50 protein-coding genes and 3 tRNA genes (2 of these 53 cut by a window edge) are annotated in these 57,502 nt (G+C 63.2%); 18 read left to right on the forward strand and 35 right to left on the reverse strand.

Annotated elements, in window-relative coordinates; translation table 11 throughout:
- Positions 1-1,332, forward strand: partial view of a Ppx/GppA phosphatase family protein gene (locus CFB17_RS03325; protein ID WP_088559985.1) — the 3' portion only. It extends 168 nt beyond the left edge of the window; the window shows 1,332 of its 1,500 coding nt (coding positions 169-1,500); the start codon falls outside the window, past its left edge; it ends in the stop codon at positions 1,330-1,332.
- Here CFB17_RS03325 and hflX read toward each other — a convergent pair.
- The 7 genes from hflX to CFB17_RS03360 all read right to left on the reverse strand — a co-directional run bounded on the left by hflX (position 1,329) and on the right by CFB17_RS03360 (position 10,409).
- Positions 1,329-2,642: a GTPase HflX gene (gene hflX, locus CFB17_RS03330; RefSeq protein ID WP_407642374.1), complete on the reverse strand. Its 1,314-nt coding sequence runs from the start codon at positions 2,640-2,642 to the stop codon at positions 1,329-1,331. The two genes, CFB17_RS03325 and hflX, sit on opposite strands and share 4 nt — an antisense overlap.
- A 30-nt stretch (positions 2,643-2,672) precedes the next feature.
- Complete coding sequence (hfq, locus tag CFB17_RS03335; protein WP_088559986.1) at positions 2,673-2,942, reverse strand: RNA chaperone Hfq; 270 nt, start codon at positions 2,940-2,942, stop codon at positions 2,673-2,675.
- Positions 2,943-3,112: 170 nt separating this feature from the next.
- Complete coding sequence (locus CFB17_RS03340) at positions 3,113-3,985, reverse strand: D-amino-acid transaminase (protein ID WP_088559987.1); 873 nt, start codon at positions 3,983-3,985, stop codon at positions 3,113-3,115.
- Positions 3,986-4,043: 58 nt separating this feature from the next.
- Positions 4,044-5,426: a nitrogen assimilation response regulator NtrX gene (ntrX, locus tag CFB17_RS03345; RefSeq protein ID WP_088559988.1), complete on the reverse strand. Its 1,383-nt coding sequence runs from the start codon at positions 5,424-5,426 to the stop codon at positions 4,044-4,046.
- On the reverse strand, positions 5,423-7,621 hold the full coding sequence (locus tag CFB17_RS03350) for a sensor histidine kinase NtrY-like (protein WP_207761920.1): 2,199 nt from the start codon (positions 7,619-7,621) through the stop codon (positions 5,423-5,425). Before CFB17_RS03350 ends, ntrX begins: the two co-directional genes overlap by 4 nt.
- 203 nt (positions 7,622-7,824) lie before the next feature.
- Entirely contained in the window at positions 7,825-9,276 is a 1,452-nt protein-coding gene (ntrC, locus tag CFB17_RS03355) for a nitrogen regulation protein NR(I) (protein ID WP_088559990.1), read from the reverse strand.
- A complete protein-coding gene (locus CFB17_RS03360) occupies positions 9,276-10,409 on the reverse strand; it encodes a two-component system sensor histidine kinase NtrB (protein WP_243389706.1) in 1,134 nt (377 codons plus the stop codon). The genes ntrC and CFB17_RS03360 overlap by 1 nt, the downstream gene beginning before the upstream one ends.
- Before the next feature lie 190 nt (positions 10,410-10,599).
- On the opposite strand from CFB17_RS03360, the gene CFB17_RS03365 reads away from it, so the two are divergent.
- Together CFB17_RS03365 and CFB17_RS03370 are read left to right on the forward strand one after the other, a co-directional pair.
- Positions 10,600-11,742 carry a bifunctional 2-C-methyl-D-erythritol 4-phosphate cytidylyltransferase/2-C-methyl-D-erythritol 2,4-cyclodiphosphate synthase gene (locus CFB17_RS03365; protein WP_243389707.1) on the forward strand — a complete coding sequence of 381 codons (1,143 nt, stop codon included), beginning with the start codon at positions 10,600-10,602 and terminating at the stop codon, positions 11,740-11,742.
- Positions 11,739-12,221: a CinA family protein gene (locus CFB17_RS03370; RefSeq protein WP_088559992.1), complete on the forward strand. Its 483-nt coding sequence runs from the start codon at positions 11,739-11,741 to the stop codon at positions 12,219-12,221. The genes CFB17_RS03365 and CFB17_RS03370 overlap by 4 nt, the downstream gene beginning before the upstream one ends.
- A 61-nt stretch (positions 12,222-12,282) precedes the next feature.
- Here the strand turns inward: CFB17_RS03370 and CFB17_RS03375 are convergent, their stop codons facing one another.
- From CFB17_RS03375 to tpiA, 12 genes are all read right to left on the reverse strand, one after another.
- Positions 12,283-12,738, reverse strand: coding sequence for a type II toxin-antitoxin system RatA family toxin (locus tag CFB17_RS03375; RefSeq protein ID WP_088559993.1), 456 nt, complete (start codon positions 12,736-12,738; stop codon positions 12,283-12,285).
- Entirely contained in the window at positions 12,738-13,697 is a 960-nt protein-coding gene (lipA, locus tag CFB17_RS03380; protein WP_207761933.1) for a lipoyl synthase, read from the reverse strand. Before lipA ends, CFB17_RS03375 begins: the two co-directional genes overlap by 1 nt.
- Positions 13,698-13,701: 4 nt before the next feature.
- Positions 13,702-15,102 carry a dihydrolipoyl dehydrogenase gene (gene lpdA / locus CFB17_RS03385; protein WP_088560233.1) on the reverse strand — a complete coding sequence of 467 codons (1,401 nt, stop codon included), beginning with the start codon at positions 15,100-15,102 and terminating at the stop codon, positions 13,702-13,704.
- 79 nt (positions 15,103-15,181) lie between these two features.
- Complete coding sequence (locus CFB17_RS03390) at positions 15,182-16,546, reverse strand: pyruvate dehydrogenase complex dihydrolipoamide acetyltransferase (RefSeq protein ID WP_088559994.1); 1,365 nt, start codon at positions 16,544-16,546, stop codon at positions 15,182-15,184.
- A 22-nt stretch (positions 16,547-16,568) separates the two neighbouring features.
- Positions 16,569-17,978 carry a pyruvate dehydrogenase complex E1 component subunit beta gene (locus CFB17_RS03395; RefSeq protein ID WP_088559995.1) on the reverse strand — a complete coding sequence of 470 codons (1,410 nt, stop codon included), beginning with the start codon at positions 17,976-17,978 and terminating at the stop codon, positions 16,569-16,571.
- Positions 17,979-18,053: 75 nt separating this feature from the next.
- Positions 18,054-19,109 carry a pyruvate dehydrogenase (acetyl-transferring) E1 component subunit alpha gene (gene pdhA, locus CFB17_RS03400; RefSeq protein WP_088559996.1) on the reverse strand — a complete coding sequence of 352 codons (1,056 nt, stop codon included), beginning with the start codon at positions 19,107-19,109 and terminating at the stop codon, positions 18,054-18,056.
- 241 nt (positions 19,110-19,350) lie between these two features.
- On the reverse strand, positions 19,351-19,734 hold the full coding sequence (locus CFB17_RS03405; protein ID WP_088559997.1) for an FtsB family cell division protein: 384 nt from the start codon (positions 19,732-19,734) through the stop codon (positions 19,351-19,353).
- Complete coding sequence (gene eno / locus CFB17_RS03410) at positions 19,734-21,020, reverse strand: phosphopyruvate hydratase (protein WP_088559998.1); 1,287 nt, start codon at positions 21,018-21,020, stop codon at positions 19,734-19,736. Before eno ends, CFB17_RS03405 begins: the two co-directional genes overlap by 1 nt.
- Before the next feature lie 22 nt (positions 21,021-21,042).
- Positions 21,043-21,888, reverse strand: coding sequence for a 3-deoxy-8-phosphooctulonate synthase (kdsA, locus tag CFB17_RS03415; RefSeq protein WP_088559999.1), 846 nt, complete (start codon positions 21,886-21,888; stop codon positions 21,043-21,045).
- 1 nt (position 21,889) lies between these two features.
- The gene (locus tag CFB17_RS03420; protein ID WP_088560000.1) at positions 21,890-23,518 is read right to left on the reverse strand and encodes a CTP synthase; all 1,629 of its coding nucleotides are present in this window, start codon (positions 23,516-23,518) and stop codon (positions 21,890-21,892) included.
- 46 nt (positions 23,519-23,564) lie between these two features.
- Positions 23,565-23,954, reverse strand: a complete 390-nt coding sequence (gene secG, locus CFB17_RS03425; protein ID WP_088560001.1) for a preprotein translocase subunit SecG — start codon at positions 23,952-23,954, stop codon at positions 23,565-23,567.
- A gap of 63 nt (positions 23,955-24,017) precedes the next feature.
- Positions 24,018-24,758 carry a triose-phosphate isomerase gene (tpiA, locus tag CFB17_RS03430; protein ID WP_088560002.1) on the reverse strand — a complete coding sequence of 247 codons (741 nt, stop codon included), beginning with the start codon at positions 24,756-24,758 and terminating at the stop codon, positions 24,018-24,020.
- Positions 24,759-24,982: 224 nt separating this feature from the next.
- Here tpiA and CFB17_RS03435 point away from each other — a divergent pair, with 224 nt between their 5' ends.
- Both CFB17_RS03435 and trpE read left to right on the forward strand, forming a co-directional pair.
- Positions 24,983-26,872: a peptidylprolyl isomerase gene (locus CFB17_RS03435; RefSeq protein ID WP_088560003.1), complete on the forward strand. Its 1,890-nt coding sequence runs from the start codon at positions 24,983-24,985 to the stop codon at positions 26,870-26,872.
- Positions 26,873-26,877: 5 nt separating this feature from the next.
- Positions 26,878-28,383, forward strand: coding sequence for an anthranilate synthase component I (gene trpE, locus CFB17_RS03440; protein ID WP_088560004.1), 1,506 nt, complete (start codon positions 26,878-26,880; stop codon positions 28,381-28,383).
- Here the strand turns inward: trpE and CFB17_RS03445 are convergent.
- The gene (locus CFB17_RS03445; RefSeq protein WP_165769402.1) at positions 28,380-29,474 is read right to left on the reverse strand and encodes a divergent polysaccharide deacetylase family protein; all 1,095 of its coding nucleotides are present in this window, start codon (positions 29,472-29,474) and stop codon (positions 28,380-28,382) included. The two genes, trpE and CFB17_RS03445, sit on opposite strands and share 4 nt — an antisense overlap.
- Before the next feature lie 229 nt (positions 29,475-29,703).
- Between CFB17_RS03445 and CFB17_RS03450 the strand changes: the two genes are divergently transcribed.
- From CFB17_RS03450 to lexA, 6 genes are all read left to right on the forward strand, one after another.
- Complete coding sequence (locus CFB17_RS03450; RefSeq protein ID WP_088560006.1) at positions 29,704-30,288, forward strand: anthranilate synthase component II; 585 nt, start codon at positions 29,704-29,706, stop codon at positions 30,286-30,288.
- Positions 30,289-30,335: 47 nt separating this feature from the next.
- Positions 30,336-31,334, forward strand: coding sequence for an anthranilate phosphoribosyltransferase (gene trpD / locus CFB17_RS03455; RefSeq protein WP_088560234.1), 999 nt, complete (start codon positions 30,336-30,338; stop codon positions 31,332-31,334).
- Complete coding sequence (trpC, locus tag CFB17_RS03460; RefSeq protein WP_088560007.1) at positions 31,331-32,134, forward strand: indole-3-glycerol phosphate synthase TrpC; 804 nt, start codon at positions 31,331-31,333, stop codon at positions 32,132-32,134. The genes trpD and trpC overlap by 4 nt, the downstream gene beginning before the upstream one ends.
- Positions 32,131-32,709: a cyclic pyranopterin monophosphate synthase MoaC gene (moaC, locus tag CFB17_RS03465; RefSeq protein WP_088560008.1), complete on the forward strand. Its 579-nt coding sequence runs from the start codon at positions 32,131-32,133 to the stop codon at positions 32,707-32,709. Before trpC ends, moaC begins: the two co-directional genes overlap by 4 nt.
- Position 32,710: 1 nt before the next feature.
- A complete protein-coding gene (locus CFB17_RS03470) occupies positions 32,711-33,919 on the forward strand; it encodes a molybdopterin molybdotransferase MoeA (RefSeq protein WP_088560009.1) in 1,209 nt (402 codons plus the stop codon).
- 91 nt (positions 33,920-34,010) lie between these two features.
- Positions 34,011-34,787, forward strand: coding sequence for a transcriptional repressor LexA (gene lexA, locus CFB17_RS03475; RefSeq protein ID WP_088560010.1), 777 nt, complete (start codon positions 34,011-34,013; stop codon positions 34,785-34,787).
- On the opposite strand, the gene ugpQ is transcribed toward lexA, so the two are convergent.
- The gene (ugpQ, locus tag CFB17_RS03480; RefSeq protein WP_243389709.1) at positions 34,778-35,566 is read right to left on the reverse strand and encodes a glycerophosphodiester phosphodiesterase; all 789 of its coding nucleotides are present in this window, start codon (positions 35,564-35,566) and stop codon (positions 34,778-34,780) included. The two genes, lexA and ugpQ, sit on opposite strands and share 10 nt — an antisense overlap.
- A gap of 151 nt (positions 35,567-35,717) precedes the next feature.
- Here ugpQ and recD2 point away from each other — a divergent pair, with 151 nt between their 5' ends.
- A complete protein-coding gene (gene recD2, locus CFB17_RS03485) occupies positions 35,718-37,946 on the forward strand; it encodes an SF1B family DNA helicase RecD2 (protein WP_243389710.1) in 2,229 nt (742 codons plus the stop codon).
- On the forward strand, positions 37,943-38,728 hold the full coding sequence (locus tag CFB17_RS03490) for an inositol monophosphatase family protein (RefSeq protein WP_088560013.1): 786 nt from the start codon (positions 37,943-37,945) through the stop codon (positions 38,726-38,728). Before recD2 ends, CFB17_RS03490 begins: the two co-directional genes overlap by 4 nt.
- On the opposite strand, the gene CFB17_RS03495 is transcribed toward CFB17_RS03490, so the two are convergent.
- From CFB17_RS03495 to CFB17_RS03550, 12 genes are all read right to left on the reverse strand, one after another.
- Positions 38,718-39,185 (reverse strand): SufE family protein, encoded by a 468-nt coding sequence (locus CFB17_RS03495; protein WP_207761921.1) that lies wholly within the window; start codon positions 39,183-39,185, stop codon positions 38,718-38,720. The two genes, CFB17_RS03490 and CFB17_RS03495, sit on opposite strands and share 11 nt — an antisense overlap.
- On the reverse strand, positions 39,178-39,927 hold the full coding sequence (gene pdeM, locus CFB17_RS03500; protein ID WP_088560014.1) for a ligase-associated DNA damage response endonuclease PdeM: 750 nt from the start codon (positions 39,925-39,927) through the stop codon (positions 39,178-39,180). Before pdeM ends, CFB17_RS03495 begins: the two co-directional genes overlap by 8 nt.
- Positions 39,924-42,452 carry a ligase-associated DNA damage response DEXH box helicase gene (locus CFB17_RS03505; RefSeq protein ID WP_243389711.1) on the reverse strand — a complete coding sequence of 843 codons (2,529 nt, stop codon included), beginning with the start codon at positions 42,450-42,452 and terminating at the stop codon, positions 39,924-39,926. The genes pdeM and CFB17_RS03505 overlap by 4 nt, the downstream gene beginning before the upstream one ends.
- A 125-nt stretch (positions 42,453-42,577) precedes the next feature.
- Positions 42,578-43,405, reverse strand: a complete 828-nt coding sequence (locus CFB17_RS03510; RefSeq protein WP_165769403.1) for a hypothetical protein — start codon at positions 43,403-43,405, stop codon at positions 42,578-42,580.
- A 110-nt stretch (positions 43,406-43,515) separates the two neighbouring features.
- On the reverse strand, positions 43,516-43,938 hold the full coding sequence (atpC, locus tag CFB17_RS03515) for an ATP synthase F1 subunit epsilon (protein ID WP_088560017.1): 423 nt from the start codon (positions 43,936-43,938) through the stop codon (positions 43,516-43,518).
- A 55-nt stretch (positions 43,939-43,993) separates the two neighbouring features.
- Complete coding sequence (gene atpD / locus CFB17_RS03520; RefSeq protein WP_088560018.1) at positions 43,994-45,454, reverse strand: F0F1 ATP synthase subunit beta; 1,461 nt, start codon at positions 45,452-45,454, stop codon at positions 43,994-43,996.
- A gap of 135 nt (positions 45,455-45,589) precedes the next feature.
- Positions 45,590-46,480 (reverse strand): F0F1 ATP synthase subunit gamma, encoded by an 891-nt coding sequence (locus CFB17_RS03525; RefSeq protein WP_088560019.1) that lies wholly within the window; start codon positions 46,478-46,480, stop codon positions 45,590-45,592.
- A gap of 11 nt (positions 46,481-46,491) precedes the next feature.
- The gene (gene atpA / locus CFB17_RS03530) at positions 46,492-48,027 is read right to left on the reverse strand and encodes a F0F1 ATP synthase subunit alpha (RefSeq protein ID WP_088560020.1); all 1,536 of its coding nucleotides are present in this window, start codon (positions 48,025-48,027) and stop codon (positions 46,492-46,494) included.
- Positions 48,027-48,587 (reverse strand): F0F1 ATP synthase subunit delta, encoded by a 561-nt coding sequence (locus CFB17_RS03535; protein WP_243389712.1) that lies wholly within the window; start codon positions 48,585-48,587, stop codon positions 48,027-48,029. Before CFB17_RS03535 ends, atpA begins: the two co-directional genes overlap by 1 nt.
- Before the next feature lie 170 nt (positions 48,588-48,757).
- Positions 48,758-49,492: an NAD-dependent deacylase gene (locus CFB17_RS03540; protein ID WP_207761922.1), complete on the reverse strand. Its 735-nt coding sequence runs from the start codon at positions 49,490-49,492 to the stop codon at positions 48,758-48,760.
- 147 nt (positions 49,493-49,639) lie between these two features.
- Positions 49,640-49,714, reverse strand: a tRNA-Asn gene (locus CFB17_RS03545).
- Positions 49,715-49,829: 115 nt separating this feature from the next.
- Positions 49,830-49,903 (reverse strand) — tRNA-Cys (locus CFB17_RS03550).
- A gap of 172 nt (positions 49,904-50,075) precedes the next feature.
- On the opposite strand from CFB17_RS03550, the gene CFB17_RS03555 reads away from it, so the two are divergent.
- The 3 genes from CFB17_RS03555 (at position 50,076) to CFB17_RS03565 (ending at position 52,895) form a co-directional block, all read left to right on the forward strand.
- Entirely contained in the window at positions 50,076-50,729 is a 654-nt protein-coding gene (locus CFB17_RS03555; protein ID WP_088560022.1) for a protein-L-isoaspartate O-methyltransferase family protein, read from the forward strand.
- A gap of 112 nt (positions 50,730-50,841) precedes the next feature.
- Positions 50,842-52,236, forward strand: coding sequence for a TolC family protein (locus tag CFB17_RS03560; protein WP_088560023.1), 1,395 nt, complete (start codon positions 50,842-50,844; stop codon positions 52,234-52,236).
- Positions 52,233-52,895, forward strand: coding sequence for a DUF2497 domain-containing protein (locus CFB17_RS03565; protein WP_088560024.1), 663 nt, complete (start codon positions 52,233-52,235; stop codon positions 52,893-52,895). The genes CFB17_RS03560 and CFB17_RS03565 overlap by 4 nt, the downstream gene beginning before the upstream one ends.
- 94 nt (positions 52,896-52,989) lie before the next feature.
- On the opposite strand, the gene CFB17_RS03570 is transcribed toward CFB17_RS03565, so the two are convergent.
- Positions 52,990-53,076: transfer RNA gene (locus CFB17_RS03570), tRNA-Leu, on the reverse strand.
- A 101-nt stretch (positions 53,077-53,177) separates the two neighbouring features.
- Entirely contained in the window at positions 53,178-53,933 is a 756-nt protein-coding gene (locus CFB17_RS03575; protein ID WP_165769404.1) for a competence/damage-inducible protein A, read from the reverse strand.
- Positions 53,934-54,078: 145 nt separating this feature from the next.
- Here CFB17_RS03575 and CFB17_RS03580 point away from each other — a divergent pair, with 145 nt between their 5' ends.
- Positions 54,079-55,062, forward strand: coding sequence for a JAB domain-containing protein (locus CFB17_RS03580; protein ID WP_088560026.1), 984 nt, complete (start codon positions 54,079-54,081; stop codon positions 55,060-55,062).
- 48 nt (positions 55,063-55,110) lie between these two features.
- Positions 55,111-57,502: the 5' portion of an ATP-dependent helicase HrpB gene (gene hrpB / locus CFB17_RS03585; protein ID WP_088560027.1), read on the forward strand. Its footprint extends 44 nt past the window's final position; the window shows 2,392 of its 2,436 coding nt (coding positions 1-2,392); its start codon is at positions 55,111-55,113; its stop codon lies beyond the right edge, outside the window.

The following is a 57,502-nucleotide window of genomic DNA, read 5'->3' on the forward strand; positions in this document are numbered from 1 at the left end:
GGCAGGAAATGCGCCCTCGACAGCCTGAAGCGCTTCACCGCCATCGCCAAAGGCGTCGGCTGTAGCCGCATCGACATCATCGCGACGGCGGCGGTCAGGCTTGCCCGCGATGGGGCCAGCTTCGTCAAGCAGGCTGAGAAGACGATTGGCCAGAAGATCACCGTCCTTTCCGGACAGGAAGAGGCACATTTCGGTGCCTTGGGTGTGACCTGCGGGTTCTTCCAGCCTGCGGGCATCATGGGCGACCTGGGCGGCGGCAGTGTAGAATTCGCCGCCGTCCCGTCCGGACGGCGGTTTGTCGAAAAGGCGACGACGCTCCGCAGCCTACCGCTTGGAACCCTTATCGTGGGCGAGGCCATCAAGGCCGGCGGCCTGACGGGCGCGAGCGATCTCGTTGCTCGGGCTTTCGCGGAATATCCCGATCTCGATGGTCTTGCAGCTGGCAAGACGTTCTATGTCGTCGGCGGCAGCTGGCGGGCGCTGGCGCGGGCAAGGATGACAATGACCAATCATCCTTTGCGGATCGTGCACGGCTTCGAGCTGCGACCTGACGAGGCGATCGACCTTGGACGTGAGATCAGTCTAAGTACCGACGTGGCCTCGATTCCGGGTCTGCCGCGCAAGCGCGCCGGGACCGCCGTGGCCGCTGGCTTGATGCTCTCCGAAGTCGTCGGAAGACTGAAGCCGGCTCGGGTCGTCTTTTCGGCAACAGGAGTACGCGAAGGCCGTGTCTTTGCTCTCTTAAAGCGCAAGGAACGGCATCGGGATCCTCTATTGGCCGCCGCCGAAGACCTCGGCCGTGTCGCCAATCGCTCCGCTCATGTCGGCAAGAGCATGATTGAATGGAGCAATACCATTTTCGCGACGCGCGAAACCGCTGCGTGGAAGCGGTTACGCGAGGCAGCCTGCCACGTATCCGACGCCAGCTGGCGCGAACATCCCGACACCCGCGCCCAGGAAGCCTTCCTGCGCCTCGTTCAATATCCCTTCCTTGGTATCGATCATGTCCAGCGGATCTCGCTCGCCCATATCGTGTACGCACGCTATGGGGGCGACCGGCGAGATCCGGCGATCACTCATGCGCTCGAGTTTCTCGACGACGACCAGATCCGATCGACGGAATTGGTGGGCCGTGTTCTGGAACTCGGCTATCGACTCTCCGGGGGCGCGCCAGAGATTCTTGAGCAGTGTCGACTGGCGCTGAGCGACTCGGTCCTCATCCTCAAGGCGCCACATGATGCAGTGATCGAGGACGACGAGGCCATCACGTCGAGGCTGGCAGCACTCGCGTCAGCATTCGATCTTGAAGATGTTGCGATCGAGATCGCCTAGGCGCTCGCAGCATCCGCCAGTCGACGTTCGAGTCGATTGCGAAATTGCGGTTCGACGGCGACCTTGAGGTGGCGGCGTTGCTCACCGTCCGTCTCGCTCAGCACCTCGCAATGTTGATGGAGCCAGGCATGCAGCGCGCCGTCGCTGGTCGGTATATCGACCTCGGCCACGTGATGGTGAGCTAGAAGGCGACCGCCAACGACGTCGAGCAGATCGTCGACACCTTGGCCGGTCAGGGCCGAGGCCAAGATCGTATTTGGCCGTCGTGACGCCTCCGCCTGAACGCGCTCGGCCTCATCAGGCGCGAGGCTATCGATCTTGTTCCAGACCTCGATCAGGCGCTCATGGCGAGCCACCTCGCCCACACCCAGTTCATCCAATACCTTCTCGACATCCAGCGCCTGAGCCTGACTGTCAGGGTGCGCAATGTCCCGCACATGGAGGATCAAATCGGCAGATATGACTTCCTCCAAGGTGGCGCGAAATGCCGCCACCAGCGATGTCGGCAGATCGCTGATGAATCCCACCGTGTCGGAGAGGATTGTCTTCAGACCGGTGTTTAGACGGATGAGACGCATTGTCGGGTCAAGCGTGGCGAAGAGCTTGTCTTCGGCCACCACGTGCGCGCCCGTCAGGCGATTGAACAAGGTGGACTTGCCCGCGTTCGTGTAACCGACCAGAGCGACTGTCTTGTAGGGCACGCGCTCCCTCGCCGCGCGATGCAGACCACGCGTCCGTATGACCTCCCCGAGTTCACGCTTGATACGCGTGATGCGCTCGGTAATCCGACGGCGATCGAGCTCGAGCTGGCTTTCACCCGGGCCACCGAGGAAGCCGAAACCACCTCGTTGCCGCTCGAGATGGGTCCAGGACCGAACCAGCCTGGAGCGTTGATAGGTCAATGCCGCAAGCTCGACCTGCAATACGCCCTCTCGGGTTCGCGCGCGTTCACCGAAGATCTCGAGGATCAAGCCTGTCCGGTCGATGACCTTAGTCTTCCAGGCAGTCTCGAGATTGCGCTGCTGCACTGGTGTTAGCGCGCCGTCGACGACGACGAGTTCGACAGCCTCTTGCGAAAACCGCTCGCCCAGCTCTTCCACCTTGCCCGTACCAAAAAGTGTCGCTGGGTTTGGTTGTCGAAGCTGGACTAATTCACCGCCGCGCACCTCGAGGTCGATCGCACGCGCCAGCCCCATGCCCTCAGCTAGGCGCTCCGCCGGTTGACGAGAATTCTCGTCTTTACCCGCTTGGTAAGGTTGCAGCACCCATGCGCCAATCTTTTCGTCGGCGTTCGCTAGAGCGTCATTCAACCGTACCTTACTCCTTCAACCTGACGATCGTCACATCTGCATGTCGGGAGCGGGCTTGCCATCATCCGCGGCTGGATCATAGAGGCGCACTGCAGCGGATGGCATCACAGTCGATACAGCGTGCTTGTAGACAAGCTGGACATGACCATCTCGCCGCAAAAGCAAACAGAAATTATCGAATGAGCTGATGACGCCTTGAAGCTTAACGCCGTTGATAAGAAATATTGTCACCGGCACTTTTGATTTGCGGACATGATTGAGAAACACATCCTGCAAATTTTGTTGCTTTTCGGCTGCCATAGCCATTGTATCCTCTAGACACTTTCGTCGATGCTCGTCGACGAGACACACACACATAGTCGCTGCTGGCCTGCGCTCGTTATCCGTCGCAAGCTACCCGCCCTTGTGAGATAGCTACAGCGCTCGTCCAGAACAAGCGACGAACGAGCACAACCCCACAGCGGCAATAACTATCTCACGGCAATGCCATCGTCTGAAGCGAGTTCGAGCCGCTGCAGGCGGTCGGTCAGCCGCCGGGTGATGCTGCCTGGACGACCATTGGCTATGACACGGTCGTCAACCGTGCTCACCGGCAGCACGCCGGCAGACGTGCTGGTCAGAAATGCCTCCCGCGCTGCTTGCGCCTCCGCGACGGTGAAGCCTCGCTCGACAAATTCAATCCCCTCGGCCTCGGCAGCCTCGAGCAGGAGCGATCGCGTGATACCCCCTAGAATTTCCTGGCCAAGCGGCCGGGTAACCAGCCTGCCCTCCTCGTCCACGATATAGGCGTTCGACGAACTGCCTTCTGTGACGAATCCATCGCGATCGACCAACCAAGCCTCTCTCGCACCTTCGTCAGCTGCGCGCTGTCGTGCCAGGCTGTTGGGCAGCAGGCTGATCGACTTGATGTGACAATGCGTCCACCGTTCATCCGGCATTGTCACGACTTTCACGCCCTCATCCCTCTCCCGCGCCGATGGCAGTTTGAGGGAGCGTACGGTGACGACGAGCGATGGCTTCAAATTGGCGTCAAAAAGATGATTGCGCGCGGCCACGCCGCGCGTCACCTGAATGTAGACGAGCGCGTCGCGAAGGCTGTTGAGCGCTACGGTACGGCGAACCACCTGCGTCAAAGGACCGCGCCCCATTGGCCAGCGCATGCCTAGGGCCGCAAGAGATCGGCCCAGCCGATCCAGATGCCGGTCTATATGGCGCACACCACCGCCACTGACCTTGAGGACCTCATAGACCCCATCAGCAAACTGATAGCCACGATCTTCGATCCGGATCGCGGGCGTCAAAACGGAAGAGTATGCGCCGTTGACATAAGCAATACGTGTCATAGCCGGACAGGGCTCTCTGCTGGCAAATGGTCGCCGCCGGACGTGGCGTATACCTAGATTAGTCGTTGTTCAGCCCGAGCGTCTTCAGCTTCCGATGCAGAGCTGATCGCTCCATGCCGACAAAGCTGGCTGTCCGCGAAATATTACCGCCGAATCGCTGGAGCTGTGCTTGAAGGTAACTGCGCTCGAAATGCTCGCGCGCCTCGCGTAATGGCATCGAGACCAGTTCGCCGTTGGCGTTTGGATCCATCCCTGATGTAGCGCTCATCGTCAGCTCGGGGGGGAGATCCGCAACCTCAATCGGTGTTGCGGCATCGCCCTGGGCCATGATGAGTATCCACTCGATGGTGTTTCTCAACTGGCGCACGTCACCAGGCCAATTGGCCGTTTGGAGAACGGCCATTGCATCTTCACCGATCTGCCGGAGGGCAGTCGACGAACTGCGCGCGTTCAGCTGTAGGAAATGACGGGCAAGCTCGGGAATATCTGTACGACGCTCGCTCAAAGGCGGCATGGCTATGGGAACGACGTTCAGCCGGTAATATAGATCTTCCCGAAAACGCCCGGCCGTCATCTCCTGACGGAGGTCGCGGTTCGTCGTCGCGACCACCCGAACATCGACCTCGACGCGCTGATCGCCGCCCAGGCGGGTAAAACGCTGCTCTTGGAGCACGCGCAAGATCTTGCCCTGCGTTTCGAGCGGCATATCGGCGACTTCGTCGAGCAGCAGCGTGCCGCCGTCAGCCCGCTCCAGGCAGCCTGTCACACGCGGCTGCTCCGGCCCGAGCCAGCCGGGCTCGGCACCAAACAATTCCAGATCGACGCGCTCGGGTCCAAGCGTCGCTGCGTTGAGCACGACTAGGGCAGCCATGTTGCGACGCGACTGAGCATGGATTGCGCGTGCCGCAATCTCCTTGCCCGATCCCGGCGGCCCGCTGATGAGGATGCGCGAGTTGGTTGCCGCCACGCGCTCGATCACCTGACGGACACGGGTCATGGGCGGCGACGAACCGATGAGAACCGTATCCGCACCGATGCGGCCACGTAAGTCCGCGTTCTCGCGCCGCAACCGGCTGGTTTCGATTGCCCGCGATATGGCGATTAGCAGCCGGTCGGATTTGAAGGGCTTTTCAATGAAGTCGTAGGCACCTTTCTTGATCGCCGCGACGGCGGTCTCGATGGTGCCATGACCACTGAACATGATCACAGGAAGATGGGGCAGGTCCCGCTTGATGCGCTCGAGAATTTCGACGCCATCGAGCTTCGAGCCTTCCAGCCAGATATCCAATAGAACGAGGCCCGGGGGCCGCCGCTCAATCTCCCGGAGGGCCTCGTCACTATTGGACGCCTGGCGAGGCACATAGCCCTCGTCTTCGAGAATGCTTGCGACGACGTCGCGGATGGCCGCCTCGTCATCTACGATTAGAACATCTTTGCTCATTCAACCATCTGCATCGGTCGATCTGTCTTCTTGGCGCCGGGCCCCAAATTTGTCGTCCCGGTCTTGTCGGTCTGCTGCGAGACATCTGCTGCTGCGGGAAAGGACAAGAGCACGACAGCGCCCCCGCTTGGTGCATTATCGAGTTCGACCCTACCTCTATGTTCCTCCATGATCTTCCGAACGATAGCAAGACCCAAGCCCGTTCCCTTGGCCCTCGTCGTGAAATACGGCTCGAAAAGTCGCTCGCGTTCGCCAGCCGGAAAGCCGGGGCCGTTATCCTGGATCGCGACCGTTACGAAATCCGCCTGTCGCGACGTTCGAACCAGGACAGTCATGGGCTCCCGCTGGGCGGCTGGCTGCTCGAGTAAGGCGTTGATCGAATTCTGGAGAAGGTTGGTCAAGACCTGACCGACCTTTTCGCTGTCGCAAGGAATGATTAACGGATCGCCCGTAGGTTCTTCGAGCTTGATATTTACGGTCTGCCAAGCGCTCTGCTGTAACAGGACGGCGTTGCGGACCAACTCGCTCAAGGATTGCAATTTGAAGATCGGCGGTGGCATTCGAGCGAAGGCTGAGAACTCGCCAACCAGACGTCCGATCACGTCGACCTGACTGATGATCGTCTGGACTGACCGGGCGAAACTCTCCTGATCGGAGGCCGGTATGTCCTTCTGATAGCGACGGGTCAGGCGTTCCGCCGCCAGGCGGATCGGCGTGAGAGGGTTTTTGATCTCGTGCGCTATGCGGCGGGCCAATTCAGACCAGGCCGCCTGACGCTGCGCGCTCATGAGCTCTGTGACATCGTCGAATGTGACGACGTAGCCCATGATCTCACCAGCCTCTAGCTGTGCGGCGACCCGAACAAGCAACATCCGCTCGCGATCGCCTCGCCGCAAAGAGAGATGTTCCTGGACGATATGGTCGTGATCCTCCAACAGCCGGTCGAATAAGGGTGTGATCGTTGGAATGAGGCTGTCGATGGCGCGGCCTTCGATAGAGTCATCGGCGATGCCGAGAATTTCCCTTGCGGATCGGTTGGGAAGAAGTACCTGCCGGTCTCGATCGAGACCAATGACACCAGCCGTGACGCCGGTGAGCACGGTCTCGGTAAATCGTCGACGATCGTCGAGCTTCTCGTTCGCGACCACGACTTCTCGACGCTGACTTTCGAGCTGCGAGGTCATGCGATTAAAGGCACGGCTCAGCTGATCGACCTCGTCCTCTTCCGCCGTCTCAGGCACCCGGACCGAGAGATCGCCACGGCTGACGAGGTCAGTTGCACTAATAAGGCGACTGATCGGCCGCACCAGGTGATCGGCCAAGTGCAGGCCTATCCAGACCGCCGCCAGGAGCAACAGAATGGCGACGATCGCGAAAACCAGGGCCGAGGTGATCTGGATCCCGGATCGTTCAGATTCGAGATTGCGGTATTCGGCAACGATCTCCTGTGTACGCTCCATGAAACCTAGAACCTGGGCATCGACGAAGCGGCCAACAAAAAGATAGACATCGCCCAAAGCATCGAGACGAAGAAGTGCGCGGACCCGGTCATCGGACGAGTTGGTCATGGTTACGACCTCGCCCTGAGCCGCTCGGCTCAGATCATCTGGCGAGAGCTGCTCGATCTCGAGTGCGATGCCAAGGCCGGAATGGGCCAGGACCTTGCCCGTCCCGTCGAAGACGATCGCCTCGGTCAGCGAGCGCAAAGCGGCTTGGGCAACCACCAAGTGGCGCAGATAGTCGGGATCCTGCAAGACGGCAGGCCCTTCCCGATCGAGGTCCGCCGCCATCGCCACGGCATCCGCCCTGATGACCTCCTTGTGCTCATCGAGATAGGCTTCGGCCACGGCCAGAGAATTTTCAAGCGCATCGCGGATGCGGGAGGAAAACCAATGCTCGAGTCCCGAGCTTAGAAAGACCACTGAGAAAATGGCGACGATGATGGCTGGCGTGGCCGCCAGCACCGCGAACATCGCCACCAATTTGCTGTGCAGCTTGGAGCCAGCTGAGCCCTGACGGCGCTCGACCACCAATCGGACTATACGCCTTGCCACGATGACGCCGAGGCAAAGCAGCAAAATGAGATCGATATTGAGAAGGATCAGGACCGATCGCACGCTAGAGCGCGGCAAAGGCCAGCCCGACGTTACGACGTAGGTTCCGATGCCGGCGATGACCGCTAAAACTGTCAACACCAGTGCAGCCCGCCGTTCGAGGCGAGCAGATCGGGTCGAGGAGCCTCGGGCGGGCTCGGATGGCTTTAATAGCGCGCGCACAAAAAGGCCGTTCTCGCCCATTACTAAACGCCGCAGGCGGCGAGATGACCCAGGTCGACAAGCGCCCGGGCCGATCGATTTGACGGCCCCCGAGCGAGGTTGGGGGCGCTACGTCATCTATATCATGGACCGCGCATCACCTGGATGTCCAGTTCACGAATTTTTTTACGCAACGTATTGCGATTCACCCCAAGGATGTCGGCTGCCTTCAATTGGTTACCACGCGTTGCCGCGAGGGTCCGCGCGATCAGTGGCCGTTCGACCTCGCGCAATATACGATTATAGACGCCAGGTGGCGGCAGGGCGCTGTCGTGAGCACGGAAATACCTGTCCACGTGACGCTCGATCGAGACCTGGAAACTCTCTTCCGAGGCGGGCGTAACGCTGTCCGCCGCGGGAAACTCCGCCTGGGCCTGGTCGAGTTCACTGACGATGACCTCCTCGCCAATCGTCTCCTCGGCGTAGAGAACCGCCAGACGACGGACAAGGTTCTCGAGTTCGCGTACATTGCCCGGCCAACGATATCCCTTCAAACGCTGCATGGCCTCGGGTGTCACCGTCTTGAGCGGCAGTCCCTCGCCATGAGCCTTGCTCAGGAAATGCTGGACGAGAGCTGGTATGTCCTCAGCGCGCTCGCGAAGCGCCGGCAGGCGGATCGGCACAACGTTGAGACGATAGAAAAGGTCTTCGCGAAACAATCCTTGACGGACCATCAAGCGGAGATCGCGATGACTCGCAGCGACGATGCGTAGATTTGTCTTGATGGGATGAATACCGCCGACGGGAATGAACTCGCCTTGCTGGAGAACCCGCAAAAGACGGGTCTGCGCCTCAAGCGGCATGTCACCGATCTCATCCAGGAAAAGCGTGCCACCATTCGACTGTTCGAATCGGCCAGCCCGACGCGCACCGGCTCCGGTGAAAGCACCCTTCTCATGCCCGAAGAGTTCGCTTTCGATCAATTCCCTGGGAATGGCTGCCATGTTGACGGCGACGAAAGGTCCCTCGCGCCGCTTACCAAAGTCATGCAGCGCGCGAGCAACCAGTTCCTTACCCGTGCCCGATTCGCCAGCTATCAAGACGGTAAGATCGGTGCCGGTTAGACGAGCGATGATACGATATATTTCCTGCATGGGCGGGGAGCGGCCGATGATCGGCAATTGCTCCTCACCCACATGCTCGTCCGTCGGTGCGTCCGCACGGTGGCGACGCTGGCTGAGCGAGCGCTGTACCGCCGCCACGAGACTGCCAATATCGAACGGCTTGGGAAGATATTCAAAGGCCCCGCGCTCCGTCGCACGAACGGCCGTGAGCAACGTGTTTTGCGCGCTCATTACAATGATGGGCAGATCCGGACGCAGCGTCTTGATGCGCGGCAAAAGATCGAGGCTGTTCTCGTCGGGGAGACCGACGTCTGTGATCACGACGTCGCCTTCACCGTCGCTGATCCATTTCCAGAGGGCGCTCGCAACGCTGGTTGCCTGAACCCGATAGCCTTGCCGTGATAAAGCCCGACTGACGACGGTACGGATCGCCGAGTCATCCTCGGCGATCAGGATGGTTTCCCCATTCATTACAGACGTGTTCCTGACTCGCGTCGCGGCCGCCGCGCGGCGGGCAACCTGACACGGAAAATGGCACCGGGCTCACCTGGTACATATGTTACGAGACCGCCATGGTCTCCCATGATCTTGGATACGAGGGACAGTCCGAGGCCGGTCCCTTTTGGTTTGCTGGAGACGAAAGGCTCGAAAAGATGATCGACCATGTCGTCGCGAACCCCGGCACCGTTGTCGCGGATCTCGACCGTAATCGGCAGCTCCAGGCGTTCTGAACTATTCGGCACGCTCATGCGAAGGCCGTGCTGATATTGCGTGGAAATCGTAATCTGGCCCGAATCTGCCGGAGCTGCCTCGGCCGCATTCTTAATCAGATTGAGGAATGCTTGAATCAGCCGGTCACGGTCACCCTCCACATCCGGCAGCGACGGATCGTAGAGCTCGACGATGCGGTGGCTGCGTGCAAATCCATTCTCGGCGATCCGACGGACATGCTCGAGGACCTGATGGATATTCACGGGCTCTCTGGCGATCGTTCCAGGCTCCGCGAACTCCTCCATGCGGTCGACCAGATTGCAGATGCGGTCCGCCTCATCACAGATGAGCTTCACCAGGACCTTGTCGTCGTCTTCAATGTAGGGCTCGAGCAACTGCGCCGCACCTCGGATGCCCGAGAGTGGATTCTTGACCTCATGCGCCAGCGTCGCCGCCAGTGCCGCCACAGACCGGCTCGATCCGCGATTGCCCAATTGCTGATCGAGGCGCCGTGCCATCGAACAGGGATGCAAAATAGCGAGAACCTGTCCCGGCGCTTCAATGATCGGTGTTAAATGGCTGTCAACGGTCATTGTCTCACCGCGCGCCAGCGCCAGTTCCACGGCATAATCGGAAATGGAGCTGCCGCTCTTCTGCACCTGTCGTGCCAGATCGACGAGTTTTGCATGCGGGCCAAGAAAGCCCTCGATCGACCGCCCCTGCAGTGTAGTCCAACTCGCACGAAACAGATGCTCGGCCGCCGGATTGGCGGCAATGAAATGCAGGTCGGAGTCGAGGGCGAAAACGGCGCTTGGGAGATTGCTCAGCATGATCTCCGAGCGCATCTCCGCACGTTCCACGACCGCGGCCGGGCGCCGCAACTGTGCATCCATGGAGTCGATTACCATCTGACCTGAGCTGCCCATTAGCTAAGCATCAAAACAGTGATGCACAACATTCAGGCAAGCTATAGGCGTTGACCTGGAGAGCAACAAGAGGAATGAGCTTGAGGAGAAGCACAGTTTTGCGCGGCAGCCATCTTCCGCTATGATCACAGTCGGAAAATCATTGAATCGAAGCCCTTTGACCACCATCGCCCTCATCGTTGCCGGCGGCAGCGGCAATCGCTTTGGCGGTGCGTTTCCCAAGCAATATGTGGACCTTGACGGGGTCCCTATCCTACGGCGGACGGCGCAGGCGTTCATCTCACATCCTGCAATCAGTCGGGTCCTCGTCGTCATCGGGCCGGGCCATGACGAGTTCTATCGGCGGGCCTGCGGCGATCTCGACCTGTTGCCTCCCGTGACAGGCGGCGCGGATCGCCAGGCATCGGTTCATCGCGGCTTGGAGGCGGTTGCCCATCTCGGCGCGCAACAGATTCTCATCCATGACGGGGCTCGGCCATTTGTTTCGCGGACGCTGATCGATCGAGTGCTCAATGGACTAAACGGGCGGCAAGCGGTCGTACCCGTCCTGCCGGTTACGGACACGTTGCGACGTTTTGCGGATGGCATCGCTGTGGGGGAGATCGCACGAGATGGTCTCTATCGCATGCAAACCCCGCAGGGATTCGATTTTGCCATGATTCTAAAGGCGCATCGTGCCCATGCCGGTCGCGCGCTGACGGATGATGCGGCGCTTGCCGCCGTAGCGGGAGTGGATGTGCATATGACTGAAGGTGACCTCGCGAACGTCAAGATAACAACCGTGGACGATCTGGCTGCACGTAGGCCGGATTGGCTGACGCTCACGGGTCAGGGTTTCGACGTGCATCGCCTGGTCCCGGATCGACCCCTTTGGCTCTGCGGAGTCGAGATCCCCTTCGAACTCGGCCTGGCCGGTCATTCCGATGCCGATGTCGGCCTGCACGCACTGACAGACGCTATTTTGGGAGCGATTGGCGCCGGCGATATCGGCGTCCATTTTCCGCCCACGGACGAGCGATGGCGCAACGTCGATTCGGCGATCTTTCTGGCGCGAGCGCTCGAAATGGCCGGCGAACAGGGAGGACGCCTCGTTCATGTCGACATTACGATCATTGGCGAGCGACCGAAGATCGGCCCTCATAGAGCAGCTATCCTGTCGCGGCTCTCTCAACTGCTCGGACTCGAGCCCGATCGTATCGGTTTAAAGGCCACGACGACCGAGGGCCTTGGCTTTACCGGCCGGGGCGAAGGACTGGCAGCTCAGGCGGTGGCGACGTTGATACTAAGGAACAGATCATGAGCCCGGATAACGAGGAGCTTTGCCGCTCTCTCCTCGCCCGGTGTCGGGCCCGTCACTGGACGCTGGCAACGGCCGAGAGCTGTACTGGCGGTCTGATCATCGCGCGATTGACCGATTTCGCCGGCTCTAGCGACGTCATCGATCGTGGTTTTGTAACCTACAGCAATGCCGCCAAGACCGAGATGCTGGGTGTGGATGCCACCCTCATCGCCAGCCTTGGCGCCGTCAGTAAAGAGGTGGCATGCGCCATGGCTGCGGGCGCACGCCGAACCGCTGCCGTCGATCTCGCCATCGCCGTCACCGGCATAGCTGGGCCAGGCGGCGGATCTCCGGCCAAACCGGTTGGGACGGTCTTCTTCGGCATTGCCACGCCGAGCGGCATTGAGGACGACCATCAAGTTTTTGCCGGCGATCGATCGACTATTCGAGCATCAACGCTCGACCATGCCCTAAAGCTGGCCCTTCGCGCTTGCGGTTAAGACGCGATAGCGCGCTTCACGAGGTTGCTTCTCCGCCCCTGCAACGCGTTAAAGGGGACAGCTAGACGGTGGCATGGCCAATCGACGGGCCATAGAGTTCGTTGGCCCGCTCCTCGAAAGCGCGCACCATACGCTGGACGGCCTCGTTGAAGAGCAAACCGATCAGCCCCTGCAAGATGCGTGATTTGAACTCAAAATCGACGAAGAAATCGACGATGCAGCCGCCCTCCCCGTCCTCTTCGAAACGCCAGCGGTTTTTCAAATAACGAAAGGGTCCGTCGATATATTCGACGTCGATCTGCCTTGGGTGGTCGAGAACGACTTTGGAGGTGAAGCGCTCGCGATAGACCTTGAAGGAGACGATGAGGTCGGCGAAGAAGACATCACCTTGGCGTCGGGTGATCCTGCAGGCTTTGCACCACGGCAGAAACTCCGGGTATTTATCCACTTCGGCGACGACGTTGAAAACCTGCTCCGGCGTGTAAGGCAGGCGCCTCTTCTCACTATGAACTGGCATCAGACAAGCGCGGCCGTCGACACGTCAGGAACGAGGCCGCCAAGGACTCTCTCGCGGGCTTCCCGCAATCGAGCGAAATCGTCGCCGGCATGATAAGAGGAGCGCGTGAGCGGCGAGGCCGAGACCAGCAGGAACGCCTTCGCCCGCGCCATCCTGGCATAGGATTCGAAATCTGCCGGCGGGACGAAGCGCTCGACCTTGTGATGACGCGGCGTCGGCTGGAGATACTGACCGATGGTCAAGAAATCGATCTCGGCTGAACGCATGTCGTCCATGACCTGGAAAATCTCGCGCCGCTCTTCGCCCAGCCCTACCATCAGGCCCGATTTTGTGAAGATGTGCGGATCCAATTCCTTCACCCGCTGCAGCAGGCGCAGCGAATGGAAATAGCGGGCACCCGGCCTGACGGTCCGATAAAGGCGCGGCACCGTTTCGAGATTGTGATTGTAGACGTCCGGTTTTGCCTCGACGACGATTTCGAGCGCACCCTTTTTCCGCAGGAAGTCAGGGGTCAGGATCTCGATCGTGGTTGCCGGTGACGCGGCACGGAGCGCGGAAATGCAGCGCGCGAACTGCCTGGCACCGCCATCCGGCAGATCGTCACGATCCACCGAGGTGATGACCACATGCTCCAAGCCCATCTCGGCGATGGCCTCGGCCAAATGCTGCGGCTCCAGGGGATCGACGGCACGTGGCATGCCTGTCTTGACGTTGCAGAACGCACAGGCCCGGGTACAAGTATCTCCCAGAATCATTACCGTCGCGTGCTTCTTTTGCCAGCACTCGCCAATGTTGGGGCAAGCGGCCTCCTCACAGACCGTGTGCAGCCCTTTCTCACGCATCAGCCGGCGCGTGGCATGGTAGCCTGCGGAGACGGGCGCCTTGACCCTGATCCAGTCCGGCTTCTTGCGGGTAGCTGGTGTCTGGACGTGCGGCGGGGTGATCGTGAGCGTAGCCATGGCTTCAGAAGTGGATGGCACGACCGTAAGCGTCAAGCGCCGACTCGTGCATCATCTCGGAGAGCGTGGGATGGGGGAAGATCGTGTTGAAAAGATCTTCCTCGGTGGCCTCCATGGTCCGGGCGATCACATAGCCCTGAATCAATTCGGTGACTTCGGCACCCACCATGTGGGCACCCAGCAACTCGCCGGACTTGGCATCGAAGATGGTCTTCACCATGCCCTCGGGCTCGCCAAGGGCGATCGCCTTGCCGTTGCCGATAAAAGGAAAGCGACCGACCTTGACCTCGTAACCGGCATCCTTGGCCGCCTTCTCGGTCAACCCGACACTTGCGACCTGCGGCGTGCAATACGTACAGCCCGGGATTTTGGTCACATCCAACGTGTGCACGTGCTCAAGGCCGGCGATCTTCTCGACGCACATGACGCCTTCGTGGCTGGCCTTGTGCGCCAGCCACGGTGCGCCGACGATATCGCCGATCGCGTAGATGCCGGGCTCGTCCGTGCGGCAGTATTGGTCAACGACGATGTGAGTCCGATCGACCTTCACCTTCGTCGTCTCAAGGCCGAGATTCTCGACATTGCCGACGATTCCCACCGCCATGATCACACGATCAACCTGGATCTTCTCGGCCTTGCCGTCGACCTCGATCGAGGCCGTCACCGAGTCGGTGCCTTTCTCCAACGCCTTGAGTGCGACGCCAGCGCGAATCTTGATGCCGCGCTTCTCGAACTGCTTGTGCGCGAAGGCCGAGATTTCCTCATCCTCAACCGGCAGGACACGTGGCAGCGCTTCGACCACGGTCACATCGACGCCCATTGAGCGATAGAAGCTCGCGAACTCGATGCCGATCGCGCCCGATCCCACGACCAACAGCGATTTCGGCATGACCTGGGGCACCAATGCTTCGCGATAGGTCCAGATCAGCTTGCCGTCGGCCTCGAGGCCCGGCAACTGGCGGGCCCGGGCTCCAGTGGCCAGGATGATATACTTGGCCTTGACCTGGCTCTGGCCACCGGCCTTGAGTTCGACTGCGAGCGTGCCCTGGCCCGCAAGCCTGGCGGTACCTTCAATGACGGTGACCTTGTTCTTCTTCAAGAGGTGGGCCACGCCCCTTGAGAGCTGGTTGGCCACCTGCCGTGAACGCTTGACGACCGCTGCGGTATCGAAGCGGATATTGTCCGCCTCCAGGCCGAAATCCTTGAGATGGTGCAGCGTGTCCATGATGTCGGCCGAGCGGAGCAGGGCCTTTGTCGGAATGCAGCCCCAGTTCAGGCAGATACCGCCCAACTGATCACGTTCGACCAGAGCTGCCTTCATCCCGAGTTGTGCCGCTCGAATCGCGGCGACATAGCCGCCAGGTCCGCCGCCGACGACCACGAGGTCGAATGTTTGTTCGGCCATGTTTTTCTCAACCATTCCATTAGCTTGAGCAATGCGGCTCGCAAGCTGCATCGACACTTCGCTATTTGCCTCGCGGTCCCTAGAGCAGCAGTGAAAGGGGCTCTTCGACGAGCTTCTTGAATTCCGCCAGGAATTCGGCACCGAGAGCACCATCCACGACCCGGTGATCGACGGACAGCGTTACCGTCATCATCGTCGCGATCTTGATCTCGCTGCCGACGACAATGGCGCGCTTTTCACCGGCGCCGACGGCGAGGATGCAGGCTTGCGGCGGATTGATGACCGCTGCGAATTCACGAATGCCGAACATGCCAAGATTGGAGATGGAAAAACCGCCACCCTGGAATTCCTCAGGCTTGAGCTTGCCCTCGCGGGCCCGCTTGGCCAGGTCCTTCATCTCGTTCGAGATCGTCGCCAGGCCTTTCTGATCGGCCTTTTTGACGATCGGCGTGATCAGGCCACCTTCGATCGCCACGGCCACCGAGACGTCGATATCCTTGAAGCGAAAGACCTTGTCGCCACCCCAGGCGGCATTGGCGTCAGGCTTGCGCTTCAAGGCCACGGCCACGGCCTTGATGACGAAATCGTTGACCGACAGCTTATAGTCGGCGCCAGCACGCCCATTCAGCGTCGCCCGCATGTCCATCAGCGCATCAAGATTGACGTCGATCGTCAGATAGAAATGCGGGATCGTCTGCTTCGACTGTGTCAGCCGCTTGGCGATCGTCTTGCGCATTGTGTTGAGCTGAATGACGTCATGCGGCGCGCTCGGTACCTCGATCGGTGCCGCGACCGACTCGGCCACGTCCGCCGCCCTCGCCGGCGCTGGACTTGCCGCTGCCGGTGCAGAGGGTGCGGCCTGCACAGGCGTACCCTTTTCGGCAGCCTCAATATCGGCCTTGACGATCCGCCCGTGCGGTCCGCTGCCCTTGAGCCCGGAAAGGTCGATCTTGGCAGCTGCCGCGAGACGCTTTGCCAGCGGGCTGGCAAAAATCCGTCCGCCACCGTCGCTTTGCGGGATGCTGGCGGATGACGGAGACAGATCGGCCCCTCCCGTGCGGCCATCATCCTTTGGCGCGTCGGCGACTTCCGCCGCCACGGCCTTGGCGGGCGCGGATGCCGGTGGCGTCGACGGGACCGAACTGGCCTCAGGCTTTTCCGACGTGCTGCTCCCTGCCGAATTCAGGGTAGCGGGATCTTCGCCATCCTCGAGCAGAAGGCCGATCACCTCATTGACCTTGACCCCCTCGGTACCCTCGGGAACGACGATCTTGCCGAGCTTGCCCTCGTCGACGGCTTCGAACTCCATCGTCGCCTTGTCGGTCTCGATCTCGGCGATGATGTCGCCGGACTTGACCTCGTCACCCTCCTTCTTGAGCCAGCGCGCGAGGTTGCCCTCCGTCATCGTCGGCGACAGAGCAGGCATCAAAATCTTGATGGGCATGACGTTGTTCTCGTTCTGCTGGTCAGTCGCGGTAACAGACGGCCTTGACGGCCGCGACGATATCTTCGACCTGCGGCACTGCCAGCTTTTCGAGATTGGCCGCGTAGGGCATGGGCACGTCCTTGCCCGTCACGCGGGCGACGGGCGCATCGAGATAATCGAAGGCATGCTCCATCATCTGGGCACAAAGCTCCGAGCCGATGCCTGATTGCGGCCAGCCCTCTTCCACCGAGACGAGACGGTTCGTTTTCTTAACGGATTTGACGATCGTCTCGACGTCGAGGGGGCGGATCGTGCGCAGATCGATGATCTCGGCGTCGATCCCTTCCTTGGCCAATAGCTCAGCCGCCTCGAGGATGCGAGCCAGCATCAGCGAGAAGCCGGTAAGGGTGACATCCTTGCCCTGGCGCAGCAGCTTCGCCTTGCCGATCGGCACGACATAATCGTCGAGTTTCGGCACCTCGAAGCTATGACCGTAGAGAACCTCATTCTCGAGGAAGATCACGGGATTGGGATCGCGGATCGCCGCCTTCAAAAGACCCTTGGCATCGGCCGCACTATAGGGAGCCACGACCTTCAGTCCCGGCACGTGGCTGAACCAGGAACTGTATTCCTGGCTGTGCTGGGCGGCTACACGTGCCGCCGCTCCATTGGGACCGCGAAAGACGATGGGGGCACCCATCTGGCCGCCTGCCATATAGAGAGTCTTAGCGGCGGAATTGATGATCTGGTCCATGGCCTGCATGCCAAAGTTCCAGGTCATGAATTCGACGATGGGCCGTAGACCCGCCATCGCGGCACCGACGCCAAGGCCGGCAAAGCCATGCTCCGTGATCGGCGTGTCGATAACTCGCTTATCGCCGAACTCCTCGAGCAGGCCCTGGCTGACCTTGTAGGCGCCCTGATACTGCGCGACCTCCTCGCCCATGAGGAAAACATCGGGGTCGCGCCGCATCTCCTCGGCCATGGCATCGCGAAGCGCTTCACGAACCGTCATCGTGACCATCTCGGTCCCTTCGGGAACGTCGGGCTCGACGGGCTGCGGGCTTTGCTGTGGGAGGGCGGCGCTATCGCCGGCGGGCTTTTTCTCCCCGGCTGGCGCATCAACCTTCTTTACGCTTGCCTCGGCTGATACCAAGGACTCGGATGACTTGCCATTGGGCTGGGAAGTAGCCGAACCGTCAGTCTCATCATCGCCAAGCAAGGTGGCGATCGGCGTGTTGACCTTGACCCCCTCGGTACCTTCGGGAACGAGGATCTTGCCGAGCTTGCCCTCGTCAACGGCCTCGAATTCCATCGTCGCCTTGTCGGTCTCGATCTCGGCGATGATGTCGCCGGATTTGACCTCGTCACCCTCTTTCTTGAGCCAGCGCGCGAGGTTGCCCTCCGTCATCGTCGGGGACAGTGCCGGCATCAGAATTTCGGTGGGCATGCGTAGCCTCCTGGAAAAGAGCGACCCTTGGACCCGAACCAATGGCGGGTCGAGCAAACACGAACGGGACTGGACTTAGGCATCGATCAGGATGTCGGTCCAAAGCTCCTTCGCGTCAGGCTCAGGGCTTTCCTGCGCGAACTTCGCCGCGTCATTGACGATGTCGCGAATTTCCTTGTCGATCGACTTGAAGCTGTCCTCGTCGCCGTGGCCGCCATCGATGATGAGCTTGCGCAGCCGATCGATCGGGTCATGCCGCTCGCGCATCTCCTGGACTTCCTCGCGCGTGCGGTACTTACCGGGGTCGGACATCGAGTGACCACGATAGCGATAGGTCAGGGCCTCGAGAATGAAGGGACCGCTGCCTTCACGAATATGGGCCATGGCCGTTCCAGCGGCTTCCTTGACGGCCAGGACGTCCATGCCATCCACCTGTTCGCCAGGAATGCCGTAGGCGCTGCCGCGATGACAAAGATCGGGCGTGGCCGAGGCTCGCTGGACCGAAGTGCCCATGGCGTAGCGATTATTCTCGATCACGTAGAGGATAGGCAACTTCCAGAGAGCCGCCATGTTGAAGCTCTCATAGACTTGGCCCTGATTAACCGCTCCATCGCCCAAGTAGCAGACGCAAAGCCCGCCATCGCCGCGATATTTATGCGCGAAGGCAATGCCAGATCCCAAAGGCACCTGGGCGGCTACGATGCCGTGGCCGCCATAAAATTTCTTTTCCTTGGCGAACATGTGCATCGAGCCGCCTTTGCCTTTGGAGTAGCCGGCAGCCCGTCCCGTCAGTTCCGCCATGACCCCTTTGGGGTCCATGCCCTTCACCAGCATGTGGCCATGATCGCGATAACCCGTGATCATCGAATCGCGGTCTTCAAGCTGGGTCTGGATGCCCACGGCAACGGCTTCCTGGCCGATGTAGAGATGGCAAAAACCGCCGATCATCCCCATGCCGTAGAGTTGGCCAGCCTTTTCCTCGAAGCGCCGCACCAAAAGCATCTGCCGGTACATGGCCAGCAAGGCTTCTGTCGACGGCGTCTGGCCTGCGGCTTTCGCCGGCGTTTGGCGACTGGCCGTATTTCTCTTCGAGCGCGTCGTTGAGGAGCTGGTTGGCTTGGCACTGCTCATGCGGCGAGCTTTCCTCTGTCTTGGGCGTTTGGCCGGAGAGGTGCGCGCCCTTCAAGGTCACCGCGCCTCCACGATCGTTCGCTATCTTGGGCGGCGATCTCGCGATCGCACGTCATGTCCAGCTAATTACACGAAACGATATAGCGGCAGATAGGCGCAGTTTGCATGGGCGGCAGACCCGGATGGGGCTTTTATCCGTCGCATTTTAATGACGTCCCGCCAGATCGCCTCGGGAACGCTGCTAGCGCGCCTGGTCGCCATGGGCGTCACTCGGCACGACGATTTCTTCGCCCCGGGCGATATAGCCAAGCTCGCGCAGCTTTTCCTCGAGCAGGTCGGGGTCAGCGCGATCCGGTTGCAGCGCCGTCACCTTGGCCTGCAGGTCATCGATCTGGCCGTTGAGTTCCGCGAGCTCGGTCTTATTCGCTTCGAGCTCGCGGCTCTTATCGACCCAGGCGAGCGCACCGCGCTCGCCATGAATCCCATGATAGGCAAAATAGATCAGAAGGAGGAACGCGCCCAGAAGATGCCAATGACGGCGAAGCCAGCGTTTCGTCATATGCATCGCCAAAGCCCCTCCGGCACCCGCCATTTCGACGAGGCGTTCCCCGATCTGGCTTATCATCAGCCGCGGCCTAGCGCTTTGCGGCCAAGATAGATCGCGGCATCGCCGAGATTCTCCTCGATCCTCAAGAGTTGATTATACTTGGCAAGTCGGTCGGAACGCGAGAGGGAACCTGTCTTGATCTGGCCACAATTCGTTGCAACCGCGAGGTCGGCGATGGTCGCATCCTCGGTCTCGCCCGATCTATGCGACATGACCGAACGATAATGCGCGCTCGCGGCCAGGTTCACCGTATCCAAGGTCTCGGTCAGCGAGCCGATCTGATTGACCTTGACCAGGATCGAGTTGGCAATCCCCTTCTCGATCCCTTCCGCCAGGATCTTGGCATTGGTGACGAAAAGATCGTCGCCGACCAGTTGGATCTTGTCGCCCAGCACGTCGCTCAGATGCTTCCAACCGGCCCAGTCACCCTCGGCCATGCCGTCCTCAATCGAGGCGATGGGAAAGCGCGCGGTCAGGCCTTCCAGAAAGCTCGCCATGCCGGCGGCATCGAGGTTCTTGCCTTCCCCTTCCATCGCGTAGCGACCGTCTTTGTAGAACTCGGAGGCGGCACAATCGAGCGCGAAGACGATATCGTCGCCGACCTTGTAGCCCGCGGCGGTCACAGCCTTCTCGAGGAAGGCCAACGCGTCTTCGGCCGACTTTAGGTCGGGCGCGAATCCGCCCTCGTCACCCACATTGGTGTTGTGGCCGGCGTCCTTCAGGCTCTTCCGCAGCGCATGGAAGATTTCCGCGCCCACGCGCAGCGCTTCGCTGAAACTCGCTGCGCCGACGGGCATGATCATGAATTCTTGGATGTCGATCGGATTATCGGCATGCGCGCCGCCATTGATGACATTCATCATGGGCGTCGGCAGCACCCGGGCCCCGACGCCGCCCAGATAACGATAGAGCTCCAGGCCGGAGGCCGATGCCGCGGCCTTGGCTACGGCGAGGCTTGCCCCCAAGATCGCGTTGGCACCAAGCGAGCTCTTGCTCTCGGTCCCGTCCAATTCGATCATCGCCAGGTCGATCGCCGCCTGCTCGACGGCGTCGCGTCCGGTCAGAATGTCGGTGATGGGGCCGTTGACCGCCTCGACCGCCTTTCGGACACCCTTGCCGCCGTAACGGGACTTGTCGCCGTCGCGCAGTTCCAGCGCTTCACGCACTCCGGTCGAAGCCCCCGAGGGGACGGCGGCGCGGCCAACGGCACCGCATGCAAGGCCGACATCGACCTCGATGGTAGGGTTGCCGCGGCTATCCAAGATTTCTCGTCCACGAATCGCGACGATCTCGGTATCACTCATCCAAACAGCTCCGCGCTTTCTTTTAAGCCAACTGAATCAGGGGGCGTTGTTTTGCAAGACCATCGAATGCCTTGAGATCACTCAGCACCTCTTGCAGACGTGCCAGCGGCACCATGTTGGGGCCATCGCTCGGTGCGTGATCCGGATCCTCGTGCGTTTCCATGAAAATGCCCGCTACGCCGATGGAAAGGGCGGCTCGGGCAAGGAGCGGCACGAACTGCCGCTGGCCACCGCTGGTCCCGCCCAGGCCGCCTGGCTGTTGCACTGAATGAGTGGCATCGAAGATCACGGGCCAGCCGGTGGCCGCCAGATACGAGAGTGCGCGCATGTCCGAGACTAAAGTGTTGTAACCGAAACTGACGCCCCTTTCGCAGACCAGGATGCGCTTGGCACCGAAGCTCTCGAGCTTCTTCGAGACCTGCTGCATGTCCCAGGGCGCTAGAAACTGGCCCTTCTTGACGTGGATCGCCCGCCCCGTCGCCGCCGCTGCCGCCAGGAGATCGGTCTGCCGACAGAGGAAGGCCGGGATCTGCAGGATGTCGACGACCTCCGCCACCGCCGCGCACTGCGCGGCGTCGTGCACATCCGTGATGACCGGAAGGTCGAACTCAGCCTTGATCGTGCGCAGTATGTCGAGCCCCGCCGCCATGCCGACCCCGCGCTGGCTCGACGCACTCGTCCGGTTGGCCTTGTCGTAGGAGCTCTTGTAGATCAGCGGGATGTCGAGATTGCGCGTGACCTCGACCAGGGCCGCTGCCGTCTCCCGCGCATGCGCCAGGCTTTCGATCTGGCAAGGACCGGCGATCAAAACGAACGGACGGTCCTGGGCAAAGGTTACGGAGCCTACCTGAACCGGATGCGATGTCATGTTAGACGAGCCTTGATTGCTCCATCGCCGCCTTGATGAAGGCGGCGAATAGGGGATGGGGTGCGGCAGGGCGCGACTTTAATTCGGGATGAAACTGCACGCCCACGAACCAGGGATGACCTGGAAGCTCGATGATCTCCGGCAGTCGACGATCGGGGGACATGCCCGAAAATTTCAGGCCTGCCGCCTGCAGGCGCTCGAGATAGTTGATGTTGACCTCGTAGCGGTGTCGATGCCGCTCGCTGATCCGTGTCTCGCGATAGACGTCGTGGATCAACGAACCCGGCTCGATATCGCAGACATAGGCACCAAGTCGCATGGTGCCGCCTAGATCACCGTCCTGCCCGCGCCGTTCGACCATTCCGTCCCGGTCCCATTCGGTCAGCAGACCCACAACGGGATCGGCGCAAGGGCCGAATTCTGTGGAGCTCGCGCCGTTGATGCCGGCCAGATTGCGGGCGGCTTCCACGCACGCGAGTTGCATGCCGAAACAGATGCCGAGGAAGGGAAGTTTACGCTCACGGGCATAGGTCACGGCAGCAATCTTGCCCTCCGACCCGCGCTCGCCGAATCCGCCGGGTACGAGAATGGCGTTGACGTCCTGAACCCTCGCCCAGGCATCCCCCCGATTGAATTCGTCGGCGTCGATCCAGCGCACATTGACGCGCACATTATTGGCGATACCGCCGTGGACCAGCGCCTCGCCCAGGCTCTTATAGGCGTCGGCAAGGTCGGTATACTTGCCGACAATAGCGACGTTGACCTCGCCCTCGGGACGGCGCACGCGCTCGACAATGCGCTCCCAGCTGGAGAGGTCGATCTCGCCGCTGGCCTCGAGCCCGAGGGCCAGCAGGACCTGCTGGTCCAGGCCCTCAGCGTGATAACTGATCGGCACCTCATAGATCGAGGCGCAATCAAGGGCCGGGATGACGGCCTCCTCGCGCACGCTCGTCTGCAGCGCGATCTTGCGCTTTGCCTCCTCGCTGATCGGATGTTCCGAGCGGAGCAGGAGGATGTCCGGCTGAATGCCGATGCCCCGCAATTCGGCCACGGAATGCTGCGTGGGCTTGGTCTTCAGTTCGCCCGCCGAGGCGATGTAGGGAAGCAAGGTCACATGGATGAAAATGCAATCCTGACGCGGCAGCTCATTCTGCAGTTGGCGCAGCGCTTCAAGGAACGGCAAGCCTTCGATGTCGCCGACGGTGCCGCCGATCTCGCAAAGGACGATGTCGGCCTCGGCCGTGTCGTTGAGCACGAATTCCTTGATGGCGTTGGTCACGTGCGGGATGACCTGCACCGTGCCACCCAGATAGTCGCCGCGGCGCTCGCGCGTGAGGACGGTCCAGTAGATACGGCCCGAAGACACGGTGTCCGTTATTCTTGCGGGCACTCCCGTGAAGCGCTCGTAATGGCCAAGGTCCAGATCCGTCTCGGCGCCATCGTCAGTCACGAACACTTCGCCGTGCTGATAGGGCGACATCGTGCCGGGATCGACGTTGAGATAAGGATCGAGCTTACGCAACCGGACCTTGTAGCCCCGCAATTGCAAAAGCGAGCCCAAGGCCGCGGCGGCTAGCCCCTTGCCCAGGGACGAGACAACACCACCGGTGATGAACACGAACTTGGGCATCAGCTCTTAGGGCTTCCTTGCAAGGAGTTCGACAAAGCCGCGGCGATCACTGTGCCACTGGCGCCTGGGGGCCGGAAGAAGGTGCTGCTGGCTGTGGTGCAGGAGCGGCCGTCGAGGGCTTCTGCGTCGCGTTGCCTTCCGGCGCCGCTGGTGCCGGAGCGGCGGCCGGACCGGCCGGAAGCTCGTCGAGCAAGGAGCGGGTGCGCGGCGTATGGCCGGCGAAGATCGCCAAGGCGAGGCTGGTGGCGATGAAGAGGGCCGCCAGGATGGCGGTCGTCCGTGTCAGGAGATTGGCCGTGCTGCGTCCGGTCATGACGCCGCCCATGTTGCTGCCGCCAAGGCCGCCGAGGGCGCCTCCCTCGCTTCGTTGGATCAGGATCACGCCGACCAGCGCGGCCGCGATGACGATGTGAATGACAAGGAAGATCGCTGACATGGACTTAACGTTTACCACGAGATGAAGGGCAAGCGATGACAAAAGCCGGGCAGGTCCAATGCACTATTGTCCTGCCTGGAAGATCCGCACGAAGCTCTCGGCATCCAGGCTCGCACCGCCGACAAGTACGCCGTCGACGCCTTCGAGCGCGAGGATGGCCGCCGCGTTCTCCGCTTTTACGGAGCCGCCGTAAAGGATCGGAATGCGACTTTCCCTGCCAAAAATGGCATCGAGCCGTTCGCGCACAAAGGCGTGGGCCGAAACGATGTCGGATTCTGAGGGTGTTTTGCCAGTGCCGATTGCCCAGACCGGCTCGTAAGCCACGACCAGTTTGCTGACGTCGCTGCCACGCGGCATGCTGCCATCGATCTGCCGACGCAGGACCGCATCACGCCGCCCGGCGGTGCGTTCATCATCCGTCTCGCCGATGCAGATAACCGTCAGCAGATCCGCACGTGCCGATGCCTCAGCCTTGCCCCAGACGTCGGCGTCCGCCTCACCCAGGCCATGGCGGCATTCGGAATGGCCAAGGAGGACGGCCGTTCCGCCGACGTCCTTGATCATCGGCGCACTGATCGAGCCTGTGAAGGCACCGAAATCTTCGCTGTGAGCGTTTTGAGCGCCGACGATGACGTTGCTGCCCTCAACCGCCAAGATCACCTCGCGGAGAATGGTGGCTGGCGGAAAGATCCCGAGCGTGCCTTTGCCGGGAGCGGTGGCGACAGCGCGCGCGAGCGCCAGACCGTCTTCGCGCAGGCCATTCATCTTCCAATTCCCGAACACGATCGGCCTCTCAAGACTCATTGCCGTCCCTTAGCTTGTCCTGGATTCGCTGCGAGTCCGTATCATAAGGGAGATGTCCTATGCTAGCTCGCGGGCGGCCCATCTCCCGCTCGCTGACGCTAGGAGCCCTTGCGGTTGTGCGGCTGGACATCGCCTTCTATGCTCCGCCGCCGCTCGATCGGCTTTGAATCCGCCGATCCGCTGCGACCTTCGCCCCTTCGCTCTTTGCTCCTCCGGATGTCGTCATGCTCGATGCTCTGCGCAGCCGCGCCTCAAGCTGGGTCGTTAAGATCCTTCTTTTGCTTTTGGTAGTCAGCTTCGTGATCTGGGGCATTGGTGACGTGTTCCGCGGCGATACGTCGACGGACGTCGTTGCCAAGGTTGATGGACTGCCGGTGCGCGCGCCCCTGGTCGAGCGCGAAGCCCGCCAACAAATGAACCAGTTGCAGCAGCAGATGGGCGGCAAGTTGCCGCCTACCCCCGCCATCATGAACAGCCTGCGTCAGCAAGCGCTGAACTCGGCGATCGCCAGGCGGCTGCTCGATGCCCATGCGGCGGATCTGGGCCTTGTCGTCCCGGACGAGCTGCTGGTCCAGACGGTTCGCCAGGAGCCGAGCTTCCAAGATCAAGGCGGCTTCAACCGTCCCCAATTCGAGGCCTATCTCCAGCAGGTAGGCTTTACCGAGACGGACTTCTTCGAGCAGCTGCGTGGCGACATCCTGCGCGGCGACCTCGTAGGCGCGCTGACCGCTGGCGCACGCAGCGCCAAGGCCGCCGCGCAGGTACTGGCAGCCTATCAGAACGAGAAGCGTGCCGGTCGCGCACTGATCGTCGAGAATAGCGCGATGCAGGTGCCGGAGCCCGACGATGCGACGCTCAGCACCTATCTCGAGGCGAACAAGAATCGCTATCAGGCTCCCGAATACCGACGGGTCGAGATTGCAATCGCCGATGCCCAGAGCCTGGCCAGCGAGCAGCAGATCAGCGAGGCCGACGCTAAGACCTATTATGATGCCAATCTCGCGAAATTCACCAAGCCGGAGACGCGAACGGCCGAGCAGTTGCTCGCGTCCGACTCGGCAACACTCGAAGAGGCAGGACGCCAGATTGCTGCAGGCAAGAGCCCGTCCGAGGTCGCCCAGGCGCTGAAGGACAAGGGCGTCAGCTACGCAACGCTCGGCCCGGTAGCCAAAGGCCAACTTCCCGAAAAATTGGATACCTCCATCTGGGGCCTACAACTCCAGGGCGTTAGCTCACCAGTGGAAGATTCTTTTGGCTGGCATCTTATCAAGCTGACGGCAATCGAGCCTGAGATCGTCACGCCCTTTGATCAGGCAAAGGCCCAGATCGAAAAGGATCTGGCGCTGCGGCATGCGAGTGAGCAATTGCCCGAGATCACCAACCAGCTTGACGACGCGCTAGGCGGGGGCGCCAGTCTCGCCGACGCGGCGGCACGCGCTGGCCTCCAAGTGCAAAAAATCGCTGCCGTGGACCGTAACGGCCAGGCACCGGACGGCTCGAAGATTGTGACCCCCACCCTAGATAAGCGCATGCTCGACGAGATCTTCGCCACAGGCGAAGGGCAGACCTCCCTTTTGATCACCGACAATGACGGGCGCTATTTCGTCGTCAGCGTTTCCGCGATCCAGCCGCCGCGCACCAAGACGCTGGCAGAGGCCCGCGACGAACTCGTCAAGGATTGGCGGCAGCAACAGGCAAGCGACGCGGCGCAAAAGCTGGCGGCGGCCCTTCTGGACAAGGCCAAGACGGGTGAATCGCTCGAGGCGCTAGCCGCCGAGAACCCTGGTACACGCCTCGATGCGCTCCCGCTTACGGCGCGCACCCCGCCGAAGGATGCCCCTCCAGCCCCAGAGGCAACGCCCGCACTCTTCGATGCCAGCAAAGGCAAGCCCGTCGACCACGTGGTACCTGTGCAGGGCGGCAGCGCCGTCGTGGTGCTGGACAATATCGAAGCGGCCGATCCCAAGACGGACCTGAAGCCAATCCTGGACGGCCAGACCGCCGGCCTCGCCAACGACCTTATCCAGGACTACGAGGCGGCACTGCGGCAACGCTACGCGATCCAAACCTATCCCCAGGCAATGGCTGCGTTGATGCAGCGTTCGGAGCCCTAGACGCCGTGCTGGTGCAACCCTCCCGCGATTCGTTCATTGCCGCCTTTGAGGCCGGTAGACCCCAGGTGCTCTGGACCACCCTGGTGGCCGACCTTGAGACGCCCGTCTCGGCCATGATCAAGCTGGCCGATGGCCAACCCTACAGTTTCCTTTTGGAGAGCGTCGAGGGCGGCGCCAGCCGGGGGCGCTATTCGATCATCGGCACAAAGCCCGATCTCGTCTGGCGCGCCAGGGGCAACCGGGCGGAGATCAATCGCCGCGTGCGTGCGGATCGCTTGGCCTTCGTGCCCGAGGAAGGCGACACCCTGGCCAGCCTCCGCCGCCTGATCGCGGAATCGCAAATCGAGTTGCCTGCCGAACTGCCGCCGCCCGCCGCCGGTCTGTTTGGCCATATGGGCTACGACATGGTCCGGCTCATGGAGCGCCTGCCCGAGCTGACCGAAGATCGTCTGGGCCTGCCGGATGCCGTCTTCATCCGGCCTGGGATCATTGCAGTCTTCGATACGATCAAGGACAGCGTGGCGGTGGTCACGCCCGTCTACCCGGATCCTGGAATCAGTGCTGCCGATGCCTATGATCGCGCGCGCGAGCGGCTGGCGGATGCGACCGGCAGCTTCGATCGCGGCATCCCCTCCTCGGCCGGACCGACGCCGGGGCCGGTCGGCCAGCCGCAGGCGAACATGACCCGGGCGGCGTATCATGCTGCCGTCGCCAAAGCGAAGGCGTATATCGCGGCTGGCGACATCTTTCAGCTGGTGCCGTCCCAGCGCTTCGAGCTGTCGTTCGACCTACCGCCTTTTGCCCTTTACCGGGCGCTTCGCCGCCTCAATCCATCGCCCTTCCTCTTCTTTCTCGATCTTGATGGCTACGCGCTGGTCGGCTCCAGCCCGGAAATTCTCGTCCGTCTGCGCGATGGGAAAGTCACGATCCGACCTTTGGCCGGCACCCGCAGACGCGGTGAGACCAAGGCCGAGGACGAGGCCCTCGAACGCGATCTGCTGGCCGATCCCAAGGAATTGGCGGAGCATCTGATGCTCCTTGATCTGGGCCGCAACGATGTGGGTCGGGTTGCCAAGGTCGGTACCGTCAAGGTTACCGAGAAGATGGTCGTCGAGCATTACAGCCATGTGATGCACATCGTGTCCAACGTGGAGGGCATGATCCGACCGGAGTTCGACGCTCTCTCCGCCTTGATCGCGGGATTTCCGGCCGGAACGGTGTCAGGCGCTCCCAAAGTGCGGGCGATGGAGATCATCGAGGAACTCGAGCCCGAACGGCGGGGCTTTTATGCCGGCATGGTCGGTTATTTTGCCGCTGATGGCTCGATGGATAACTGCATCGCGTTGCGCACGGCCCTCGTCAAAGACGGCAAGATGTATGTCCAGGCGGGCGGTGGCGTCGTGGCCGACAGCGATCCCGAGGCGGAATATCAAGAAAGCCTCAACAAAGCGCGCGCGCTCCTGCGGGCCGCCGAAGAAGCGGTGCGATTCGCCAGTCGCGGCCGAAGCTAGCGCTGACCCGACGCTGCGGCGACGCGCTCCGCCTCGGCACAGGCCATCGCCGCATCGCCGGCCTTCGCGTGCTGGCAGCGGCGGACATCGATAAGGTCGGTGGCGCTGACGAAAATAGCCTGGCCTCGCATCGTCTTCAGCCAGGTCTCAAGCGCGGCCAGCGTCGCGGGATGGGGGTGGCCGATCGCAAGTGCGCTGCCGCGGCGCTGGGCAATTCGCCAGGTCTCGTCGAGTTGCGCCATGATGGCGCTGGCCGACTGCTGGTTATCGAGAAAGACGTCCCGTGCGGTCGTGGGCATGCCCATCGACAGAGCGCTTGCCTCGGCAACGGATGCAGCGGAAGTCTTGCTGTCCACGAACGCCATCTGCCGGCGGTCGAGCTCGCCCAGGACGATGCGCATGGCATGCGCGTTGGCCGTCAAGCGACTGCCCATGTGATTATTGGCCCCGACCGCGCCCGGCACTCGGCCGAGCGCCCAGGCCGTGCGGGCGCGCAGTTCCTCGTCGCTCAGCGAGCTTAGGAGGGCCTTCGGGCCGGGATCGGCCTTTCCTTCCGGCTCCATCTGCAGATGCACGAAAACCGCGTGGCCGGCGGCCCGCGCGTCGCCGGCCAGCTTCGCCGTCTCCTTGCCATAGGGAAGGAAGGCCAGCGTCACCGGTGCCGGCAGCCTGATGACTCGCCTGGCGGCAGGAATATCCAGCCCAACATCATCGATGATGATGGCGATGACGGGCTTGCGCGCCTGGCTCTGTCGCGTCTCCGGGTTGTCGCTCGGTGCCACCGGCGGCAATGCGGCTGTGGTCACGTCAGGACGGGGCTTAGGCTCGGCCAGCGGTGCGGCGGGCTGTTCGGGAACGGTGCGGGCCTGAGTGGGGGGCTCTGCCGGGGGCTGCTCCTCCATTTGCCGTGTCGCCGGTCCTGGAGCCGCCTGGCGCAGGCTCGGCAGGGGCTCGGTGCGCGCAGTCGCAGCATCGCGCAACGCCCGCTCGGCATGGCCGGCCACCCAGTGATATGTCCCGTAGAGGCCGCCCCCCACGACCAGGAGGGCGACCGCGACGATGGCCAGACGCCGCCAGTCGAAGGCGGCCAACAGGCTGAGCCATGCCTTGCGACGTGCCGGGCGACGCGATCGTGACCCGCTCTTTCGCTTGCGATTGGCCGGTCGGCCACCTTTAACGGCCAAGGCTGCCTCCGAGCGCAAGGATGGGAGCAAGGGCCATCTCGGCCGGCGGCGTCTCGCTCTTGACGCCACACGGTGCTGGGGTCTTCTTAGGCCCCTCGTTCGAGATCAACCGCTTATCCTTCCGGGTGGGGCAGCAATGCTTCTTCTGATCGACAATTATGACAGTTTCACCTGGAACTTGTACCACTACCTGGGCGAGCTCGGTGGCGAGGTCGAGGTCCAGCGCAACGACCAGCTGACCGTCCAGGAAGCCCTGGCACGAAGGCCTTCCGCCATCGTCGTCTCGCCCGGCCCCTGCGACCCGGACCGTGCCGGCATCTCTCTCCCGTTGATCCGCGCCGCCATCGGTCGTTGCCCTATTCTGGGAGTGTGCCTCGGCCATCAGGCTATCGCCCAGGCCTTCGGCGCCAGCATCGTCAGGGCACCCCTTCCGATGCATGGGAAGATCAGCCAGATCGAACACGATTCGACTGGTCTTTTCAAGGGATTGCCCTCGCCTATTGAGGCAACACGTTACCATTCTCTTTGTGCCGCGCCCGCAACCATACCCGATGAGCTCGTCGTCAACGCGCGCAGTCAGGACGGTGTGATCATGGGCCTGCGCCACAAATCCTTGCCGATCCATGGCGTCCAGTTCCATCCCGAGAGCATCGAGACACACCAGGGCAAGGCTCTTTTGCGCAACTTCATTGCGTTGCTCCCCGCCCTGGAGGCGGCGTGAGCGAGGCGCGCCCCGACGGCCTTGCTCGCTTCAAGCAAATCGTCGGCATGGCGGCGCAAGGCCAGCCACTTTCCTTCGAGGTCGCGCGGGAGGCCTTCGATCTGATGATGGCCGGCGAGGCGACGCCAGCGCAGATTGCCGGTCTGCTCATGGCCATGCGCGTGCGCGGCGAATCGGTTGACGAAATGACGGCTGGGGCCATGGCCATGCGCGAGCGCATGCTCCGGCTGAAGGCGCCCGCCGATGCGATCGACGTCGTCGGCACGGGTGGCGATGCCGCCGGGACGTTCAATATCTCGACGGCATCGGCCTTCGTCATTGCCGGGGCCGGCGTGACGGTCGCCAAACATGGCAACCGCAATCTTTCCTCCCGCAGCGGTTCGGCCGACGTCCTGATCGCCTTGGGCGTCAATATCGACTGCCCCTTTCCCCAGATCGAACGGGCCATAGCCGAGGCGGGGCTCGGCTTCATGATGGCGCCGCGGCATCATGGCGCCATGCGGCATGTGGCTGGACCGCGCTCGGAACTCGGTACGCGCACCATTTTCAACCTCCTGGGCCCATTGACCAATCCGGCGGGCGTGCGCCGCCAACTGGTCGGCGTATTCGCGCCCGAATGGGTCGAGCCGGTAGCCCGGGCCCTGGCCAAGCTCGGCAGCGAGCGCGCCTGGGTCGTCCACGGGCTTGACGGTCTGGACGAGTTGACGACGACGGGATCGAGTCTGGTCACGTCTTGGGACGGACAGCGGTTCGAGACATTCGAGGTGACGCCGGAGGATGCAGGCCTGATGCGGGCCAGGCCAGAGGATCTGAAAGGCGGTGACCCGACCTTCAATGCAAAGGCCATCCGGGCCATGCTGGCGGGTGAGCCCGGGCCGTTGCGGGATGCGGCGGTCATGGGCGCAGCCGGTGCCCTCGTGGTAGCTGGCCGGGCGACCTCCCTACGCGAAGGAGCCGAGCTCGCGGCCCAATCGATCGCGAGCGGGCGGGCCCGTCACGCATTGAATGTCCTTGTCGAGATCTCTCGAGCGGAATCAGCAAATTGAGCGACGTTCTTAATGAGATAGTTGAGCGCAAACGGCAGCATGTTGAAGCCCGCAAGGCGGCTGTGCCGCTTACAATGGTGAGCGAGCAGGCGAAGACTGCTTCGGCGCCGCGCGGCTTTGCCTCAGCCCTTAGGGCAAGCGATCGGTGCGGCCGGCTCGCCTTGATCGCGGAAATCAAGAAGGCCTCGCCCTCAAAAGGCCTGATACGGCCCGACTTCGATCCGCCTGCCCTTGCCAGGGCCTATGCGGCGGGGGGCGCCTCCTGCCTTTCGATCCTGACCGACGAGCCCTATTTTCAAGGAAGCGACGCGTATTTGGTGGCGGCGCGCACGGCCGTGAATTTGCCCGTCCTTCGCAAGGACTTCATGATCGATCCTTATCAGGTGGTCGAGGCACGCGCGCTGGGTGCGGACTGCATTCTTTTGATCATGGCGGCTCTGAGCGACCAGACGGCCGTCGAACTAGTGTCTCTGGCTCGGACCCACGGCATGGATGTCCTGGTCGAGGTTCATGACGCCGTCGAACTGGAGCGCGCGCTTCGTCTGGACGCGCCAATGATCGGCATAAATAACCGTAATCTCAAGACCTTGCAGGTCGATCTTGCAGTAACCGAAGCGCTAGCCCCGCTGGTACCACCCGATCGCTTGCTGGTGGCTGAGAGCGGCCTCTATGCCCACACCGATCTGATCCGGATGCAGGCCGTGGGAGCCAAGGCCTTCCTCATCGGCGAGTCGCTCATGCGCCAGAACGACGTCACTGCCGCCACCCGCGCCATTCTAGGCATCGAGGCGGCGGCATGATCCGCCCGCCAGGCTCCCCGGCCCTTCGCGCGCCCTCGTTCGATCGTGCCATCGAATCGCGGCAGGCAGACCATGAGTCCGACACGGGCCTAGCGGCCGCCGACGGCTTCACCCATTTGGATGATGTCGGCAATGCCACCATGGTCGACGTCTCGGCCAAAGCCGTCACCGCGAGGACGGCCACCGCGCGGGGTCTTGTGCGAATGGCTCCCGAGACGGTCGCGCGGATCGCCGCGCGCGGCTTTGCCAAGGGCGACGTTCTCAGTATCGCCCAACTGGCCGGCATCATGGGCGCCAAGCGCACGGCTGACCTCATCCCTCTTTGCCATCCGCTCGGGCTCGAGAAAGTCGAGTTGCGGCTGGAACTGATCGAGGAGCCACCCTCTGTCGCCATCGAGGCGACCTGCCAGGTCACAGCGAAGACGGGGGTCGAGATGGAAGCGCTCACCGCCGTGACGGTGGCAGCACTGACGATCTACGACATGTGCAAGGCGGTCGATCGCAGCATGATCCTTACCGATGTCCGATTGACGCGAAAGACAGGCGGTCGTTCCGGTACGTTTGAGGCCGCCTGAGATGTTGGCCGTAACCGAGGCACGCCAACGCATCGTCAGCAGGTTGACCACCGTTTCCGGCGAGTGGGTGCCGCTCGATCTGGGACTGGACCGTGTGCTGGCCGGCGATCTCGTGGCCAGGCGGACACAACCTCCGGGAGCTGTCTCGGCCATGGACGGCTATGCTGTTCGCGCCGCCGAAATCGTACCGGGGCAGTGGCTGAACATCGCTGGCGAGAACCGAGCCGGTCACCAGGCGGTGGAAGCGCTGCCGTCAAACGCGGTTGCCCGCATTTTCACTGGCGCCTTGCTGCCCGAGGATGCCGATGCGGTCATGCTCCAGGAGAATGCCGATCGGGACGGCGACCGGGTGCGTTTCAGTGAGGCCGCGCGAACAGCACAGTTCGTACGGCCTCGTGGGCTCGATTTTACAGAAGGCTGGAAGGGACTGCTCGCTGGAACCCTCCTGGGGCCCCGCCAGCTCGGCCTTGCCGCGGCAATGGGACACGCGATCCTTCCGGTGCGACGCCGACCGCGAATAGCGATCCTAGCGACCGGCGACGAGGTCAAGCGTCCGGGCGAATTTTTGCGGCAAGGCGATGTATTGAGCTCGAACGCCACGACGCTCGCGGCGCTGTTGCGTCGCTGGGGGGCGGAACCGGTCGATCTTGGCGTCGCGGCCGACGATGAGCAGGATCTCGATCGGGCCGTTGCCCAGGCGGAACGCTGCGACATGCTGGTAACGTCCGGGGGCGCCTCGGTCGGCGAGCACGATCTGGTCTCGAGCTCGCTGACGCGGCGGGGCCTGGAGCTGGATTTCTGGAAAATCGCCATGCGCCCCGGCAAGCCCATGATGTTTGGCCGCCTTGGCGATTGCTCGGTCCTTGGCCTGCCCGGCAACCCCGTCTCGGCCACCGTCTGTGCCACCTTGTTCCTGCGCGCCGCGGTCCGGCGCCTCCTTGGACAGGATACCGCCCTTCCGGAGACCAAGGCCATCGCCGCAACGCCCCTTCCCGCCAACGATCAGCGCGAAGATTATCTGCGTGCCCGTTTCGTTGGCATCGATCCCGCGACCGGGCTGCCCCTTGTCCAAGTGGCCGAGCGGCAGGATAGCTCGATGTTCGCCGTCCTCTCCCAGGCGGACTGCCTTATCATCCGGCCTGCCTTCGCCGAGCCTGCCCCTCAAGGTACGTCGGTGACAATCGTCAACCTGCGGGCGGCAGGCGTCTGAACCCTCGCGGGCCGTTGACAAAAAAGAGAACTAAAGTAGAACGATGGACGTGAGCCTCGTGTAGGATCAAGACGCCGGAGGGAGGTCGGACGTGCTGACTCAGCGTCAGCTCCAGTTGCTTCGCTACATCCAAAAAAGTCAGGCGCAGCACGGAGTGCCGCCTTCTTTTGAAGAAATGCGCTGCGCGCTGAAGCTTCAGTCTAAATCCGGGATTCACCGTCTGATCTCTGGCCTCGAGGAACGCGGCTATATCCGCCGGCTGCCCCATCGCGCCCGCGCATTGGAGATTCTTCGCCTGCCTGAGGATGTGGCCGCCGGACATCGCGAGGCCGAGACGCTCTCGCCGGACCGGTCGCCCGAGCGGGAGCGCCCCGCTCCCGAAACCAAAGGTCGCAGGGGACGACGTGCGTCGACGCGTTCCAATGTGGTCTGGGGCACGTTCGAGGGCATGAAGCGTCGACCTTTGCTGGCGGGCGGTGACGGCCACTCGGCGATACCCATTTATGGTCGTATCGCGGCCGGGACACCGATCGAGGCTTTGGCCGAAGGCGCGGAAACCATCAGTGTTCCGGAAATGATGATCGGCGACGGGCAGCATTACGTGCTCGAGGTCGTCGGCGATTCGATGATCGACGCCGGTATCTTCAACGGTGATTTCGTCGTGATCAAGCAAGGCGAAACAGCTGATTCCGGCGACATCGTCGTCGCCCTGATCGACGACAAGGAAGTCACGTTGAAGCGCTTGCGCAAGAAGGGCGCTTCGATCGCGCTCGAAGCTGCCAACGCACTCTACGAGACCCGGATTTTCAATAGCAGCCAGGTCAAGGTCCAAGGTAAGCTCGTGGGCCTGCTCCGCCGCTATCGGTGATCGACGGCAGGCAGGATAAGGTCCGGAACGTCGGTGATGATGGAAGCCGCTCCGGCTTTTAAAAATGCCGAGGCGCAAGAAGGATCGTTGACCGTGTACAGGAGCACAGGCACGCCCTCTGCCGCGATAGAGGCGACCTCTTCGGGTGCCGTCTTTTCGTGCCACGCATGCAGGCTGGTGCAGCCAAGTTCCTGCATAAGCGATGCCCAGTTCGCGGGAACTTCTTCGACCAGGAGTCCGTAGGCCAAGGCGGGCGCGGTTGCTCGCGCTTCCGTCAGCGCCGTCTTGGAAAAGCTGGAGATCAAGAGATCCGGTCCTATGGCGGGCCAGGAATCCGCCAGGATTTGGGCTACGGCATGTGCCGTTTGCCGCTCGTGGCCAGGAACAGGTTTGATCTCGACATTCGCCGCCAGGTGAAGATCGATCAAAATATCGATGGCTTCCTTGAATGTCGGGACGCGCTCGTTCGCGAACGCGGCACTGAAGTAGCCGCCGGCGTCAAGTTTGGAGAGTTCGGCCAGAGTGATCGCCGCCGTCGAGCCCTGTCCGTTTGTCGTGCGATCGAGCGTATCGTCATGCATCAGTACAGGCACACCATCGGCGGTCAGCATGACGTCGAATTCGACCCAGGTGGCCCCGAGTTCGGCCGCTTTGCGCAGGCCGGCAAGAGTGTTTTCAGGTGCGCGCGCACGTGCGCCGCGGTGGCCGACGACCTTGGCCAGACCAGGCATTGCCGGACGCGATCCGGGTCGCCAGGCTTCCCATCCTTCCTTAGCCATGGGATGCATCTCCTTAAGGGCGCAAGGCCCGCTGCCGCGGTCTCGTTTCAAACGGCACGGATCCTTACGATCACCCCGCGACGCTGGCAATCAAGGGGTCGGCCTTTGATTGCCAGAACAGATAGGGCGCCATGCGAACTGGACAGGGATGGTGACAGAGCTGGTCGAGGGCCAGGAGAGCGCCAGGGAGCAACAGGGAACGTTCCTGACGGGCACGGTCGAGAAGGTCGCATTTCGCAACGCTGAGACCGGCTACACTGTGCTCCGCCTGCGCACGGCCATCATGCCCGATCTGCAGACGCTCGTCGGTCGTCTGCAGCCATTGCGACCAGGCGATCTCGTGCGCGCCACGGGCACATGGAAGGACGACAAGGCCTGGGGGCGCCAATTCGAGGCATCCGAAGCCGATATCGTGGCGTCCGACGTCAATGCCGGAATCGAAGCCTACCTTGCTTCAGGTGTCGTGCCCGGGATCGGCGAGGAACTCGCAAAGCGGGTGGCGCTCCATTTCGGCGAGAAGCTGGCCGATGTCCTGGCAACGCGCCCCGAACGCTTGCAGGAGGTCCAGGGGATCGGCGCCACACTGGCGACGCGCATCGCCGACGCCTGGCAGCGCGAGGACAAGCAGCGCAATCTCATGGTGTTCTTCCATGGCAACGGGCTGGGGCCGGCCAAGGCCCGCGCCATCATCGAAGCCTATGGCGAGGAAGCAATCGCCAAGGTCAGCGACGACCCCTACGCTCTGGCGCGCGACGTGCGCGGCTTCGGATTCAGCTCAGCCGACGATGTGGCCCGCCGCCTTGGCATAGCGCCGGACGCTTCGGTGCGACTTGTGGCGGCTTTGGAAGAGGCCATGCGGCAGGCAGCCGACGCCGGTCACACCGCTGTGCCGAAAGCCATTCTCCTCGCCGACGCCGCCCAGTTGCTCGCGCTGCCCCGGGACGCGATCGAGCCCGCTTTCGAGAGCGCTATCCGGCTGGGTCTGCTCCGGGCGGAGGGCGAGAATGGTCAACAGATCCAGCTTGCAGCGCTGGCGGATGCGGAAGATACAATCGCGCGGCGACTTGGCGCCATCGGCAGCTCGCCCTCCGCCTGGGCAGCCCGACTGGATCCGACTGGCGCGCTCGCCGCTGCCGATCGCTCGCTCGGTGTGGAATTGGCGCCTACCCAGCGGGAAGCCGTCAAAGTCGCCTTGTCGGCCAAGATCACGATCATCACCGGTGGGCCCGGCACCGGTAAGACGACGCTGGTGCGGGCCATTCTGGCCGCGATCGACAGCCTGGCCGCACGTGCTGGCGAATCGACCGTGAGGGTAGCGCTGGCGGCACCAACAGGTCGGGCGGCAAAGCGCCTTACCGAAAGCACGGGCGTTGAAGCCAAGACGCTGCATCGCCTGCTCGAGGCCGATCCCGGACGTGGCTTTCGCCGGCATGCCGGACGGCCGCTCGAGGTGGATCTTCTGGTGTGCGACGAGATGTCGATGGTAGACACCAACCTCATGGCGGCCCTTCTCGACGCCCTGCCGGACGACGCGGCACTGCTGCTCGTCGGCGATGCTGATCAGCTACCCTCCGTCGGCCCGGGCCAGGTCCTGGACGACCTGATCCGATCGGGGCGCGTACCCACGATCCGCCTCACCGAGATTTTCCGCCAGGCCTCCCAGAGCGCCATCGTCACGAATGCCCATGCGATCAACGAGGGGCGCCTGCCCCGTTTCCTTCACCGGGACGACGAGCTAGGCGATTTCTACGGCATTCGAGCCGATACGCCGGAGGCAGTGCGGGAGCGTCTGGTCGAGCTGGTGGCGAAACGAATTCCCCAGCGCTTTGGCCTCGATCCCTGGACTGATGTGCAGGTGCTCTCGCCTATGAATCGGGGGCCGCTCGGAACACAGGCCCTCAATGCAGTGCTCCGCCAGTGCCTCAATCCCGAGCCGATCGCCACCGTCGAGCGTGGTGACATCGTCTTTGCGGTCGGCGACAAGGTGATGCAGATCGAGAATGATTATGACCGGGAAGTATATAATGGCGATCTCGGCCGGGTAACGGCGATCGATCGACAGGCTCGCACGCTGCGGGCGATCATCGATAGCCGCGAGCTCCTCTACACCTTCTCTGACCTCTCGGCCCTGGCCCCGGCCTATGCCGTGACCATTCACAAGGCGCAGGGTTCGGAATATCCAGCAGTCGTCCTGGCCCTCGGGCGCCAGCACGGGCGGATGCTGCGCCGGCGGCTGCTCTATACCGCGATTACGCGAGCACGCCGGCTAGTCGTCATCGTCGGCGATTATCAAGCGCTCGAACGAGCCGTCCACGACGTCGGCGAGAATGGTCGGCGGACGTTGTTGATCGACAAATTCAAGCAGAAGGACCCAGTATGACCGAAGACGATCTGAACCGGCGGATGCAGGTGGCTATCCAGGCCATTCGCGATGGCGGCCGCGTGGCCCTCGATTATTTTCATCGCCGGGGCGAATTGAAGGTCGAGGCCAAGGGCGTCCAGGACCTCGTCAGCCAGGCGGATCGTGAGGTCGAGACGCTGATCCGCGAGCGCATCGCCCAATCCTTTCCCGACGACATGGTGCTGGGCGAAGAGCATGGCGGCCAGCTGGCCCCCAGCCTTTGGATCACCGACCCCATCGACGGTACCGCCAATTTCCTGCGTGGCCTGCCCTATTGGTCGATGGTCCTGGCTTTCATCGTCGACGAGCAAACCGAGCTCGCTTTGACCTATGATCCCGTCCACGACGAGCTTTTCACGGCCAGACGCGGCCATGGCGCCTTTCGGAACGACAAGCCCATCAAGGTCTCGGCTAGAACCGAGACCGCCACGGCCTGTATCGGCCTCAGCTACACATTCAAGACGCCAGCCGAGCGCTACGAGACGCTCGTGAGCAACATTCTCGATCTCAAGCTCGACCACCGCCGCATGGGGTCGAGCGCCCTTTCTCTTTGTCACGTCGCCGATGGCAGACTGGACGCGCACGCCGTCCTGACCTGCTCGTCCTGGGACGTGATCGCCGGCCTTGCCATCGTCAAGGAAGCCGGCGGTCGCGCCACCGACTACACGGATGGCGCGACCCTGCTTGAAACGCGCGCCGTGGCCGCAGCGACGCCCGGCATCGCCGATGCCATCGCCGCCGCCAGCGGGATCAAGCTTTAGCCGCCTGGCCGAATCCCTCGGCGAACTGGCGCACCCGGTTGACCATGGCATAGAGCCCGTTCGAACGACCGGGCGTGATCAGGCGACCCAGGCCGATCGCCTCGAACACGTCCGGCGGGTTCGCCAGGATCTCCGCCGGCAACCGCTTGTCGTAGAGCCGCAGCACCAGAGCCACGAGCCCTTTGGAGATGATGGCATCGCTGTCGGCACGAAGGGCCAGGCGACCGCTCGCCGGATCAAGCTCGGCCGTCATCCAGACCTGGCTCTGGCAGCCGCGAACGAGGTTCGCCGCGATCTTCTGCTCATCGGGCATGGGCTTTAGTTCCTTCCCAAGCTCGATGATGAACTCGTATTTGTCACGCGTATCCTCAAGGAGGGCGAAATCGTCCTCGATGCGCTTTTGTTCGCCCGCAATCGAATCCGCCTGATCCATGCTCCCCTCCTGCTCCTCAGCCATGCCGGACACCCAGTCGCAAATGGCGGATCACATCCATGCGCGGACTGGGGGGCTCCGCCAGCAATTGATGATGTGCCAGGCGGAACACCCGGTCCTTGCCCAGCAGGTAGGCGTCGTAGCCGCCGGCAAAAAGGCCGCTGACGTCGTCGTCCAGCGCATTCAGACCGCCCGTGTAGCTGCCAAAGGCAGGAAGCACGAGTCTGGACCCGTCGCTGAGAAAACAAGGTCGCCGCAAGCGCAGGCGCGTCCCTTGCGCCAGGGCCTTGGGATGAAGATGCCCGGCGATCTCGAATCCGCTTTCCATCGTCGTCGGGCCCGGCTTTGGCACGTGCCGGCAGACGAGATCGCCATCGACGAAGACGGCCAACGCCTCGCCGGCCAGCCCTTCGGGCGGCAGGGGGTCATGATTGCCGCTGATCCAGATCCACCGACCCTTGCCACAGAGCGACTGCAATAATCGTCGCTCCATCGCCGGCAGGCTCAGATGCCCCTTGGCGTCATGAAAGGCATCACCCAGGCTGACGACCACCGAGGGCCGAAGCCGCGTGATCAGCGCCTCCAGCCGATGCAGCGTGGCCGCCGTGTCGTAGGGCGGCAGCAGAAGACCGCGACGAGCAAAGGCGCTTCCGGTCTCCAGATGCAGGTCTGCCACGACCAACAGGCCGCTGGCCTCGCAAAAGGCGGCCCCCGATGGATCGAGGATCAACGACCGGGTGCCCAGCTCTATCCGTACCGCCGTCATGAACGCCTCGAACGCGAGCGGCCGGCCCCGCCGACGCGATGCGGGCGCTCGCCCCGTTCCTTGACGATGGGCTCCAGTCCGCTTTGCGCCTCGACGTGACGAGCCGCCGCCGCCTCGCCCATCGCCTCCTCGACCAGCTCCGTCACGATCTCATCCAGATCTTCGTCCACGCCATCGCCCTGCACCGACTCCTTGCCGATGCTGGCGATGATCGAGATGGCAAAGGGTGAAATCCGTTTGCATCGCACATGCCTGATGCGGCCTTGCACCTCGGTCAGGAGGTCAGACAGCCGCCGAATATCGGTGAGCCCGGCAGCAGCCTCGACGCGCGCAGCCTGCAGCAAGATGTGATCCGGTTCGTAGCGGCGAAGGACATCATAGATCAGATCGGCATTGAAGTTCACCTGCCGACCCGTCTTCTCCTGGCCTGGATGACGCCGCTCGATCAGACCGGCGACCACCGCGCAATTTCTGAAAGTCCGCTTGATCAAGGAACTCTCGGCCATCCATTCCTCAAGATCGTCACCCAGCAGATCGACGGCAAAGAGCGGCGCAATGTCTAAAATCGGGTTGAGACCCCAGACGGCGATACAATAATCCGAGCCGACGAACCCACGCGGCCGCAGCCCCAGCCGCTCCATCCGCCGCGTGATCAACATGCCAAGCGTCTGATGCGCGTTGCGGCCGGCATAGCAATAAGCGACGAGGAAATGCCTGCCATGGCGCTCGAAGGTCTCCACCAGCAATTCCTCACCGCCCGCGATCGCCGAATGCTCCTCCTGCGCCTCGATCCATTCCCGAACCACCGCCGGGAAACGCGGCCTGTGCTCAAGATCGTTTAGCATCGCCCGCACGCGATGGGCGAGCTCGGTCGTCAAAGGCAGCTTGCCGCCGGCATAAGCGGGGATCTTCGGCTCGGCCGCGCCCTTGGCCAAAGAGACGATGACCTCGTTCTCGCGAATAGCTTCAAAGCGCAGGATGCGGCCGGCAAAGAGGAACGTATCGCCCTGGGTCAGCAAGAGGACGAAATGCTCCTCGACCTCGCCAAGCCGGCGCCCGCGCGGCCCTAGGCGCACCCGCATCAGCGGCGCCTCGACGATCGTGCCGATATTCATCCGATATTGCCGCACCAGCCGGCGATCGACCAAGCCCCACCGGCCCTCCTTGTCCTGCGCCAGGCGATGATAGCGCTCATAGACCTGGAGCGCGTACCCGCCGGTCGCGGCGAAATCGAGGACGCGGTCGAATACCGCGCGCGTCAGCCCCTGATAGGGGCCGGCCATTGTTACCTCGGCGAACAGGGCATCGGCGTCGAACGGGCCTGCACAGGCCGTACCGACGATATGTTGAGCCAACACGTCCAACGCGGCGATCGCCATCTGGCCACCATCGAGCTCGTGTTCGGCTACGGCCTCACGGGCGGCGATACACTCCAGGATCTCGAACCGGTTGGCGGGGATCAGGACCGCGCGGCTGGGCTCATCCAGGCGATGATTGGCGCGACCTATGCGCTGCACGAGACGTGCGGCTCCCTTGGGTGCGCCGACCTGGAGGACCAGATCGACGGCACCCCAGTCGATGCCGAGATCGAGCGAACTCGTGCAGATGACGGCACGCAGCCTGCCAGCGGCCATCGCCGCCTCGACGCGCCGCCGCTGCTCCACAGCAAGGCTGCCGTGATGGAGCGCGATCGGCAAATTCTCCTCGTTCAGCCGCCAGACAGCTCCAAAGCAAAGCTCTGCCTGCGCCCTTGTATTGACGAAGACGAGGCAGATGCGGGCCGCTCGGATATGCGCCAGGATATCCTTGGCAGCGAAGGTGGCCATGTGACCGGCCCAGGGCACGTGGCCGTCGGGGACATGGATCTCGATCTCCGGCGGCGCTCCCGCCTCGCCCTCCACGAGCGCCACGCTCGCGGGTACCGGCGAGAGGAACCGCCGCAGCGTCGACGGGCTGGCGACGGTCGCCGACAGGCCGACGAACCTTGCCGCCGGCGCCAACCGCCGCAGCCGTGCCAGACCCAGCGAAAGAAGGCTGCCGCGCTTATTGTCGGCAATGGCGTGCAGCTCATCGAGCACCACCGCCTTGAGGCCACCGAAAAAATCGCTGGCATCCTCGTAGGAGAGAAGCAGCGCCAGGCTCTCAGGAGTCGTCAAAAGAATATCCGGCGGACTCCGGCGCAGCCTAGCCCGGCGATTGGCTGGCGTGTCGCCTGTGCGAATGCCGGTCGTGACGTCCAGCCCCATCTCGCCGATGGGCTGCTCGAGATTGCGGCCGACATCGGTGGTCAGTGCCTTGAGTGGCGAAACATAGAGCGTGTGCACCCGCCGCTTGACGCGGGGCGGCATGGCGGCAAGCTCGATCAGGCTGGGCAGGAAGCCGGCCAGCGTCTTGCCGCCGCCCGTGGGCGCCACCAGCATGGCGTCCCGCCCGGCCTCCGCCAGCTCGATCATACGCGCCTGATGCGCACGCAGACGCCAGCCCCGGCTTGCAAGCCAGCGATCGAAAGGGTCAGGAAGGACCATTGGCGTCGACGGATCGTCCATAGGCGCCCTGATGTAGCGGCCGGCGATGCGACGTCGAGTCCTATTCGCCCTCACCTGAACGCTTCGGGTCCAAGGTAAGCATGCGGGCGAGATCAAGCGCCGCCTCAAGGATCGAAGGCGGTCACAGCCTGGTAGGTGAAGCGGTGCCGCGGCCTGACTTGCGGCGGTGCGGGATGCGCCGCCCGCAATGGCTCCGGCCCGGACTCGGGAGGCGGACGCTTCGGCGAGCGCTGGAGCCAGTCCCGCCGAAGCGCAACCCAGGCCCCGCGAAGGATATCGCCCAGCTCGTCCTCGGGCGGCAATGGGAGGAGGATATCGGCCTCCTCGATGAGGGCAGCGCCACGGCGGTGGCGACCCTTGGACGCCGCCATCAAGGCGGCCGCTTCGGCCAGGCGCACCAGCCTCGCAACCAGGCGTGTCTCGCTACGTTCGCCGTTGCCTTCGTGGCGCAGCAGGAGCACGGGATCAGTCGGCAAGGCTGCCGGCGCCGGCTTCAGCACGCGCGGCGAATGAACCAGACGGCGCGGCACCAGCGAGCCCATCCCTCGCTCCATCGCGGCCAGGAAGGGATCGAGAAGGCAGGCCACGGGATCGCGCAGGGCAAGCAGCTTGGCCATGCCATAGATGATCGCCAAGGGGTCGAGACGGCGGACGGCGCTGACAAAAAGGATGAGCACGATCCGTCGCAGCCGATGCTCGCGCAGCGCGTCTCCCGCGCGGGCCAGGGCGCGATAGTGATCGAGCAACGCCTTGAAGGCGAGGTCGCTCAAAAGGTCCGTGATCGTCCCGACCGATACCCCTTCGAGTTCGGCCACATGCTCGACCGCGACGCCGCCCGCCAATCTCTTGGCGACGCGGCGGCGATTGGCGCCATGCGCGTAGGGGCGGCAGCGGCGCGCTGCATGCGTGGAGGTGGTGGGCGCGACATTCACGCCGCCCACTATAAGGATTTGTGTCCTATATGACAATGATCTTTTCGGCCCGATTGCGCGGCACCCGACAGGAGCCAGCGGATCAGGACGAAGGCCCGGAAAGGCCTACTTCAATGCGAGGGGTTATCCAGCACCTCGAGCCTGGTCTCAGCCACCTTGACGGCCGTCTCGAGACGCTGCCGCTCGGTTTCACCCGCGTCCTTGGTGTCAGCCAGATCATCGCGCGCGTCGGCAAGCGCACGCTCGGCGCTCGCCCGATCGATCTCTTCAAGGGGCTCTGCAGCCTCGGCCAGGACGATGCATCCCCGCTCGTTCACCTCGGCGAATCCTCCGGCCACGAAGATGCGCTTCTTGGGCGTGGTTCCCTCGAAGGTCGTGATGATGCCGGGATTGAGCAGGGCCACCAGGGGCGCGTGCTCGGGCAGCACGCCGAACTCGCCCTCGGCGCCCGGCAGCGTCACCATGTCGACTTCCTCGCTGGCCAGCACCCGCTCGGGCGAGACCAGCTCGAGGATCACCTTGTTCTCGGCCATGCGGCAAGCATCCTGATAGAAAGGGAGGATCCAGGGGCGGCCCTGGATCCGACAATCAGCCTGCGGCCAGCTTCTTGGCCTTCTCGATGGCTTCCTCGATCGTGCCGACCATGTAGAAGGCGGCTTCCGGCATGTGGTCGTAGTCGCCGTTCACGATGCCCTTAAAGCCCCTGATCGTGTCCTCGACGGGCACGAGCTTGCCGGGGCTGCCGGTGAAGACCTCGGCCACGTGGAAGGGCTGCGAGAGGAAGCGCTGGATCTTGCGCGCCCGGGCGACGGTGAGCTTGTCCTCTTCCGAGAGCTCCTCCATGCCCAGGATGGCGATGATGTCCTGGAGCGCCTTGTAGCGCTGCAGCGTCTCCTGAACCGAACGCGCGACGCGGTAATGCTCCTCGCCGACGACGTCGGGCTCGAGGATGCGCGACGTCGAATCGAGCGGATCGACGGCCGGGTAGATACCAAGCTCCGCGATCTGGCGCGAAAGCACCGTGGTAGCGTCCAGATGGGCAAAGGTCGTGGCCGGCGCCGGGTCGGTCAGATCGTCCGCCGGCACATAGACCGCCTGCACCGAGGTGATCGAGCCCTTCTTGGTCGACGTGATTCGCTCCTGCATGGCCCCCATGTCGGTGCCCAGCGTCGGCTGGTAGCCCACGGCGGAGGGGATACGGCCGAGCAGCGCCGAGACCTCGGAGCCCGCCTGAGTGAAGCGGAAGATGTTGTCGACGAAGAAGAGCACGTCCTGCCCTTCGGTATCGCGGAAATGCTCGGCCACGGTGAGGCCAGTCAGGGCGACACGAGCGCGGGCGCCCGGCGGCTCGTTCATCTGTCCATAGACCAGCGCCACCTTGGACTTGCTCTGGTCCTCAAGGTCGATGACGCCAGATTCCATCATCTCGTGATAGAGATCGTTACCCTCGCGGGTCCGCTCGCCGACGCCGGCGAAGACCGAGACGCCGCCATGCGCCTTGGCGATGTTGTTGATGAGTTCCATGATGAGCACGGTCTTGCCCACGCCGGCACCGCCAAAGAGGCCGATCTTGCCGCCCTTGGGATAGGGCGTGAGCAGATCGACGACCTTGATGCCCGTGACCAGAACTTCGGAGTCGGTAGCCTGGTCGACGAAGGCCGGTGCCGGAGCATGGATAGGAGCGGTAACCGTCGCGTTGACGGGGCCGCGCTCGTCGACCGGCTCACCGATGACGTTCAGGATCCGGCCCAGCGTCTCCTTGCCAACCGGCACGGAGATCGGCGCGCCCGTGTCGATCACTTCCTGGCCGCGCGTCATCCCGTCAGTACCGTCCATGGCGATCGTTCGGACGGTGTTCTCGCCCAGATGCTGCGCTACCTCGAGAACGAGCCTGCTCCCGTTATTGTCGGTGTAGAGCGCATTCAAGATCGAGGGCAGCTTGCCGGCGAACTGCACGTCGACGACGGCACCCGTCACCTGGGTGACCTTGCCGCGCGCCACATTGGTGGCGTTCGTGTTGCCGGGCCTCTCGGAGAGCTGGGTCGCCATCGTTACCTCAAGGTCTAAAAAAGCTTCAGTTCGCCAAAGAGCAGGTTTCGCCTGCCCTGTCTTCAAAGCAGCCCCAGGCTGCGCATTCTAAACGGCGGTCATGGCCGGATGATCCGGCCCACGCCTACCCGACGATCAAACGGCCTCGGCACCGGAGATGATCTCGATCAGCTCCTTGGTGATCTGGGCCTGACGCTGGCGATTATAACGCAAGGACAGACTATTTATCATGTCGCCCGCGTTGCGCGTCGCATTGTCCATGGCCACCATGCGCGCGCCTTGCTCGCTTGCGGCATTCTCAAGGAGCGCGCGGAAGATCTGCACGCCGATATTGCGCGGCAGCAGCTCGTTCAAAATCGCTTCCTCGCCGGGTTCGAACTCGTAGATCGCCTGTGGCTCGGCGGCCTCGGACTGCTCCTCGACGACGGGCAGTTCGACCGGGATCAGGGCCTTGAAGGTCAGGACCTGGGTGACGGCCGACTTGAACTGATTGAAGACCAAGGTCGCCACGTCGAAGGCGCCCTGCTCGAAGAGATCGAGAATCTTGTCGGCGATCAGCTTGGAATCGGCGAACTCCAGCCGGCGCTTGCCGACCACGCCATCGACATGCTCGACCATGAGGTCGCCATAATCGCGCCTGAGAAGGTCGCGCGCCTTACGGCCGATCGTCAAAAGTTTGACTTCCTTGCCCTGGCTACGCAGCTCCGCGATCCTTCGCCTGGTGCCGCGAATGATCGAGCTGTTGAAGGCGCCGCAAAGCCCGCGATCGCCAGTGGCGACGACAAGAAGATGGACGTCGTCCTTGCCGGTGCCGACCAGGAGCGGCGAGAGGCCGGGCTGGCCCGCCATCGCGCCGCCGACATTGGCCAGGAGCGCGGTCATCTTCTCGGCAAACGGCCTTGCCGCCTCCGCCTGCTCCTGCGCCCGTTTCAGCTTGGAAGCCGCCACGAGCTTCATGGCACTCGTGATCTTGCGGGTCTGCTTGACGCTGTTGATGCGGACGCGGAGGTCCTTGAGGCTGGCCATGCGCTAGCGCCTCAGGCGAAGTTCTTGACGAAGGCTTCGAGGACGCCCTTCAGCTTTTCCTCGTTCTCCTTCGAGAGCTGGCCCGTGGTCCGGATCGCCTCGATCAGCTCGCCCTGGCTTGATCGCACCTGTTCCAGCAACTGGTGCTCGAACTTGCCCACATCGGCCACCTTGATGCCATCTAGATACCCATTGACGCCGGCATAGATGACGACGACCTGCTCCTCGTTGGTCAAGGGCTGGTATTGCGGCTGCTTCAGAAGCTCGGTCATGCGCGCGCCCCGGTTGAGCAGACGCTGCGTCGACGCATCGAGGTCCGAGCTGAACTGGGCGAAGGCCGCCATCTCGCGATACTGCGCCAAGTCCAGCTTGATCTTGCCGGCCACCTGCTTCATCGCCTTGGTCTGGGCCGCCGAGCCCACGCGGCTGACCGAGAGGCCGACATTCACCGCCGGGCGGATGCCCTGGTAGAAGAGCGTCGTCTCCAGGAAGATCTGGCCATCGGTGATCGAGATCACGTTGGTCGGGATATAGGCCGAAACGTCGTTGGCCTGCGTCTCGACGATCGGCAGCGCCGTCAGCGAGCCCGCCCCGCGCTCGTCGCTGAGCTTGGCGGCACGCTCGAGCAGGCGCGAATGGAGGTAGAAAACGTCGCCCGGGAACGCCTCACGGCCCGGCGGGCGGCGCAGCAGGAGCGACATCTGGCGATAGGCTGTCGCCTGCTTGGAGAGATCGTCATAGACGATGACGGCATGCATGCCGTTGTCGCGGAAATACTCGCCCATGGCGCAGCCGGCATAAGGCGCCAGGAACTGCAGGGGCGCGGCCTCGGAGGCCGTCGCCGCCACCACGATTGTATAGTCGAGCGCGCCCCGGTCCTGCAGCGACTTCACGATCTTGGCCACGGTGGAGCGCTTCTGGCCCACCGCCACATAGATGCAGAAGAGCTTTTTGGTGTCGTCGTCGCCGGCTGCGGCATTGACACCCTTCTGGTTCAAGAAGGCGTCGATGGCGATGGCGGACTTGCCCGTCTGGCGGTCGCCGATGATGAGCTCGCGCTGTCCGCGGCCGATCGGAATCAGCGCGTCCACGGCCTTGAGGCCGGTCAGCATCGGCTCGTGCACCGACTTGCGCGGAATGATGCCCGGCGCCTTAACGTCGACGACGCGTCGCTCGGCTGCCTCGATGGGGCCCTTACCATCGATCGGATTGCCCAAGGCGTCGACGACGCGGCCCAGCATGCCCTTGCCGACCGGCACATCGACGATCGACTTGGTCCGCTTGACGGTACCGCCCTCACCGATCCCCGTGTCGTCGCCGAAGATCACGACGCCGACATTGTCGAGCTCGAGATTCAAGGCCATGCCACGCGTGCCGTCCTCGAACTCGACCATCTCGCCCGCCTGGACCTCGTCCAGGCCATAGACGCGGGCGATGCCATCGCCGACGGAAAGGACGCGTCCGACCTCGGCGACCTCGGCCCCGGTGTCGAAATGCTCGATCTGGCTTTTAAGGATGGCCGATATTTCTGCAGCGCGGATATCCATCAGCCCACTCCTCTCATCGACAGCTCGAGGCCTTTAAGTTTGCTTTTCAACGACGCATCAATCATTCGCGAACCCATGGTGACGACGAGCCCGCCAAGAAGACTGGGATCGACCGCCACGTCTAGATCGACCGTCTTGCCGGCATAAGCGGCAAGACTAGACTTCAGGGCCGCCAGATCCTTCGCGGGCAGCGGACTGGCCGTTACGACCCGTGCTTGCACCTGGCCGCGCTGCTCGGCCAGGCGCGTCACGAAGGCCTGAGCGATTGAATCCAGCGAGTGCAGGCGGCGATGCGACGCCAGCACGCCCAGGAAGTTGCGGGTAAGGGCGGAAAAGGAAGCGGCCTCCGACAATGCCGCCATCGCCTTTTCCTCGTCGCCGCGCGAAAGCGACGGATTGACCGTAAGTCGCTGCAGATCCTGGCTCCCAGCGAACATACGCCGCAGGCCCTCCAGATCGCTGGCCACCGCATCCAGTTCGCCATGCTGCTCGGCAAGCTCGAAGATTGCCGTCGCGTAGCGTGTCGCCAAGCCCGATGCGGCGGCTGAGTTGGCAGGCACTTGCTGCTGTTCCCCGTTTTCTTGTGACCTCGTCCGGCCCATGGTGGCGCCCTTTTCATCAAAGCTGCCACACGAGCAAAAGCGGTGCGCAGATAACACACGGGTCATGTGCCCGCAAGCGAACCACCTGCCCTTTCGCTTGCGGCATGGTGGCCAAATCCGTGTCGGCGTCAACTTCCGATGAGCTGGTCGACCAGGGCCGGCACCGCTTCACTCGCGAGCCCCCGCCAATGTTCATCGAAGAAATCGCTGACGGCGCTGGCAAGAAGATTAACCTCGATTGACCAAGCACCGGCGGCACGCGCCGCCTCGACGAATCCCGCCGCCGGGTAGACCTGCCCCGAGGTGCCGATCGCGATAAAAATTCCACACGTCTCGAGCGCCTTGTAAATCCGACCGAGGCCGCGCGGCATCTCGCCGAACCAGACGACGTCAGGACGCAATGTGGCGATTGAGCCGCAGACGCCGCAGCAGCTCCGCACACTCAATTGCTCGTCCGCCGGACCGACCTCATCGCAGGCAAGGCAGCGCATCATGCCGAGTTGCCCGTGCATGTGCAGCGTCCTGACCATCCCCGCCCGCTCATGAAGATCGTCCACGTTCTGGGTGACGAGCAGGAAGTCTCCCGTCCACGCCCGTTCCAGGCGCGCCAGAGCCAGATGGGCCGCATTGGGGGCGATGCCCGGTCCGGCCAGTTGTCGACGGCGTGCATTATAGAAGCGGTGCACGAGCTCGGGATCGTCCCTGAACGCCTCGGGGGTCGCCACCTCGTCGATCCGATGACCCTCCCAGAGGCCATCCGCTCCGCGAAACGTCGCCAGGCCCGATTCCGCCGAGATGCCGGCACCGGTAAGGACGACGATCGGCACATCCTTGCCAAGTCGACGACCGCGTTCGTTTCGCACCAGAACTCCCCTCGTCCCAACGCAAAGGACGACCCCGGCCCCACGCGAAGAACGCGGGACCACAAGAAAATAGACCACGCAGCTTAGACGCCTCGCAGCAATTTGCGAGATCCCATCAGGCGGACAGGACTTTCTTGGGGGATGACTTGGCTCCGGCGGTAGGACTCGAACCTACGACCCGACGGTTAACAGCCGTCTGCTCTACCACTGAGCTACGCCGGAACATCTCTCGTCTTCGGGCGCGGGTCATAGCAACCCTTGGCCCGCTCGGCTAGCCATGCGGTGATGATTTTTCATCCGCATCGCCAGCACCGCTCCACTCGTCTCATTCGAGACCTGGAGGCCCGGGCCGGAATCGAACCGACGTACAAGGATTTGCAGTCCTCTGCATGACCACTCTGCCACCGGGCCGGTGTGAAGCGCGGCTTTCATAGGGGAGGCAGCACCGCGCGGTCAATGCACTGAGACCGCGTCCAGCCGCCCGGCGCAGCAATTGCCCTTCCTTGCGCAACGCTTCTATATTGCGCCGGCGCCGGCGAGGCCGGTTTGCTCCGTTGCCAACCCGCAAGGTCGAGCTTCCCACATGTCCGATTATGCCGTCGCCCGCCGAAACATGGTCGAGAGCCAGCTCCGGACCAATCGGATCGACGACCCGGGCATCATCGAGGCCATGTTGACCATTCCAAGGGAGCTCTTCGTGCCGCCCGCGTTCAAGAGCGTGGCCTATACCGACGAGGATCTGGCCTTCGGCGATGGCCGCCGGCTGATCGAGCCCCTGGCACTGGCCAAGCTCCTGCAGAGCGCCGCCATCCGGCCGGACCAGACGGTCCTCGTGATCGGCTGCGACACGGGCTATGCCGCGGCCGTGGCCGGCCGTCTCGGCGCCAGCGTCCAGCTCTTGACCGAACGGCATGACGACACGACGGAGATCGATCGCCGCCTGAGGGATCTCGGAATCGACAATGTCAGCGTCGAGACCGGCAGACTAAAAGAGGGCCTACCGGCAAAGGCACCTTTCGATGTCATTCTCCTTGCAGGCTCGGTGCGCGCGATCCCGAGCGAGCTGACACAGCAGCTCAAGGAGGGAGGGCGCCTCGCCTGCGTCGTTCAGGATGACCGAGCCGGTCGCGTCACCATTGCAACACGCGTGAATGGAACGATCGGCAAGGTAACGCCGTTCGACGCCTGGCTCCCTGAACTTGTCACATTCCGACCCGCGCCGAGCTTCGTCTTTTAAGATAACCAGGCTCAACCCCGATGCGACATTAATGCGACTCATCTCCACGTTATCTATCTCCGGGGTTGCGCGAGAGTATCTCCGCTAGGCGAACTTCGCTAAGCGCCATTTGATGAGCACCGGGCGCTTTTTGATCCTGATGACGTGCATGTGGCTCGGCATATCGCCATGCGCTGCCGAGACACTCAGGGACGTGCTGCTCGACGCGATCGATGCCAATCCAGCACTGAAGAGCGCCAGGGAACGGGTGCGCGGCGCGCAAGCACTGGTCGACGCCGCCAAGGCCGGCGGGCGGCCTACCGTCTCCTTGAATTCGAGCGAAGGCATAAGCTATCTCGACGCCGACCGGCAGACGACGACGCTTGGCGCCACGCGACAGGCCCTGGTCGTTCGCCAGCCGTTGGTCTCCGGCGGCCAAATCACCGGCGACATTGAGCGCACCCAGGGCAATCTTAGAGCGGAACGCGCCAGGCTCCGCGATGCCGAACAGCAGATCCTGGCAACGGTGGCTGGTACCTACGCCGCCCTGATCCGCGATCGTGCTCTTCTCGCCCTGGCGACCGCCAAGGAAAAACGACTAAAACAAGCCTTCGACCAGACGCGGCTGCGCTTTCGCTTCGGCGATGTTACGATCACTGACATCGCGCAGGCGGAAACCCGCCTGGCCGGTGCCGCCCACGCGCAAGCCGTGGCCGAGGCGGGCGTGCAGGCGAGCGAAGCGGAATTCATGCGGCTGGTGGGACGGCCGCCGTCGCGGATTCTGCTGCCGCCGCCCGAAGCGCCGGGCCTGCCGCGCTCGCAGGCCGAGGCTGAAGGCCTGGCGCAGGATCATCCAAGCCTGGTCGCGACCGCGAACGACGTCGATTCGGCAAGAGGGGCTCTGGCCGTCGCCAAAAGCGAGCGCCGCCCCAAGGTCGCACTCGAGACTCAATTGGCCTACGCGACCGATCCGGATCGCTATACCGATCGGCAGACGGAGGCGTCCATAGGGGCTGTCGTCACCGTCCCGCTCTACCAGGGCGGTGGTGCCGCGGCGCGCGAACATGCGGCCCAGGCCGAACTGTCACGTCGCCGCTATGACCTGGAGGACCGTAGGCTGGCGGTCACGCTCAATGCCACGCAGGCTTGGCAGACCCTCATGCTGGCGCGAAGTTCCGTCAGGGCGCTGGAGATCCAGGCGCGTGCGGCAGAGATCGCCGCCGATGGCGTGCGGCACGAGGCGCTCATCGGCCTGCGGACGGTCCTGGACGTCCTGGATGCGGAAAACGAGCTCTTGCGGCCCGCTCGGAACTGGTTCGCGCGCAAGCGGATCTTGTCACCGCGAGCTATGCGCTCCTGGCCGCCTCGGGCCGATTGGACGAGCGGGCTCTTGGCCTCGCCGCGGACTCCGATGCCGCTCCTTAATCCTCGCATCGTTAACCTTTTCGATATTCTTGGTATGTATCAACGATCACAAGGCAAGTGCCTGTTCGCCCACTCCTTGCAGAACATTCTGGAGCCGTCATGACCGATGAAAGCAACCGCGCGCCCTCGCGAGGCGCGCCGGTCCCGTCGATGGAAGACATCATGACGTCGATCCGCCGGATGATCGTCAACGAGCCGGAGGGTCAGTCGCCGGCACCGCCCGCACCAGCCCCCCGCCCCAGCAGCGTGCCCCAGGCAAAGCAGGACGAGGAGCTGCCCCGGCCGCAATTCCTGCGCGAGCGCAGCGAGCCGCAGCGGCCGCGGGAGACGGCGCCAATCCGTCCGGAGCCAAGCCCCCTGGAGCGGAGCGATAGCGAGATCCCCAGGCCCTCCTTCATCGCCAACCCTCCTCCTCAAGCGCTTGGCAGCCAGGCGGAATGGCGCGAGACACAGCCCGTGACGGTCACGCCTCCAGTCTCGACCGAGCCCGCCAATCCCACCGTCAAACCCGCGCCTTCAGCCCAGAATTCGGCGGATAACGGTCTCCTTTCCTCGGCAGCAGCCATGGCCAGCAGTTCCGCCTTCGCGCGCCTCCAGGAAGCGGTAGCCCCGACGCGAGCACGCGCGCCGTCGATCGACGAACTCGTCGTCGAGATGATGCGGCCAATGTTGAAGGACTGGCTGGATGCCAACCTGCCGCAGCTCGTCGAGCGCATCGTCGAAGAAGAGGTGGCCCGGCTGGTCAAGCGCGAAAGCCGCTAGCCAGGCTGCTGACTAATCGCAGCCGGAATGCCAGATGAACTTAGTGGAGGAACGCACGTTCCCCAGCATTGTCGGCCGGAGGCCCGGATCCATTTGGTGCCCGCTGCCGGACTCGAACCGGCACGCCCTTGAGGGCAACGGATTTTAAATCCGGTGCGTCTACCGATTTCGCCAAGCGGGCAGCCGCGCGGACCATAGCGTCGTCGGCCGGGGCCGCAAGGGGTGGAGGCCGATAGGTTTTTCAATCGGAGCCTTGCTTTGCCCCCCAGTTCTCCCTTGGCCTCAAAGCGGGGCCAGGCCCTGATCCTCGGCGGCAAACCCAATCTGGCGCGCAAGGTCAGCAAAGGCCAGAACCGCCGCCTCGATCGCCCTGGGGTCGGTGCCGCGAAAGACAATGGAGGTCTCCGGTCGGCCGTCCCGCTGTCCCGGATAGCTACCGATCTCGACGCTGCCATGGGTCGCTTGCAGCTGCCGCAGACCGTCAGCCAGGACACCCTCGGCCTCGTCGCAGACGACGGTCCGCGAGCGCAAGGGCTTGCCGCCCGTCAGCGTCGGGACGAGAAGATCGAGCATGGGTTGCATAATGCGCGGCACGCCCGGCAGCACATGCACGTTACGAAGAACGAAGCCCGGCGCGGTCGAGACGGGATTGTCGATAAGGCTGGCACCTTGCGGGATGTCAGCCATGCGCAGCCTGGCGTCGTTGACCTTTTCGGGCGGGTAATAGGCACGCAGCCGCCGTTCCGCCTCCGCATTGCGCACGAGCGGCACATCGAATGCCCTGGCAATGCTGGCGGCCGTGATGTCGTCATGCGTCGGACCAATGCCGCCCGTCGTGAAGACATAGGTCGTGCTGGCGGCGAGTGCCCGCACCGCCTCGATGATCCTGGCCTCGATATCTGGAACGATACGGGCCTCGGTCATGCGGATGCCGGCCGTACCCAGGACGCGGGCGATATAAGACAGATTGGCGTCGATGGTACGGCCTGAGAGAATTTCGTTGCCGATGATGAGGAGCGATGCCGTCGGATTGCTCAAGCGCCTTCTCCAAAGCCCTGTGATGTCGAAGCTTCAATCCGGCCGCGACGATGGGCATGCTCGGCCAGCCGCAGGATTTCCTGCTGAATATCAACCAGAACGCGATTATCTCTTACGGGGACCAGCCTGATCCGAGAGCACCGCGATGAACGATGCAGTATCCAGGGAGAACGTAGCGCGCAAGCTTGCGGATGTCGGTCTTTCGCTCGTCGAACGCGGCAATCAGTCGGGCGGCGTCGATCACGTCATCGTCGGCGATACCTTCCCGCATCGCGAGCTGATCAAGCGGCTTGGCGGCCGTTGGAGCAGCAGCGACAAGCACTGGCGGCTGGTCGAGGGCTTTGCCGGACCCGGGCTGGCGGAAGCGCCCTTGCCTGGCCCGGGCGGCGGTCACTCCTGGGGCGGCAAGCATTATCATGGTCATCGGCGTAGGTTGCGCGATCGCTTCATCGAGACGTCGCCCGCGAGCCTCGCGGATTACGAGCTCTTGGAGCTCCTACTCTTCTTTTCCGTCCATCGCCGCGACACGAAGCCCATCGCCAAGGCGATGATCGAGCGCTTCGGCGGCCTTGGTGCCGCCCTGGCGGCGGAGCATGCCCGCTATGCCGAGATTCCAGGCCTCGAGCCGCCACGTGAGGAAGACGGCGACGAATGGACGAAGAACCGGACCGACGATCTGCATTTCACGTCCGTGCTCCTCAAGGCGGTGCATGAGACGATCGTGCGCGTCCTCAAGGAGCCCATACGCACGGCTACGCCGATCGCATCCTGGAGTGCTCTGACCGACTATCTCCAGGCCTCCATGGCGCATGGTGCGGCCGAACAATTCCGCATCCTCTTCCTCGATCGCAAGAACGGCCTGCTGCGTGACGAGGTCCAGAGTCGCGGCACCGTCGACCACACGCCACTCTATCCGCGCGAGGTGGTCAAGCGGGCACTGGAACTCAGCGCATCGGCGATCATCATGGTCCACAATCATCCAAGCGGCGACCCGACGCCTTCCAAGGCCGACATCGAGATGACGCGGCAGGTGATCGAGGCGCTGGAGACGGTGGGCGTGCAAATGCACGACCATGTCATCGTCGGCAAGAATCGCCACTTGAGCTTCAAGGCGCAAAAGCTCATCTAGCGCGCTGACCGCCGCCGCGACCGGCGGCCCCCACCACCATGATGTCCGATGCCGCCCTTCGATCTTCCCGTCGCCCCTGTCCTTCCGGAGCTGGTGGCCGCTCTGGAACGCGACCGCCGCGCCGTCCTCGTCGCCCCGCCCGGGGCCGGCAAGACGACGCTGGTCCCTTTGACCTTGATGCAGCAGCAATGGGTACAAGGTCGCATCCTCATGCTGGAGCCGCGCCGGGTGGCGACGCGTGCCGCGGCAAGGCGCATGTCGGCCCTGCTGGAGGAAGAGCCGGGCAAGCGGGTCGGCTGGACGACGCGCTTCGAGCGGGTGGGCTCGCTCCAGACCCGCGTCGAGGTGGTGACCGAAGGTATCTTTACCCGCCGAATCCAGGCCGATCCCACCCTCGAAGGTGTGGCCGTCATCATCTTCGATGAATTTCATGAACGCTCGCTCGACGCCGATCTGGGCCTGGCCCTGGCAATCGAGGCCCAGCAAGCGCTAAGGCCCGATCTGGCCATCCTCGTCATGTCGGCAACGCTCGCGGCCTCGACGGTCTCGGCCCTCCTCGACGACGCGCCGGTCATCCGCTCCGAAGGGCGAAGCTTTCCCGTCACGCGGCATTATCTGCCATCCCCCAAGGACCTGCCGCTGCCGGCACAGATAGCATCGGCCCTGCAAACGGCCCTGGCGATCGACGGCGGCGACATACTCTGCTTCCTGCCAGGCACTGCCGAAATTCGCCGGACCCGGATGGCGCTGGAAAGCGACCCGGCATACCGGGAGCTGGCCATCGTCCCTTTATATGGCGACCTGCCGCCGGCCCAGCAGGACCGGGCACTCCAAGGCGACTCGGAGGGCCGGCGCAAGATCATCCTCGCGACCGACATTGCCGAGACCTCGCTGACGATCGACGGCGTCTCGATCGTCATCGATGCCGGGCTCGCCCGCAAGCCCGCCTTCTCGCCCCGGACCGGCATGAGCCGCCTGGAGACCATAGAGGTCTCGCAAGCGGCAACCGAACAGCGTGCCGGCCGGGCCGGCCGGCAGCGTCCAGGTCACTGTTTTCGCCTTTGGGCCGAAGGCGCGCAGCGTCTACGCCCCGCCCATGATACGCCGGAGATGGAGCGCGCGGACCTTGCCCCTCTAGCCCTCGAGCTGGCTGCCTGGGGGGTACGTGGACCGGATGCGCTGCGCTGGTTGACGGCCCCGCCCACGGCGACCTGGGGACGGGCGATATCGACGCTGCGGTCACTTGGCGCCCTGGCAGAAGATGGCGGGATCACCCCGCATGGCAGCCGGATCCGCGCTTTACCCCTGCACCCTCGACTGGCCCACATGATCGTTCGCGCCGAAGAGCACGGCCTTGTGGGCACGGCAGTGGCGCTGGCGGCCCTCCTCTCCGCGCGCGATCCTTGGCGCCAGTCGCAGGACCCGGATCTCGGTCACCGTCTCGAACTCTGGCAGCAGGGCGGTGGCAACGCCGACAAGGGCGCTCTTAGGGAGTTGCAACGGGTCGCAGGCCAGATCGCCAGGCTTGCCGGCCCCGCGCAGCCGATCGAACCGCAGCGCGCGGGCGAGGCGCTGGCCCTGGCCTATCCCGAACGCGTCGGTCAGGGTCGGGGTAAAAGCGGCAGTTTTCGTCTGGCAAACGGCCGTGGCGCCCGATTTGCCATGGGCACCCCCATGGCGGCGGCGCCTTGGATCGTCGCGGCCGACCTCGACGACGGCGGCGCCGAGGCGCGCATCCATCTGGCGGCCGAAATTGCCTCGGATCGCCTGCAGCGCCTTTGTGCGGACGCCATCCGCGTCGAGGACGAAGTGGCCTTCGCCGCCGATACCGGCCGGATCGAGGCCACCCGGACGACCCGCCTTGGCACCATCGTCCTCCTTCAACAGCCCCTTTTGGACGTCGCACCGGAAGCGATCACGGAGGCGCTCCTTCAGCATCTTCGCGACGAGGGACTCGAGGTGCTGCCCTGGACGAATGGCGCGAGGTCGCTGCTGGCCCGCTTGCGATTCGCCGCGCGCATGGAGAAGGGTCGCTGGCCCGCGACGGATGACGAGGCGCTCATGGCAAGCCTCGATACGTGGCTCGCACCCTATCTCGCAGGCCGCCGGAACTTCCTCAACATCGACATGGAGGCGGCCCTGGGCGGCCTGCTCAGCTGGGAGCAGCGTCAGGCCCTGGATCGCCTGGCACCCGCCGCCTGGCAGACGCCCGGCGGCCGCCAGCTACGGATCGATTATGAGGGCCCGCAACCCGTCATCGCCACGCGTCTGCAGGATCTTTTGGGTGTCGACAGCCACCCCTCGGTTGCCGGCGTCCCATTGAGCGTTCACCTGCTCTCACCCGCCCAACGACCGATTCAGGTGACCAGCGATCTGCCGCGCTTTTGGCGCGGCAGCTATGCCAAGATCCGCAAAGACCTGCGCGGCCGGTATCCTAAAC

The organism is Arboricoccus pini (genome assembly GCF_900187945.1).
Classification (GTDB): Bacteria; Pseudomonadota; Alphaproteobacteria; order Geminicoccales; family Geminicoccaceae; genus Arboricoccus; species Arboricoccus pini.

Bases quoted from the DNA above. Each gene is read 5' to 3' on its own strand.
- CFB17_RS03435 (WP_088560003.1), top strand. From the start codon at position 24,983: ATGCTCGATGCTCTGCGCAGCCGCGCCTCAAGCTGGGTCGTTAAGATC.
- CFB17_RS03580 (WP_088560026.1), top strand. From the start codon at position 54,079: ATGAACGATGCAGTATCCAGGGAGAACGTAGCGCGCAAGCTTGCGGAT.
- kdsA (WP_088559999.1), bottom strand. From the start codon at position 21,888: ATGACATCGCATCCGGTTCAGGTAGGCTCCGTAACCTTTGCCCAGGAC.
- CFB17_RS03370 (WP_088559992.1), top strand. From the start codon at position 11,739: ATGAGCCCGGATAACGAGGAGCTTTGCCGCTCTCTCCTCGCCCGGTGT.
- eno (WP_088559998.1), bottom strand. From the start codon at position 21,020: ATGAGTGATACCGAGATCGTCGCGATTCGTGGACGAGAAATCTTGGAT.
- CFB17_RS03490 (WP_088560013.1), top strand. From the start codon at position 37,943: ATGACCGAAGACGATCTGAACCGGCGGATGCAGGTGGCTATCCAGGCC.
- CFB17_RS03360 (WP_243389706.1), bottom strand. From the start codon at position 10,409: ATGGATGCACAGTTGCGGCGCCCGGCCGCGGTCGTGGAACGTGCGGAG.
- ntrX (WP_088559988.1), bottom strand. From the start codon at position 5,426: ATGAGCAAAGATGTTCTAATCGTAGATGACGAGGCGGCCATCCGCGAC.
- CFB17_RS03375 (WP_088559993.1), bottom strand. From the start codon at position 12,738: ATGCCAGTTCATAGTGAGAAGAGGCGCCTGCCTTACACGCCGGAGCAG.
- atpD (WP_088560018.1), bottom strand. From the start codon at position 45,454: ATGGCGACCCAGCTCTCCGAGAGGCCCGGCAACACGAACGCCACCAAT.
- CFB17_RS03470 (WP_088560009.1), top strand. From the start codon at position 32,711: ATGTTGGCCGTAACCGAGGCACGCCAACGCATCGTCAGCAGGTTGACC.
- lipA (WP_207761933.1), bottom strand. From the start codon at position 13,697: ATGGCTACGCTCACGATCACCCCGCCGCACGTCCAGACACCAGCTACC.
- pdhA (WP_088559996.1), bottom strand. From the start codon at position 19,109: ATGAGCAGTGCCAAGCCAACCAGCTCCTCAACGACGCGCTCGAAGAGA.
- secG (WP_088560001.1), bottom strand. From the start codon at position 23,954: ATGTCAGCGATCTTCCTTGTCATTCACATCGTCATCGCGGCCGCGCTG.
- CFB17_RS03340 (WP_088559987.1), bottom strand. From the start codon at position 3,985: ATGACACGTATTGCTTATGTCAACGGCGCATACTCTTCCGTTTTGACG.
- atpC (WP_088560017.1), bottom strand. From the start codon at position 43,938: ATGGCCGAGAACAAGGTGATCCTCGAGCTGGTCTCGCCCGAGCGGGTG.
- CFB17_RS03555 (WP_088560022.1), top strand. From the start codon at position 50,076: ATGTCCGATTATGCCGTCGCCCGCCGAAACATGGTCGAGAGCCAGCTC.
- tpiA (WP_088560002.1), bottom strand. From the start codon at position 24,758: ATGAGTCTTGAGAGGCCGATCGTGTTCGGGAATTGGAAGATGAATGGC.
- hfq (WP_088559986.1), bottom strand. From the start codon at position 2,942: ATGGCAGCCGAAAAGCAACAAAATTTGCAGGATGTGTTTCTCAATCAT.
- CFB17_RS03450 (WP_088560006.1), top strand. From the start codon at position 29,704: ATGCTTCTTCTGATCGACAATTATGACAGTTTCACCTGGAACTTGTAC.
- CFB17_RS03560 (WP_088560023.1), top strand. From the start codon at position 50,842: ATGAGCACCGGGCGCTTTTTGATCCTGATGACGTGCATGTGGCTCGGC.
- moaC (WP_088560008.1), top strand. From the start codon at position 32,131: ATGATCCGCCCGCCAGGCTCCCCGGCCCTTCGCGCGCCCTCGTTCGAT.
- CFB17_RS03405 (WP_088559997.1), bottom strand. From the start codon at position 19,734: ATGATAAGCCAGATCGGGGAACGCCTCGTCGAAATGGCGGGTGCCGGA.
- lpdA (WP_088560233.1), bottom strand. From the start codon at position 15,102: ATGGCCGAACAAACATTCGACCTCGTGGTCGTCGGCGGCGGACCTGGC.
- pdeM (WP_088560014.1), bottom strand. From the start codon at position 39,927: ATGACGGCGGTACGGATAGAGCTGGGCACCCGGTCGTTGATCCTCGAT.
- CFB17_RS03505 (WP_243389711.1), bottom strand. From the start codon at position 42,452: ATGGTCCTTCCTGACCCTTTCGATCGCTGGCTTGCAAGCCGGGGCTGG.
- trpD (WP_088560234.1), top strand. From the start codon at position 30,336: ATGGCGGCGCAAGGCCAGCCACTTTCCTTCGAGGTCGCGCGGGAGGCC.
- CFB17_RS03565 (WP_088560024.1), top strand. From the start codon at position 52,233: ATGACCGATGAAAGCAACCGCGCGCCCTCGCGAGGCGCGCCGGTCCCG.
- CFB17_RS03495 (WP_207761921.1), bottom strand. From the start codon at position 39,185: ATGGCTGAGGAGCAGGAGGGGAGCATGGATCAGGCGGATTCGATTGCG.
- ntrC (WP_088559990.1), bottom strand. From the start codon at position 9,276: ATGAATGGGGAAACCATCCTGATCGCCGAGGATGACTCGGCGATCCGT.
- ugpQ (WP_243389709.1), bottom strand. From the start codon at position 35,566: ATGGCTAAGGAAGGATGGGAAGCCTGGCGACCCGGATCGCGTCCGGCA.
- CFB17_RS03395 (WP_088559995.1), bottom strand. From the start codon at position 17,978: ATGCCCACCGAAATTCTGATGCCGGCACTGTCCCCGACGATGACGGAG.
- atpA (WP_088560020.1), bottom strand. From the start codon at position 48,027: ATGGATATCCGCGCTGCAGAAATATCGGCCATCCTTAAAAGCCAGATC.
- CFB17_RS03420 (WP_088560000.1), bottom strand. From the start codon at position 23,518: ATGCCCAAGTTCGTGTTCATCACCGGTGGTGTTGTCTCGTCCCTGGGC.
- CFB17_RS03390 (WP_088559994.1), bottom strand. From the start codon at position 16,546: ATGCCCATCAAGATTTTGATGCCTGCTCTGTCGCCGACGATGACGGAG.
- CFB17_RS03525 (WP_088560019.1), bottom strand. From the start codon at position 46,480: ATGGCCAGCCTCAAGGACCTCCGCGTCCGCATCAACAGCGTCAAGCAG.